General features: G+C 58.5%; 37 protein-coding genes, 7 tRNA genes and 1 rRNA gene (1 of these 45 cut by a window edge). 3 read left to right on the top strand and 42 right to left on the bottom strand.

All coding sequences use genetic code 11. The features are described from left to right. The 9 genes from VE23_RS27450 to VE23_RS18095 all read right to left on the bottom strand — a co-directional run. Nucleotides 1-2,970: VacB/RNase II family 3'-5' exoribonuclease (locus VE23_RS27450; RefSeq protein ID WP_232316989.1), on the bottom strand; the 2,970-nt coding region annotated here is incomplete at its 3' end. Nucleotides 2,971-3,137: 167 nt separating this feature from the next. After that, the gene (gene secG, locus VE23_RS18130) at nt 3,138-3,368 is read right to left on the bottom strand and encodes a preprotein translocase subunit SecG (RefSeq protein ID WP_048744964.1); all 231 of its coding nucleotides are present in this window, start codon (nt 3,366-3,368) and stop codon (nt 3,138-3,140) included. A gap of 226 nt (nt 3,369-3,594) precedes the next feature. Continuing rightward, nucleotides 3,595-4,359, bottom strand: a complete 765-nt coding sequence (locus VE23_RS18125) for a sugar phosphate isomerase/epimerase family protein (protein ID WP_049868721.1) — start codon at nt 4,357-4,359, stop codon at nt 3,595-3,597. An 899-nt stretch (nt 4,360-5,258) separates the two neighbouring features. Beyond that, entirely contained in the window at nt 5,259-6,554 is a 1,296-nt protein-coding gene (eno, locus tag VE23_RS18120; protein WP_049868720.1) for a phosphopyruvate hydratase, read from the bottom strand. A gap of 334 nt (nt 6,555-6,888) precedes the next feature. Continuing rightward, the gene (gene gpmI, locus VE23_RS18115) at nt 6,889-8,427 is read right to left on the bottom strand and encodes a 2,3-bisphosphoglycerate-independent phosphoglycerate mutase (protein ID WP_049868719.1); all 1,539 of its coding nucleotides are present in this window, start codon (nt 8,425-8,427) and stop codon (nt 6,889-6,891) included. Nucleotide 8,428: 1 nt separating this feature from the next. Next, the gene (tpiA, locus tag VE23_RS18110) at nt 8,429-9,184 is read right to left on the bottom strand and encodes a triose-phosphate isomerase (protein ID WP_049868718.1); all 756 of its coding nucleotides are present in this window, start codon (nt 9,182-9,184) and stop codon (nt 8,429-8,431) included. 280 nt (nt 9,185-9,464) lie between these two features. Further along, a complete protein-coding gene (locus VE23_RS18105; RefSeq protein WP_021880449.1) occupies nt 9,465-10,646 on the bottom strand; it encodes a phosphoglycerate kinase in 1,182 nt (393 codons plus the stop codon). 112 nt (nt 10,647-10,758) lie between these two features. Beyond that, entirely contained in the window at nt 10,759-11,763 is a 1,005-nt protein-coding gene (gap, locus tag VE23_RS18100) for a type I glyceraldehyde-3-phosphate dehydrogenase (RefSeq protein WP_048745358.1), read from the bottom strand. A gap of 165 nt (nt 11,764-11,928) precedes the next feature. Then, nucleotides 11,929-12,954 carry a sugar-binding transcriptional regulator gene (locus VE23_RS18095; protein ID WP_048745356.1) on the bottom strand — a complete coding sequence of 342 codons (1,026 nt, stop codon included), beginning with the start codon at nt 12,952-12,954 and terminating at the stop codon, nt 11,929-11,931. A 230-nt stretch (nt 12,955-13,184) separates the two neighbouring features. On the opposite strand from VE23_RS18095, the gene VE23_RS18090 reads away from it, so the two are divergent. Further along, nucleotides 13,185-13,259, top strand: a tRNA-Arg gene (locus VE23_RS18090). A gap of 289 nt (nt 13,260-13,548) precedes the next feature. Continuing rightward, nucleotides 13,549-14,130, top strand: coding sequence for an ATP-dependent Clp endopeptidase proteolytic subunit ClpP (gene clpP / locus VE23_RS18085; RefSeq protein WP_174806401.1), 582 nt, complete (start codon nt 13,549-13,551; stop codon nt 14,128-14,130). Between the two features lie 62 nt (nt 14,131-14,192). Here the strand turns inward: clpP and VE23_RS18080 are convergent, their stop codons facing one another. The 24 genes from VE23_RS18080 to hprK all read right to left on the bottom strand — a co-directional run bounded on the left by VE23_RS18080 (nt 14,193) and on the right by hprK (nt 39,045). Beyond that, nucleotides 14,193-14,984, bottom strand: a complete 792-nt coding sequence (locus VE23_RS18080; protein WP_049868717.1) for an SIMPL domain-containing protein — start codon at nt 14,982-14,984, stop codon at nt 14,193-14,195. Between the two features lie 1,067 nt (nt 14,985-16,051). Next, entirely contained in the window at nt 16,052-16,321 is a 270-nt protein-coding gene (locus VE23_RS18075; RefSeq protein WP_048745351.1) for an HPr family phosphocarrier protein, read from the bottom strand. A gap of 135 nt (nt 16,322-16,456) precedes the next feature. Continuing rightward, nucleotides 16,457-17,389, bottom strand: coding sequence for a DNA-binding protein WhiA (gene whiA / locus VE23_RS18070; protein ID WP_021880500.1), 933 nt, complete (start codon nt 17,387-17,389; stop codon nt 16,457-16,459). 4 nt (nt 17,390-17,393) lie between these two features. Further along, nucleotides 17,394-18,380 (bottom strand): gluconeogenesis factor YvcK family protein, encoded by a 987-nt coding sequence (locus VE23_RS18065; RefSeq protein WP_021880501.1) that lies wholly within the window; start codon nt 18,378-18,380, stop codon nt 17,394-17,396. A 12-nt stretch (nt 18,381-18,392) separates the two neighbouring features. After that, entirely contained in the window at nt 18,393-19,274 is an 882-nt protein-coding gene (gene rapZ, locus VE23_RS18060; RefSeq protein ID WP_048745350.1) for an RNase adapter RapZ, read from the bottom strand. Between the two features lie 73 nt (nt 19,275-19,347). After that, nucleotides 19,348-20,298, bottom strand: a complete 951-nt coding sequence (locus VE23_RS18055; RefSeq protein ID WP_048745349.1) for an ROK family glucokinase — start codon at nt 20,296-20,298, stop codon at nt 19,348-19,350. A 263-nt stretch (nt 20,299-20,561) separates the two neighbouring features. Beyond that, on the bottom strand, nt 20,562-21,509 hold the full coding sequence (gene trxB, locus VE23_RS18050; protein WP_021880503.1) for a thioredoxin-disulfide reductase: 948 nt from the start codon (nt 21,507-21,509) through the stop codon (nt 20,562-20,564). Between the two features lie 124 nt (nt 21,510-21,633). Further along, on the bottom strand, nt 21,634-23,367 hold the full coding sequence (locus tag VE23_RS18045; protein WP_049868716.1) for a tetratricopeptide repeat protein: 1,734 nt from the start codon (nt 23,365-23,367) through the stop codon (nt 21,634-21,636). A 209-nt stretch (nt 23,368-23,576) separates the two neighbouring features. Continuing rightward, complete coding sequence (locus tag VE23_RS18040) at nt 23,577-24,527, bottom strand: ribose-phosphate diphosphokinase (RefSeq protein ID WP_048745346.1); 951 nt, start codon at nt 24,525-24,527, stop codon at nt 23,577-23,579. Between the two features lie 95 nt (nt 24,528-24,622). Further along, complete coding sequence (hisJ, locus tag VE23_RS18035; RefSeq protein WP_049869790.1) at nt 24,623-25,429, bottom strand: histidinol-phosphatase HisJ; 807 nt, start codon at nt 25,427-25,429, stop codon at nt 24,623-24,625. 1,059 nt (nt 25,430-26,488) lie between these two features. Next, nucleotides 26,489-27,193, bottom strand: coding sequence for a bifunctional phosphoribosyl-AMP cyclohydrolase/phosphoribosyl-ATP diphosphatase HisIE (gene hisIE / locus VE23_RS18030; protein WP_048748373.1), 705 nt, complete (start codon nt 27,191-27,193; stop codon nt 26,489-26,491). Next, on the bottom strand, nt 27,190-27,948 hold the full coding sequence (hisF, locus tag VE23_RS18025; protein ID WP_048748374.1) for an imidazole glycerol phosphate synthase subunit HisF: 759 nt from the start codon (nt 27,946-27,948) through the stop codon (nt 27,190-27,192). The genes hisIE and hisF overlap by 4 nt, the downstream gene beginning before the upstream one ends. Nucleotides 27,949-27,984: 36 nt before the next feature. Beyond that, nucleotides 27,985-28,716 carry a 1-(5-phosphoribosyl)-5-[(5-phosphoribosylamino)methylideneamino]imidazole-4-carboxamide isomerase gene (gene hisA / locus VE23_RS18020; RefSeq protein WP_049868715.1) on the bottom strand — a complete coding sequence of 244 codons (732 nt, stop codon included), beginning with the start codon at nt 28,714-28,716 and terminating at the stop codon, nt 27,985-27,987. A 237-nt stretch (nt 28,717-28,953) separates the two neighbouring features. Beyond that, nucleotides 28,954-29,559, bottom strand: coding sequence for an imidazole glycerol phosphate synthase subunit HisH (gene hisH / locus VE23_RS18015; RefSeq protein ID WP_021879919.1), 606 nt, complete (start codon nt 29,557-29,559; stop codon nt 28,954-28,956). Further along, on the bottom strand, nt 29,560-30,174 hold the full coding sequence (gene hisB, locus VE23_RS18010; RefSeq protein WP_048748376.1) for an imidazoleglycerol-phosphate dehydratase HisB: 615 nt from the start codon (nt 30,172-30,174) through the stop codon (nt 29,560-29,562). It lies immediately after the preceding gene. Nucleotides 30,175-30,177: 3 nt separating this feature from the next. Next, a complete protein-coding gene (hisD, locus tag VE23_RS18005) occupies nt 30,178-31,509 on the bottom strand; it encodes a histidinol dehydrogenase (protein ID WP_021879917.1) in 1,332 nt (443 codons plus the stop codon). Between the two features lie 73 nt (nt 31,510-31,582). Continuing rightward, complete coding sequence (locus VE23_RS18000; RefSeq protein WP_048748377.1) at nt 31,583-32,257, bottom strand: HAD family hydrolase; 675 nt, start codon at nt 32,255-32,257, stop codon at nt 31,583-31,585. A gap of 66 nt (nt 32,258-32,323) precedes the next feature. Further along, the gene (gene hisG, locus VE23_RS17995) at nt 32,324-32,977 is read right to left on the bottom strand and encodes an ATP phosphoribosyltransferase (protein WP_021879915.1); all 654 of its coding nucleotides are present in this window, start codon (nt 32,975-32,977) and stop codon (nt 32,324-32,326) included. Continuing rightward, nucleotides 32,974-34,233 carry an ATP phosphoribosyltransferase regulatory subunit gene (locus VE23_RS17990; protein WP_021879914.1) on the bottom strand — a complete coding sequence of 420 codons (1,260 nt, stop codon included), beginning with the start codon at nt 34,231-34,233 and terminating at the stop codon, nt 32,974-32,976. Before VE23_RS17990 ends, hisG begins: the two co-directional genes overlap by 4 nt. A 320-nt stretch (nt 34,234-34,553) precedes the next feature. Then, entirely contained in the window at nt 34,554-35,687 is a 1,134-nt protein-coding gene (locus VE23_RS17985; protein ID WP_049868714.1) for a polysaccharide deacetylase family protein, read from the bottom strand. Nucleotides 35,688-35,934: 247 nt separating this feature from the next. Further along, nucleotides 35,935-36,420 carry an acyltransferase gene (locus VE23_RS17980; protein ID WP_049868713.1) on the bottom strand — a complete coding sequence of 162 codons (486 nt, stop codon included), beginning with the start codon at nt 36,418-36,420 and terminating at the stop codon, nt 35,935-35,937. Continuing rightward, the gene (ppaX, locus tag VE23_RS17975) at nt 36,417-37,076 is read right to left on the bottom strand and encodes a pyrophosphatase PpaX (protein ID WP_048748379.1); all 660 of its coding nucleotides are present in this window, start codon (nt 37,074-37,076) and stop codon (nt 36,417-36,419) included. Before ppaX ends, VE23_RS17980 begins: the two co-directional genes overlap by 4 nt. Continuing rightward, on the bottom strand, nt 37,048-38,073 hold the full coding sequence (gene lgt, locus VE23_RS17970) for a prolipoprotein diacylglyceryl transferase (RefSeq protein ID WP_021879911.1): 1,026 nt from the start codon (nt 38,071-38,073) through the stop codon (nt 37,048-37,050). Before lgt ends, ppaX begins: the two co-directional genes overlap by 29 nt. 33 nt (nt 38,074-38,106) lie before the next feature. Further along, nucleotides 38,107-39,045, bottom strand: coding sequence for an HPr(Ser) kinase/phosphatase (gene hprK, locus VE23_RS17965; protein WP_048748380.1), 939 nt, complete (start codon nt 39,043-39,045; stop codon nt 38,107-38,109). A gap of 198 nt (nt 39,046-39,243) precedes the next feature. Here hprK and nagZ point away from each other — a divergent pair, with 198 nt between their 5' ends. Next, the gene (nagZ, locus tag VE23_RS17960; protein WP_048748381.1) at nt 39,244-40,584 is read left to right on the top strand and encodes a beta-N-acetylhexosaminidase; all 1,341 of its coding nucleotides are present in this window, start codon (nt 39,244-39,246) and stop codon (nt 40,582-40,584) included. A gap of 141 nt (nt 40,585-40,725) precedes the next feature. On the opposite strand, the gene VE23_RS17955 is transcribed toward nagZ, so the two are convergent. The 9 genes from VE23_RS17955 to VE23_RS17915 form a co-directional block, all read right to left on the bottom strand. Then, the gene (locus VE23_RS17955) at nt 40,726-41,847 is read right to left on the bottom strand and encodes an ABC transporter ATP-binding protein (protein WP_048748382.1); all 1,122 of its coding nucleotides are present in this window, start codon (nt 41,845-41,847) and stop codon (nt 40,726-40,728) included. A gap of 114 nt (nt 41,848-41,961) precedes the next feature. Then, entirely contained in the window at nt 41,962-43,068 is a 1,107-nt protein-coding gene (locus VE23_RS17950) for a PucR family transcriptional regulator (RefSeq protein ID WP_048748383.1), read from the bottom strand. 356 nt (nt 43,069-43,424) lie between these two features. Beyond that, a tRNA-Lys gene (locus VE23_RS17945) sits at nt 43,425-43,497 on the bottom strand. 12 nt (nt 43,498-43,509) lie between these two features. Next, nucleotides 43,510-43,595 (bottom strand) — tRNA-Tyr (locus VE23_RS17940). A gap of 44 nt (nt 43,596-43,639) precedes the next feature. Further along, nucleotides 43,640-43,715: transfer RNA gene (locus VE23_RS17935), tRNA-Phe, on the bottom strand. Between the two features lie 17 nt (nt 43,716-43,732). Next, nucleotides 43,733-43,809 (bottom strand) — tRNA-Asp (locus tag VE23_RS17930). Between the two features lie 10 nt (nt 43,810-43,819). Then, a tRNA-Val gene (locus VE23_RS17925) sits at nt 43,820-43,895 on the bottom strand. A gap of 6 nt (nt 43,896-43,901) precedes the next feature. Next, nucleotides 43,902-43,978, bottom strand: a tRNA-Met gene (locus VE23_RS17920). A 146-nt stretch (nt 43,979-44,124) separates the two neighbouring features. Next, nucleotides 44,125-45,642 (bottom strand): 23S ribosomal RNA (locus tag VE23_RS17915); it runs 1,411 nt beyond the window's last position.

Raw genomic sequence — 45,642 nt, 5'->3', positions numbered from 1 at the left:
TGCGCCGCCGGCCGGTGCCGGCGCCGCCGCGCTGCGCTCGGCGGTCTTGCCGCCGGCTCCAGCGCGTGCGGCTGCGCCGTTGTCGCTGCCGCCTCTTGGCGCAGCGCCTTCCTTGCCGCGGCGGCCTCTACCGCCGCGGTTGCGGTTGCCCCGCGCTCCACCCTGCTGGGCTCCTGCGCGATTGCCGCTCTCGACCATGGCGAAATCAATCGTATGGTCATCCATATTTACACGCTCCACGCGCACTTTCACCTCGTCCCCGATGCGATACATGTTGGAGGTGCGCTCACCGATGAGGACCATTCTCTGATCGTCAAAGTGGTAATAGTCGTCGCTCAGATCGCTGAGTCGAATCAGACCTTCTACCGTGTTCGGCAGCTCCACGAAAATTCCGAAGCCGGTCACGCTGCTGATGATGCCCGTGAACTCTTCTCCTACTTTATCAAGCATAAATTCACATTTCTTGAGCTGGTCGGTATCCCGCTCCGCGTCTACGGCTGCCCGCTCGCGCTCGGACGATTGCTGGGCAATCTCCGGCATCCGGGCCGTCAGCGTCTCCAGACGCGACTCGGACAGCGTTCCGCCGCTCTCCAGCACCTCTCGGATCACCCGGTGGATGACCAGATCGGGATAACGCCGGATCGGCGACGTGAAGTGGCTGTAGAACTCCGCGGCCAGGCCGTAATGGCCAAGGCTCTGGGCGTCGTAGCGCGCCTGCTTCATGGAACGGAGCATCATCGTCGAGAGGATGGTCTGTTCCTTCGTTCCTTTGATCTCTTCCAGCAGCGATTGAAGCGCCTTGGGATGGACCGCGTTGCCTTTGCCCTTGATGGCGTAGCCGAAGTTGGAAGCGATCGTGATGAAGGTCATCAGCTTCTCATTGTCCGGATTCTCATGGACCCGGTACAGGAACGGCACCTTGAGCCAGTAGAAATGCTCTGCTACCGTCTCGTTGGCCGCCAGCATGAATTCCTCGATGATCATCTCGGCAACGGAACGCTCGCGCTTCACGATGTCGATCGGCTTGCCCTCGTCGTCCACGATAATCTTGGACTCCTGGAAGTCGAAGTCGACCGCGCCGCGCTTCATGCGCTGGCGGCGAAGCTTCATCGCCAGCTCCTCCATGAGGTGGAACATCGGCACGAGATCCGCGTAACGCTCCATCAGGCGGGCCTTTTCCTCGCGGCGTTCGGCGCGTTCCTGGCGTTCGGCAGCTTCCCGAGCGGACCGTTCCTCCTCGCTCTCTTGCGGAGCGGCGGCTTCTCCCGCTGCAAAAGCATCCAGCTGGTCGAAGTCCTCCGGACTGCTCCGGACAACCTCTCCCTTGCGGTTGCGATTGCGGTTCCGGGTAGGCTCCGGCGCTTGCGACAACCAAGGATTTTGCGGGCCGGGACCGGACTTGTCCAGCGCGGCGGAATCGCCTGCAGCAGCCTGGCCTCCGTCCGGCACATGGCCGTCCTCGTCGGAGGCGAACTCCGAATCCTCCGGCAGAGGACCGGCATCGCTGGTCTCGATGATGAGGCCCATGCCGCCCGGAGGCAGCTTCTCGGCCTGCAGCAGCTCGGCCGCATCCTCTTCGTCCTCCAGGTAATCGGCCGAATGCTCGTCCGTTTCCTCTTCCTCCGGAATGCCGGCGTCCCCGCCTTCGACGATGAGGCCCATTCCGCCCTCAGGCAGCCGCTCGGCATGGCCGCGCAGGCTCTCGTCCACTTCCGCTTCCTCATCGAAACCGGCATGGCGGATGTCCTCGCCTGCATCTGCCTGGGCGCGGCGACGTGATTCCTCCATCAGCGCATTCGTGCTGACGACATCCTCCTCCGCCTCGTCCGGCGCAAGAATCTTGCGCACGTTCGTGTAGGACATGCGCTCCTTGGTCCGGATGACGCTCGTGAAGATGTCATGGCGGACCCGCTTCAGCGTGCTGGCGTCGAACTCCATCTCGCAGGACATCGTCAGACGGTCCACCTGCGGATGCAGGGAACAGATGCCGTTGGACAGGCGGTGCGGCAGCATCGGAATGACCCTGTCGGTCAGGTAGACGCTTGTCCCGCGGCGGTAAGCTTCCTGATCCAGGGCAGACTTGTCCCGGACATAGTAGCTGACATCGGCAATATGAACGCCGAGCAAATAATTGCCGTTGGGCAGCCGCTCGACTTGAACGGCATCGTCGAGATCCTTGGCATCCTCGCCGTCGATCGTGACGATCGTCTTGCCGCGCAAATCGCGACGGCCCTGGCTGACGATCTCTTCCTCGGTAATCGCATCCGGAGCCGCCTCGGCTTCCTCCATGACGTCATCGGGGAAGCTCTCCGGCAGCTGGTGCTTGCGGATGATGGAGAGGATGTCGACGCCGGGATCGTTTTTGTGCCCGAGCACCTCGATGATCTCGCCTTGAGCCGCGGCGCGGCCTTCCGGATAGTTCGTGATGCGGGCGACAACCTTCATCCCGGTCACAGCCCCGCCGAAAGATCCCTGAGGCACGAAAATGTCGCGGTTAATGCGCTTGTCGTCCGGCGTGACGAAACCGAACGTCTCATGGCTCTCGAACGTTCCGACGAGCTGGGACACGGCGCGTTCCACGATCTGGACGACTTCGCCTTCCATGCGGCCTCCGCCAGGAGTGCGCTCCGTCACTTTGACGAGCAGAATATCGCCATTCATGGCGGTGCCGAGATCATTCGCGCCGATATACACGTCCGCATGGGTCTTGTCCTCCGGAATGAGGAAGCCAAAGCCCTTGGCATGCGCCTGCAGACGTCCTTTCAACAAATTCAGATGCTGAGGCAATCCATAAGCCCCGCTGTCGGTGCGAAGCAAGGCGCCTTCTTCTTCCAGCTCATTTAGAAGCTTGAGAAACGCTTTGAAATCGGAGGCATTGTCTATGCCCAGCTGCCTTTCGAGCTCTTGATACGTCATCGGCTTGTACGCCGGCTGGTTCATCAAGTCCAGCAAGTCTTGTTTCGTTGTCATCGTTCTCCTTCTCACCTCATGCCGTCGGGCGCCCGTAGGTGCTGGCAGATCCAACCACTTTCTCTATACCATGTAGTATACACGAAATACGGCTTCATCAACCCACCTGCGCGACAATAAAAAGAAAAAGCGGGGATCTCCCCCGCTTTATCGATGCATTCGGCTTGCTATTTCAGGTAAGCGACCAGAAGCGCCAGGATGAAAAATCCGGCTGCCAGTCCAATCGTCAGGCGCTGCAGGAACAGATCCAGTCCGCGAGCTTTCTGCTTGCCGAACAGGTGCTCCGCTCCGCCGGAGATGGCTCCGGAGAGGCCTGCGCTCTTGCCCTTTTGCAGCAATACGACCGCAATCAAACCAAGGGAAAAAATCACGAGCAGAATTTTCAGAAATGTATCCATGCGTTTGTTACCTCCCAGCTTTCGTACAGCCTCCCGGCTGCCTGCCGCTAATGAATAGCTGAAGTTTTGCACATGCAGATCGCCTTCCACGCCGCGGAAAACGGTTTGCATGGGCAAAACCGTTCATGAACAGCACTCTGATTGTACCATAGGCATCGGCCCGAGAACAAGAGAAAGCCGCGCGACGCCTCCTGTCGGAAGGTCGGGCGGCTCATCGGCGCTTCTCTTAGTAGCCTTTGCTGCGCAGATAGTCGAGGCTGAGCTTCGCACTCTCGAGCGAGGAGCCGGCGAACTCCTCCTGCTCCACGATGAAATACTCGATGCCTGCCTGCTCGGCAATGGCGAAGACGCTTTCGAAATCAACGACACCGCTGCCCACTTCCGTATCGCGGCGGCCGTCCCCGAAGTCCTTCAGATGGACGACCGGAGTGCGTCCGGCATATCTCTTCACGTATTCCGCAGGCGATTGGCCGCCCATATGCACCCAGCCGAGGTCGAATTCCATGATCATCAGATCGGCAGGAATCTTCTCCAGCAGAATGTCGATGAGCGGCTTGCCGTCCACCAGCTTGAATTCGAAATCATGGTTGTGGTAGCCGTACATCAGGCCTGCTTCCTTGACCTGGCGAGCCGCGCGCTCGAGAGTCGCCGCGAGGCTGTCTACATCGGCCCTTGTAGGGCTTTCAGGCAGCGGAGCCCACGGAGTAATAATATACTTCAGTCCGATTTCCTTGGCGAATTCAATCTGCTTGGCCAGATCGGATTCGATCTTGTCCGGTTCGTTGAAGCTCAGGCCGACGTGTGCGGATACCGCCTTGATGCCGGCTTCCTCCATCGCCTTTTTCAAGTCTGCCGCGCTCGTGTTGAAATATCCGGCGAATTCCACGTACTCATAGCCCATTTCAGCTACCTTGCTGATCGTTCCAAGGAAGTCCTTTTCCGTCTGGTCGCGGAGCGTGTACAGCTGCAATCCGACTTGAGGTTTTGCCATCGTTCCAAACACCGCCTGTTCAATTGGGATAGCCCCAGTATAGCGCTTTCAATCGTACATAAGCTATGCCCGTTTTTGTGCCGTTTGTTTGTGATTTTGGCACAGGCCCTTTGGTTGCGTATCAATGCCAAGCCCTTATCCTCCCCAGTCGCCCGAATCCACCATTCAGCCAATCCGGGAAAGAACATTTTCGTATCGGACATACGATCCGCTATTTGTCCGAAGAGATATCCAAAAAGGATCCATTTATGCAGGGGTCGGTCCCCCCCTGTCTATCGGACATAGGATCCGCTATTTGTCCTTTATTAGCTGTTTTCATTCTCGTATCGGACATACGATCCGCTAATTGTGAACATTTATCCGTTTCCCGATTGAAACCAACTAAATAACGGATCCTATGTCCGATAACTATTCAAATTTGGAATTTCATCGAAAATAACGGATCCTATGTCCGATAGCCATCGCCCCTTTTATACCCGCATTCCTTCATCCTGTACTCGACTGGTCCACTTGCGATTCGCCTTCAGCTCGGCCGCTCGATCGATTCATCTAGATCTTCGCCCGAGATCTTCCCCTCTCCAGCTCCCCTCGGCCGATCCAGCTTGCTCCAATGGCTCAAACAACAGGGCTAAAAGAGGGTATTAACGGAACCCCTGCATCCATAACATCCATCAGTATTCAGTAGATCAACCGGCTACCAATCCGCTACTTTGGCTTTTTACGCTACCTGGACCCATCCTCAGCACCCACAGTATTTACTAGCGCCCACCAGTATCCCATTATCCACCGGCAAAGAATCCACAACACGCCAGGCCCGATAAAAACAAAAAATCCCCCGCGCTTACACGCAGGGGATTCCGATGAACCTGCCGGCCGGCATCAATCCAGCCCGGAAGTTCTTATTTTTTGAGGTTTTTGAGGTTGTAGAATGCGCTGCGGCCGGCGTATTGAGCCGTGGAGCCGAGCTGGTCCTCGATGCGAAGAAGCTGGTTGTACTTCGCTACGCGGTCCGTACGGGAAGGAGCGCCCGTCTTGATCTGGCCCGCGTTTGTAGCAACCGCGATGTCGGCGATCGTGCTGTCTTCGCTCTCGCCGGAACGGTGGGAGATGACAGCCGTGTAGCCGGCGCGTTTGGCCATTTCGATCGCGTCGAAAGTCTCGGTCAGGGAACCGATTTGGTTGACTTTAACGAGGATCGAGTTGCCCACGCCTTTGTCGATGCCGTCGGAGAGGCGCTCGGTGTTGGTGACGAACAGGTCGTCGCCTACGAGCTGGACTTTGCCGCCGAGCTTGTCGGTCAGCAGCTTCCAGCCTTCCCAGTCGTCTTCGGAGCAGCCGTCTTCGATCGTGAGGATCGGGTACTTGTCCGCCCAGCTTGCGAGCAGGTCCACGAACTCAGCCGAAGTGTAGGATTTGCCTTCGCCTTCGAGGTGGTACTTGCCGTCTTTGTAGAACTCGGTGGAAGCAACGTCCATGCCGAGGAAAACGTCGACGCCCGGCTTGTAGCCCGCACGCTCGATAGCGGAGATGATCGTCGTGATCGCCTCTTCGTTGGAGCCGAGGTTAGGGGCGAAGCCGCCTTCGTCGCCTACAGCCGTGTTCAGGCCTTTGTCCTTGAGGACGGACTTCAGGTTGTGGAAGATTTCAGCGCCGATGCGCAGAGCTTCCTTGAAGCTCTCGGCGCCGACAGGCAGAACCATGAACTCCTGCACGTCGACGTTGTTGTCGGCATGCTCGCCGCCGTTGATGATGTTCATCATCGGAACCGGCAGCACTTTGGCGTTGAATCCGCCCAGGTACGTGTAGAGCGGAACGTCCAGAGCGTCGGCGGCAGCGCGTGCTACAGCCATGGACACGGCCAGGATCGCGTTCGCGCCCAGCTTGCCTTTGTTGTGGGTGCCGTCGAGCTCGATCATCTTGCGGTCGATCAGCACTTGATCGAGAGCGTCGAGACCGATGATTTCCGGAGCGATCAGCGTGTTTACATTTTCAACGGCTTTCAGAACGCCTTTGCCGAGGTAGCGGCCTTTGTCGCCGTCGCGAAGCTCTACAGCCTCGTAAGCGCCGGTGGATGCGCCGGATGGTACGATGGCGCGGCCCTTGCCGCCGGATTCCAGGGATACTTCCACTTCAACCGTAGGGTTGCCGCGGGAGTCGAGCACTTCGCGTGCGTATACGTCAACGATGATAGACATAATGTTTGAACACTCCTTATCGTATGTGGGGTTGCAGACAGATCCGCCTGCTTGGCTGGCACTGAGAACAGTATACCAGCCACAGCGCTTCGGGACGAGTTTCCGCCTTTGATTTTTGGCAAAAGGAGGCCGGAGAGGCCCCGCTCCTGAGCTCCATTCGGCAACAGACATCTTGGCGGCTTGGCGCATGGGAAGTCTCTATGCCCAGTTGATCAGGCTGTCGCCGATTTTTTCCTTTTGGCCGCCCGGAGGCTTGCCGCAGCCGACGGCGGCCTACGCCTTGTTGATCAGGCTTTGGCCGGTCATCGCCCTGAGGCTTGCCGCAGTTGACGGCCTACGCCTTGTTGATCAGGCTTTGGCCGGTCATTTCAACCGGCTGCGGCAGCTCGAGCAGGTCGAGCAGCGTCGGCGCGATATCGGCCAGAATGCCGTTCTCGCGAAGCGTGACGCCCTGCTTGGTGACGATCAGCGGCACCGGGTTGGTCGTATGCGCCGTGAACGGGCGTCCGTCCGGTCCGATGACCATGTCCGCGTTGCCGTGGTCGGCGGTGATGAGCACGACGCCGCCTTTGGCGAGCACGGCGTCGACGACGCGGCCCATGCATTCATCCGTCGCTTCGACCGCCTTGATCGTCGGCTCCAGCATGCCGGAGTGGCCGACCATGTCAGGGTTCGCGAAGTTCAGGATGATCGCGTCATGCTTGTCGGAGTTGATCTCGCGCACGGCGGCGTCCGCCACCTCGTAAGCGCTCATCTCCGGCTGCAGATCGTAGGTCGCGACCTTAGGGGAGTTGATCAGGACGCGGGTTTCGCCCGGCAGCTCCTGGTCGCGTCCGCCGCTGAAGAAGAACGTCACATGCGGATATTTCTCCGTCTCGGCGATCCGCAGCTGTGTTTTGCCCTGCTGCACGAGCACCTCGCCGAACGTGTTGTCGAGGTTTTTCGGCTTGTAGGCGACGAAGCCGCCGACCGACTCGCTGAACAGCGTCAGGCAGACGAAATACAGATCCTTCGGAGCCTTGTCGCCGCGGTCGAAGCCGCGGAAGTCCTCGTTCGTGAACACCTGGGACAGCTGAATGGCCCGGTCCGGGCGGAAGTTGAAGAACACGACCGCGTCCTCGGATTCCACCAGCGAGACCGGCGAGCCGTCACCTTCCGTGATGACCGTCGGCATGACGAATTCGTCCATGACCGATTTCTCGTACGATTCCCGCACGGCGCGGATCGGATCGGTGTATTTCGGACCGTCTCCGTACACCATGGCGCGGTAGGACTTCTCCACGCGCTCCCAGCGCTTGTCGCGGTCCATCGCATAGTAGCGGCCTTGCACAGTCGCGATGCGGCCGATGCCAAGCTCCTCGATCTTTGCCTGCAGCTCGGTCAGATAGCCGACTGCGCTGTCCGGAGCGACGTCGCGTCCGTCGAGGAAGGCATGGATGTAGACCTGATCCAGCCCTTCCTTCTTGGCCAGCTCGAGCAGCGCGAACAGATGCTGGATATGGCTGTGCACGCCGCCGTCGCTTAGCAGGCCGTACAGATGCAGCTTCTTGCCGTTCAGCTTGGCATGGCGCACGGCGCCGAGCAGCGTATCGTTGTCGAAGAACTCGCCGTCGCGGATCGACTTCGTGATCCGGGTGAGGTCCTGATAGACGATGCGTCCCGCGCCGATGTTCAGATGGCCGACCTCGGAGTTGCCCATCTGGCCTTCGGGAAGGCCGACGGCTTCGCCGCAGGCGGTTAGCGTCGTATGGGGGAACTGGGCCATGAAGCGGTCGTAGTTCGGCTTATTGGCCTGAGCGACCGCGTTGCCCACGACATCATTGCGGAGGCCGAAGCCGTCCATGATGATCAGTGCGACCGGTTTGGGAGCCATGTTACTTCGCCCCCTCGACCAGAGCGATGTAGGAAGTCGGTTCCAGACTTGCGCCGCCCACGAGGGCGCCGTCGATGTTCGCCTGGCCCATGTATTCCTTCACGTTGGCCGGCTTCACGCTGCCGCCGTACTGGATGCGTACCGCGTCCGCCGTCGCTTGGTCGTACAGTCCGGCAACGACTTCACGGATGTAGGCGATGACATCCTCGGCGTCTTCAGCCGTGGAGGATTTGCCGGTGCCGATCGCCCAGATCGGCTCGTAGGCGATGACGACTTCGGCAGCCTGCTCGGCGGACAGGCCTTGGAACGCGCCTTGCGTCTGCACTTTGCAGACGTTTTTCGTGTCGCCGGCTTCGCGCTCTTCGAGCTTTTCGCCGACGCAGACGATCGGGGTCAGGCCGTGCTTGAACGCGGCCGCGACTTTCTTGTTCACGATCTCGTCCGTCTCGCCGAAGTACGCGCGGCGCTCGGAGTGGCCGACAATGACGTATTTCACGCCGAGATCGGCCAGCATGAGACCGGAGATTTCGCCGGTGAACGCGCCGTTGTCTTCAAAATGAAGGTTTTGCGCGCCGATGGCGATTTTCGTTCCTTTGGCCGCCTCGACGAGGGCCGGCAGCGTCGTGTACGGAGCGCAGATGACGCTCTCGACGCCGTCAACCTCGGCTCCGCCCTTCACTTCGCTGAAGAAGGATACGGCCTCGGATACCGTTTTGAACATTTTCCAGTTGCCTGCGATGATTGGAGTTCTTGCCATGGATATCATTCCTCTCCTGAAAACTGGGCTGCGCATCCGGAAACGAGGCTGCACATGCAGAAGACCGTTCCGATCGCTGCTCAAGCCGGAATTCTTTTTCATCCACCCGTCTAAAGGGGAGAATTCCGTCTTCAAATGCGACCGCTTATCCCGCTTCCATAATCGTCGAATGACGTCGACGTGAAGTTGCGGGACAAGCTTCTCCATGGCCATTCTGCCTGCTTCGCCTGCCGGATTTCGCCAGCCTTTTTCCCCTCGCTCCGCTCGGGAGAAAGAGATGTTACTTATCGTTAAGGGCGACTACGCCCGGAAGAACCTTGCCTTCCATGAACTCCAGGGAAGCGCCGCCGCCCGTGGAGATATGGTCCATCTTGTCGGCCAGATGGAATTTCTCGGCTGCCGCAGCGGAATCGCCGCCGCCGATGACCGTGTAGCCTTCCGTCTCGGCGCAAGCTTGCGCAACGGCGCGGGTGCCGTGCGAGAACGGCTCGATCTCGAATACGCCCATCGGGCCGTTCCAGACGACCAGCTTGGATTCCTTGATGACTTTGGCATACAGCTCGCGGGTTTTCGGCCCGATGTCGATGCCTTCCCAGTCGGCAGGAATGCCGTCCACGTCGACGATCTTCGTGTTGGCGTCCTTGCTGAAGTCGTCGGATACGACGATATCGACCGGAATCAGGAAGTTTTTGCCGAGCTTCTTGGCTTTCTCGATGAATTCGAGAGCAAGGTCAAGCTTGGAGTTGTCCACGAGGGATTGTCCGATTTCATGGCCTTGAGCCTTGAAGAACGTGTAGGACAGGCCGCCGCCGATGAGGATGTTGTCGGCGATCTCGATCATCTTGTTGATGACGTCGATTTTGTCCTTGACCTTGGAACCGCCGACGATAGCCGTGAACGGACGCTCCGGATTGTTCAGCGCCTTGCCCAGCACGTCCAGCTCCTTCTCCATCAGAAGGCCGGATACGGCCGGAAGCAGGTGGGCGATGCCTTCCGTGGAAGCATGGGCGCGGTGAGCGGCGCCGAAGGCGTCATTCACGAACAGGTCGGCCAGCGAAGCAAGCTGCTTCGCGAATTCCGGATCGTTCTTCTCCTCGCCGGGGTTGAAGCGGGTGTTTTCGAGCAGCAGCACGTCGCCGTCCTGCAGCGCGGCGGCTTTGGCCTGCGCATCGGGACCGGCGGTATCGTCGGCTTTGGCGACCGGCTTGCCGATCAGCTCGGCCAGGCGCGCAGCGACCGGAGTCAGGCGCAGCTCTTCCTTCACTTCGCCGCCAGGACGGCCGAAGTGCGCGGCCAGAATGACGCGCGCGCCCTTCTCGATCAGGTACTGGATCGTAGGCAGCGTTTCCCGGATCCGGGTGTCATCGGTAATCGATCCATTTTCCATCGGCACGTTGAAATCGACGCGTACGAATACGCGCTTGCCCGCTACTTCCACATCACGAACGCTCTTCTTGTTCACAGCTGCTCGCCCTCCCGGTAGTGATTTCTATGGATAAAACATTGCTAAAGAGGAGAACGATCAATCGTCTCTCCTCTTTAGCTGTGGAATCGTCTATGCGATTAGAAGCTTCTTACAGGCCTTTGGAAGCGATGTAAGCAGCCAGGTCGACGACACGGTTGGAGTAGCCCCACTCGTTGTCGTACCAGGAGATGACTTTGACCATGTTGCCTTCGACAACCATCGTCGACAGGGCGTCGATCGTGGAGGAAGCGGCATTGCCGTTATAGTCGCTCGATACGAGCGGCTCTTCGGAGTAGAACAGGATGCCTTTCATGGAGCCTTCGGAAGCTTCCTTAAGGGCAGCGTTCACTTCTTCAACCGTTACATTCGATTTCACTTCGGCTACGAGATCCGTTACGGAAACGTTTTTCGTAGGAACGCGCATAGCCATGCCGTTCAGCTTGCCTTTGAGCTCAGGCAGAACGAGGGAGACGGCTTTGGCAGCGCCCGTGGAGGAAGGAATGATGTTTTCTGCGGCAGCGCGCGCGCGGCGCAGGTCCTTGTGAGGAACGTCCAGTACGGATTGGTCGTTCGTGTAGGAGTGGATCGTCGTCATCATGCCTTTTACGATGCCGAACTTGTCGTTCAGAACTTTGGCGAAAGGAGCCAGGCAGTTCGTCGTACAAGAAGCGTTGGAGATGACCGTGTGAGCCGAAGCGTCGTATTGATCTTCGTTTACGCCCATGACGATCGTGATGTCTTCGTTCGTAGCCGGAGCGGAGATGATGACTTTTTTCGCTCCGCCTTTCAGGTGAAGCTCGGCTTTTTCTTTAGCCGTGAAGATGCCCGTCGATTCAACGACGATTTCTGCGCCTACGGAGCCCCAAGGCAGGTTTTCCGGGTTGCGCTCGGCAAAGACTTTGATCTCGCGGCCGTTGACGACAAGCGCGCCTTCTTTAGCTTCTACCGTAGCGTCCAGGACGCCGTGGGTGGTGTCATATTTCAGCAGGTGGGCCAGCGTTTTCGTGTCCGTCAGGTCGTTCACAGCGACGATTTGAACCTCGCTGTTGTTCAGTGCTGCGCGGAAGACGTTGCGTCCGATACGGCCAAATCCGTTAATACCAACTTTAACCATGGTTGATATTCCTCCTGTTAAATGAAGTTTGATGATGCATCTATCTCAAAGCAATTCGCATGCCCTGCCCCTGGCAGGCGCAGAGCCCGCGGATTGCCATGAAAACAAGTCTGTTCCCGCGGCGCCTGGAAGGACAAGAACCATTATCGCCTTGCGGCATGGCTCTTATTCCGTCAGCGCCGCGATTTCGAGGGCGGCGGCCTCGTCGGTGACGAGGATGTCCTCGTGGCCGAATCTCAGCACCGCGGAGATGGCCTCCGCCTTGGAGCGGCCGCCGGCCACCCCGATGACGACCTCGGTCGTCATGATGTCCTCCAGGCGGATGCCGGCGGTCTGCATCTTGTGCACGACGTTGCCGCTGCGGTCGAAGTAGTAGCCCCAGGCTTCGGCAAGCGCGCCGTCCGCCTTGAGGGAGTCGACCAGTCCGCTGTCGATCCGTCTGCGCCGGGCCATCACCATGGCGTCTCCGATGCCGTGGATGACGATGCGTGCGCTGCGGATGACCTCGACGATCTCCTTCACTCCGGGCTCCTGCATGAGGCTCGTGTAGGCCTCTTCGCTGAGATGGTCCGGGACGTGAAGCATCCGGTACTGCGCTCCCGTCCGCTTGGCCATCGTCGAGACGATTGTGCTCGCCTGGTATTCCAGGCTCTCTCCGAGCCCGCCTCGCGCCGGCACGAACAGGTTGCTCCGGCGCGGCGAGCTCGAGGCGAGCTGCGAGGCGACGCCCGCAAGCGTCGTTCCTCCGGTAACCGCCACGACATCCCGCTCGCCCAGCACCTGCAGGAGCGCCGCGGCTCCGGCGCGGCCAAGCTCCCGCTTGGCGCTGTCCGACTTCTCGGAATCGCCGGGCACGATGATGACCTTCTGCAAGCCGAACCGCTGCTTGAGCTTCTCCTCCAGGTCGCTGAGCCCGAGCAGCCCTCCGAGCTCGGGCTCCATCTCCTCCAGCAGCCGGCGGCCGGCCGGGCTGATGGACATGCCGGAGGATTTGATCTCCAGCAAGCCCTGCTCCTTGAGGAAGTCGGTCTCGGCTCTCAGAACTCTCTCCGTCATCGACAGGGAGGCGGCGAGCGTCCGGCGGCCGATCATGTCCGAGAGCATGACCTGATGCAGAATCGCATAACGGCGGCGGAGCGTATCGACGAGATCCGGAACGAGCTGACGCTGCAAATCAATAATGCTGCGCATGAGCGCCCCCACTCCACTCGTGCATGGCTGTCATGGGACATTTTTCGTCCCGGCCATTCATTTTACGTCCCACACCATTATTTTACCTCTTTTAGATAACCCCCGCAAGTGAGGAATACCCGATGAAAACGGTTGCCGACACCCAATTTTCGGATTTCTTTTTACGGAAACCTTTAGTGTTGCTTTTTCCTGCCAGCTGTTATACAATCTTAGACGTTACGTTTTTACAAGCGCCCGTGGTCCAATGGATATGACGTAGGCCTCCGGAGCCTGAGATCTAGGTTCGATTCCTAGCGGGCGCGCCAATTTACACCAATGGCTTCATTACATAGAAGGACCGGCATTCGTGCCGGTCCTTTTTTTGCATCCGGAGGAGATCGGACTTAGGATCGGGAAGCCGCCTCGCCGCTCCGGCTGCCGGAAGCGGAAGCTCAGGTTTAGAGAATAAGGAAGCCGGTTAAAATGGGCTATTGAAGGCTGTCCCGACCTCTTTGACCAAATTTGACTTTAAAATCGCAATCCATTAAAATGAGAAAGCAGCACCCCGCATATCCACTATTTATGAAGGTTATAAGGAGGGACTCGCACTTGGACATGAATTTTGTGCCTATGGTCATCGAGCAAAGCAACCGCGGTGAGCGCGCCTATGATATTTATTCCCGGCTGCTCAAGGACCGCATCATCTTCCTCGGCACCGGCGTCAACGATGTGGTGGCCAACTCCATCATCGCCCAAATGCTGTTCCTTGCAGCGGACGATCCGGAGAAGGACATCTCGCTTTATATCAACAGCCCCGGCGGCTCCATTACGGCCGGCATGGCGATCTACGACACGATGCAGTTCATCAAGCCGGATGTCTCCACGATCTGCGTCGGCATGGCGGCTTCCATGGGAGCGTTCCTGCTGACAGCAGGCGCCAAGGGCAAGCGTTACGCGCTGCCGAACAGCGAGGTCATGATTCATCAGCCGCTCGGCGGAGCCGAAGGCCAGGCGAGCGACATCGAGATCCGTGCCCGCCGCATCCTCAAGATGCGCGACAAGCTGAACGCCATCCTGTCCGAGCGTACCGGCCAGCCGCTGGAGCGCATCGAGAAGGATACCGACCGCGACAACTTCATGAGCGCGGAAGAAGCGACGGCTTACGGCCTCGTCGACAAAGTCATCGAGAAGCTGTAAGGTCGGCTGAATGGACGAAAAGAAAAGCAGCCCCCGGATTTGCCGGGGGCTGCTTTCTTTTTCTATTTGAGGGAGAACAATACGGTGATGTCGGAGGTGACGTCGACCTCGCCTGCATCCACGACCGTATTGGCCGAGGAGTCCGACGCTGCCGCCATCTTCATCTGCGCTCTCTCGATGACCGGCTGCACGACCTGGGCGCCGTTCTCCGAGATCGAGACGACCTCGCCGAGCGTGCGGCCCGAAGCCTGGGCCAGCGTCATCGCTTTGACCTTGGCGGCCTCGACCGCCTTCTGCAGCGCCTGCTGCGTGTAGGCGTCTCCTTTTTCCGTGCCGAAGGAAATGTTGTTGATCCGATTGGCGCCGGCTGCTGCCAGACCGTCGACGAGATCGCCGGTCTTATCTATGTTGCGGTAGGAAATCTGGATGTCCTGCACCGCTGTGTATCCGGTCAGCACTTGGCCTTCTTTATCCGTATAGCGGTATTGCGGCTGCACGGAGTAGTTCGTCGTCTTCAAATCCTTTTCCGCGACTCCGAAGGTTCCTGTCAGCGCCTTGCGCACGGCATCGTACTTCTTGGCCGCTCCGGCCTGCGCTTCCTTGGCCGTCTTGGCCGTTACCGATACGCCAGCCGATACATAGGCGATATCCGGCGCGACCGAAACCTTGCCAGTACCCGTTACGGCGACTGTATTCATCACGGCATTCTCCGTTCCCGCGGCAAAAGCCGGCTTGTTGAGCGGCTGACCGCCAAAAGCATTCCACGCCATCAACGATCCTGCTGTGATTCCCGCCGCTAGAAGCAGCACCTTGCTCTTATGCATCAGCCCGCCAGCCGCATTTCGTTTGTCCATTCCCAGCGCCTCCTTAGGTGTTGTCCTCTTGAAACGGCATGCACATGCAAAAGGTTGCATTTACCATCAAGGATTGACGATATTGTTGACTTTGAGACCTGGATAGGGGATTGGAGGACATGCGGGCAAATCTAATGGCCCCTGTCAGTCTTCGATGCTTGGTCGGAAATACGATTCCAAACCAATGACTTCCAGCATGCTTCAATTTATAGCAGCGGTCATACCTATGGCTCCAACTGTTTCGATCCATATCGGACATATGATACCAACCTAATGACTTTCCAGCTTGTTTCAATCCTTATCGAACATACGTTACCAACCCAATGGCTTTCCAGCATGCTTCAATTTATAGCGGACATACGATCCCAACCCTATGGCGCCAACATGTTTCGATCCTTATCGGACATAAGATCCGTTATTTAGATGATTTAAGCCCATTTCGATGATTATCGGACATACGATCCGTTATTCGGGCTCAACCGCGATCATTTTACTCTTTTTCAGGCAAATAACGGATCCTATGTCCTTTAAATTTATTTTAATGACAAAATCGAGTCCAATAGCGGATCCTATGTCCGATAATCCGTGCAATTGTCTCTAAAGCCATTACCACCGGGTCAAATCGAAGCATCAGGAGCATGAAGGGCCTGTTATCCCACTTCACCATGCCATAGGAGATAAAAGCTCAATTTGTGCCGGGAGATGCATTTGCTGGAGGCATTTGCAGTCGCCAATTGCAGTCGGCATTTGCAGTCGGCACTTGTAGTCGGCATTTTGCACTCGCCACTTGCACTCGCCACTTGCAGTCGCCACTTGCAGTCGGCATTTGCAGTCGGCACTTGCTGGAGGCATTTGCAGGAGACACTTGCTGGGGCATTTGCTCGAGGCACTTGCTGGGGGCACTTGCTCGAGGCAATTTCTTGGCTGGAGGCCTTGGCAGTCGACCTTTGCAGGCCTTTGCGCCATAGGCATCCGCGCCGCTGGTTTCAAGCAAATCAAAAAAAGCCCCCTGCGGGAGCTTTCGTGAAGCGCGTCCGAGGCTGCGCATGCAGCGCCCGGAGGCTGATTTATTGGTTCTCGAGCTCTTCCTTGCTCACCAGGGAGACTAAAGCGTTTACAGCCTGCTCTGCATCCGAACCCTCGGCACTGACGTAAACTTCCGTGCCGGAGCTGATCGCAAGGCTCATGATGCCCATGATGGACTTGGCGTTTACTTTCTTCTCGTCCTTTTCCACGAAAATCTCGGAAGAGAACTTGTTCGCTTCCTGCACGAAGAGTGCAGCCGGTCTTGCGTGAAGACCCGTCTTGAGTCTAACGACAACGGGTTGTCTGGTCATGAAATCTATACCCCCTAGTTCATTTTCACTGCTGCAACGGCGCTTCACGCGCTCGGTAACATCATCCGTTTCAGGTATGAGGAAATCTGGCCACGATTGCTACCATTATACCATCGGCCCGTGTAAGTTAAAAGTTCAGCTTCCACGCAATTTTTCGGCCAGCTCGTCGATTTTGCGAAGCCTGTGGTTCACGCCGGACTTGCTGACCGAGCCCTTCAGCATCTCGCCGACTTCCTTGAGGTTCATGTCGGGATGCAGAAGACGGATTTCCGCCACCTCTCGAAGCTTCTCGGGCAGGTTCTCCAGTCCCATCTCCTTCTGCAGCAGACGGATATTGTCGATCTGGCGCACGGCAGCTCCGATCGTCTTGTTGAGGTTGGCCGTCTCGCAGTTGACGATGCGGTTGACGGAGTTCCTCATGTCGCGCATGATGCGGACATCCTCGAATTTGAACAAAGCCTGATGAGCGCCGATGATGTTCAGCAGCTCGATGATCTTCTCGCCTTCCTTGATGTAGAAGATGAATCCTTTCTTGCGCTCGATGCACCGGGCGTTCAGCCCGAATTTGTTGGCCAGCGCCACCAGTGCCCCGCAATGCTCCTCGTACATGCAGGAAATCTCCAAATGATAGGAGGAGCCTTCGGGGTTGTTGACGGAGCCGCCGGCCAGGAAAGCGCCGCGCAGGTAAGCGCGCTTGCAGCAAGGACGTTTGATCATATCCTTATCTATGCCCTGATTGAACATGAATCCTTCGGAAACGATGTTCAGATCCTTGAGAATTTCCTGGACCTTGGCCGGAATCCGGACAATGTAGACATTGTTCTTCTTCAGCCTCATCTTCTTTCGGACAAGCAGCTCGGTATGGACGTCGAATATCTTCTTGATCAGGCTGTAGATCCGGCGCGCGATGGCCGCATTCTCCGTCGAGATGTCGAGGATGACCTTGCGGCTGGCCAAGTGCACCGATCCGTTCATCCGGATCAGAGCGGACAGCTCCGCCCGTTCGCAGCAGGCGTCCTGGTTGTCTACGAGCGTCAGTTCTTTTTTGGTCTGGGCCGCAAAGCTCATCTCTTCACCCCTTTCTTTGCATCCAGCTCTCTACAAGCTGATAGATATGATGGCTCAACCGCACGGCATCATGCCGCAAATAAGTGCGGAACAGCACCAGGCGGTCCGCGATGACCTTGTATCCCCGGCGCGTGACTTCGTCCAGATCGAGCTGGACAGCCTTCGCTCCCATTTCCGCATAGCGGTCCTGGATCTGAGGAGGAATCTCGCCGTCGTTGACGATGACGTAATCGAACAGCTGGTGGCCGATATGGCGGTGCACCGCTTCCAGATGATCGCTCACCGCATAATCGTCCGTCTCGCCCGGCTGGGTCATGACATTGCAGATGAAAATCTTGATCGCATTCGACTGAACGATGCATTCCGCCAGCTTCGGCACGAGCAGATTGGGAATAATGCTCGTGTACAAGCTGCCGGGTCCGATCAGAATCGCATCCGCCTCCTGGATCGCCTGGCACGCTTCCTCGAGCGGCTCCACGTCGGGAGGCTCGATGAACACCCGCTTGATCGGCTGCCCGGCCAGCGGGATATTGGACTCGCCCTCGACGATCGTTCCGTCCTCCAGCTCGGCCTTGAGCACGATCGCCTGATCCGACGCCGGCAGCACCGTGCCGCGAACGGCGAGCACCCGGCTCAGCTCCCTGACCCCGGTCACGAAGTCGCCGGATATATCCGTCATCGCCGCCAGCATGAGATTGCCCAGGCTGTGGCCGGCAAGTCCGGTGCCGCTCGGGAACCGGTATTGAAGCATCTCCGATAAAAGCGGCTCGACATCCGCCAACGCCATGAGCACGTTGCGGATGTCGCCCGGTGGAGGAATTTGAAGCTCGCTGCGAAGGACGCCGGAGCTGCCGCCGTCATCGGCTACGGTAACGATCGCCGTGATGTCGAGCGGCTTCTCCTTGAGGCCGCGGAGCATGACGGACAAGCCGGTGCCGCCGCCGATGACGACGATTTTCGGTAGTGGAGCCTTGGATTTGCTGCTTGCCATATAAGTCCCGCCTTAAGGACGGTCACGTCCGGCATCGCGATGGCTCACCCGGACCGATTCCGTCTCGCTGCTGCCGAGCATGCGCCCGAGATATTCCGAAATGGCGACGGAACGGTGCTTGCCGCCCGTACAGCCGATTCCGATGACAACCTGACTCTTGCCCTCCTTGCGGTACAGGGGGATGAGAAATTGCAGCATGTCGAGAAGCTTGGTAAGAAACATCTGGGTATCCGGCCACTTCATAACATAATCATATACATCCTGCTCCTGTCCGGTGCGCGGACGCAGATGCTCGACGTAATGCGGATTCGGCAGGAAGCGGACGTCATAGATCAGATCGGCGTCGATCGGAATGCCGTACTTGAAGCCGAATGAGGTGACATTCACCGAAAACGGCGCCTGCTTGGCATTCGTGAAGCGCGAAATGATGGACTCCTTGAGCTCGGCCGGCTTCAGCTTGCTCGTGTCGATCGTCTGCGTCGCCGAATTCTTGAGCTCCTCCAGCAGCTGCCTCTCCAGATGGATGCCTTCGAGCGGCAAGCCGTTGGGAGCGAGCGGATGCCGGCGCCGGCTCTCCTTGTAACGGCGTACGAGAACGTCGTCGGTCGCGTCCAGGAACAGAATCTCGTGCTGGAAGGTAAAGTGGTTCTTGATATAATCGAGCGACTCCGACAAAGCCGTGAAAAATTCGCGGCCGCGCAAATCGATGACGAGCGCCACTTTGGCGATTTTGCCGTTGGAGCCGTCGATCAGCTCGGCAAACTTCGGAATGAGCACCGGAGGCAGATTGTCGACGCAAAAGAACCCGAGATCCTCGAGGCTCTGGACTGCAATCGTCTTGCCTGCGCCGGACATGCCCGTAATGATGACCAGCTTGGGCGTATTCGTTTCCATATGCTGTTCCTCCCTAGGGGGGTGCCGGAATAAATCCGCCGATCCAAATCCGGCCCCCGGTTGGCTTCGCCTGCTAGGAGCGGAGAATGAGTCCGGCCGCGCCGACGACGCCTGCATCGTTGCCCAGTGTAGCGGCGACGATCTCCACGCCTTCCTTGGCTTGGTCCTGCGTATATTTGGCGAACACTTCGCGGATCTGATCGAACAGGAAATCGCCGGCCTTGGCGACGCCTCCGCCGATGATGAAGCGCTGCGGATTCAGGGTGACAGCGGTGGCCGCCATCGACCGGCCCAGGTAATAGGCGGCGCGGTTCACGATGCGGGCCGCCACCTCGTCGCCCGCTTTGGCGGCGTCGATGACTTCCTTGGCCATGATGTTGGGCTCGAGAGACAGCGACGTGCGGTCGCCGCGCTCCACGGCATCCTTGGCCATGCGGATGATGCCGGTGGCGGAGGATACCGTCTCCAGGCAGCCGGTTTTGCCGCAAGTGCACTGGATCGCTTCCAGATCGGGCACGATCGACATGTGGCCGAGCTCTCCGGCCATGCCGCCGAAGCCTTCATAGATGCGGCCGTTGATGATGACTCCGCCCCCTACGCCGGTGCCGAGCGTGTAGCAGACGCAGTTCGGAATACCGCGGCCCGCTCCGGCCCAAGCTTCGCCGAGAGCGGCGACATTGGCGTCGTTGTTGACCTTGACGGTCTTGTTCAGCTTCTCTTCAAGCAGCTGCTTGAGAGGCACGTTGCGTATATTCAAATTGTTGGAGAACTTCACGATGCCATTCGGGATGTCCAGGAAACCTGCGATCCCGACGCCGACTCCGCCTACTTGTTCCCAGGCAAAGCCCGCCTCGCCGACGACATGGCGCACGTACGCCACAATGTTGTCCACGATGCGCTCTGCGCCCTGGGAAGCTTCCGTCGGGCCCTCATACGTCCGGAGCAAATCGCCCACCGCGCTGCAAACTCCAACTTTGATGGCGGTGCCGCCGATATCCGCTCCAACGTAGATTGTTTCTGACATGTGTTAGCCACCTCAATTATAAGTTAACTTCTTTAAGTTACTATAAGGCAAGCCATAGTCCAGGTCAAGGTAACAACGCGGCCCGGCGAATCGCGCCGCCATGGCGTCTTCCGGTTCCAAGCTCGGCGGCGAAAATCCCGGAAAACGGCGAAATCGAGCCTGCAACTCTCCCTATCGGAACCGAATCTCCCCGGAAAGGGTAAAAAAGCCGCCACCCGGTCAACTGGCATTGATCCGGATAGCAGCCTATGGGATAAGCTCGATTACAGCGTCTGGCTCCAGTCATGCACCATGGAGCCTTCCAGGTACTTCTCGCAGTCCAGCGCTGCCATGCAGCCGCTGCCGGCGGCCGTAATGGCCTGGCGGTACTTCAAGTCCTGCACGTCGCCGCAAGCGAATACGCCCGGGACGTTCGTTTCCGTCGTTCCCGGCTTCACCATGATGTAGCCATGATCGTCGGTGTCGATCTGGCCGCCCAGGAACTTCGTGTTCGGCGTGTGGCCGATGGCGACGAAGATGCCGTTGGTCTCGAGGATCTCCTCTTGGCCGCTCTCGTTGTTGCGGACCTTCAGGCCGGTCACGCCGAGCGGGCCTGCAACGACTTCAACCGGCGTGCGGTTGAGGGCGAAGCTGATCTTCTCGTTGTCGCGGGCGCGGTCCTGCATGATTTTGGATGCGCGCATCTCGTCGCGGCGGTGGACCAGGTCGACGTTGGTCGCAAAGCGGGTGAGGAAGTTGGCCTCCTCCATGGCGGAATCTCCGCCTCCGACCACGATGATCTTTTTGCCGCGGAAGAAGAAGCCGTCGCAAGTGGCGCAAGTGCTGACTCCGCGTCCGACGTTCTCCTTCTCTCCGGGAATGCCGAGGTAACGCGCGGATGCGCCGGTCGAGATGATCAGGGATTCGGCGACAAGCTCGCCTTGGCCTTCCACCTGGATCTTGAACGGACGCTCCGACAGGTCGACGCTGTTGACCCAGCCCGTACGGAATTCAGCGCCGAAACGCTCGGCCTGCTTGCGCATGTTGGCCATGAGCTCAGGACCCATGATGCCATCCGGGAATCCGGGGAAGTTCTCGACTTCCGTCGTCGTCGTCAGCTGGCCGCCCGGCTCCGGTCCTTCGATGACGAGAGGGCTGAGGTTGGCGCGGGCCAGATAGATCGCAGCGGTCAAACCGGACGGGCCGGTACCGATGATAATGGACTTGTACATGGATGTTACCTCCTAAATTGCCTGCTTGATTATAATTATTCTTATTCTAATCCATGGCAGGGCAATCCGTCAAAGACGCCGCCGCTTCTTCATGAAACGTTCATGGTGCTGGATGAAGCTTCCATCAAGGAAGGAAGACCGCCCGGATGCTCTTGGCCTTTTCCTTGATGCCGCATACTTCATCGATGCGCTTCGCGTTCTTGCTGACGGTGGCGACCGATGTTCCGTAGCGCTGGGCCACTTCTTGGTAGGAGATGGCGCGGCGGTGCATCTTGGCCGTCAAGTATTCCAGCGCGGCAGACCATCCTTCCGCCTTGCCCAGCTTCGGCACATCGGGATAGACGCGAGTCAGGAAGTCGACCCAGAGCGTCATCAGCTCATATTGCTGGATCAAGCCGTACTGTTTGCCCATTTTCTCATAGGCCGCATCCAGCACCAGCTGCCATTTCTCTTCCCATACCGGCAGCCTGGACGGCCCGGAGCCCGGGGCAAGCTGCCTGGCTTCTCCCCCCATCACCGCGGGAAGGGTATCCTCCACGCCGATGGAACGAAGAGCGAACAGCGCCATCCGCTTGAGATCGTCATCCTCCTCCGGTTCGAGCAGGAGCGCCTGAAGGGCTTCCTTCACCTCATGATCCGCGATCAAGGCGAGCGCCTGAATCACCTGAAGCTTCGTCTTGCGGTCTCCGTTGCGCAGCGCCCAGAAGAAGGAGGACCGCACGAGAGGATTCGTCTTCATGCCGTCCGGCATGCCGCCCGGCAGCTTCTCCCACATCCGGAACTGCTCCTCGAACGGAAGGTGGTAGTGGTAGCTGGCCGCGATCGGCTCCCCGGCAAGCTCCCCCCGCTGAAGCTGCTCCAGATAGTAAGGGGCGACATCGGACTGCGGGTCCCGCTTCAGCGCCTGGCGCCACAGCTGGCGGGCTTCCTCCGGGCGGCCGACATGGACCGCGGCGACGGCGGCATAGTGGTACAAGGACCCGTCGCTCTCCGCCGAACCGTCCTTGATCAGGCGCTTGAAGTGGCGCAGCGCACACTCGTGCTCCCCTAGAATACCCATCGTAGTGGCCAATTTAAACACATGCTCCTGATGAAAAGGAAGCGTACGGCTCAGCAAGCCGGCCAAAGGCGCGAGCTTTTCCGCATCCCCGGCATGCTGATAGAAAATAGCCAGATTGCAGAGAGCGTGGAGATTCCCTTCCTCCAGCTCGAGCACTTCGAGAATCGTTTCCATTGCCCTCTCGAATTGCCCCATATAATAGTAAGCCAGCGCCAGATTGTTGCGCGCGGCCAGAAAGTCGGCATTGCCGGCAACGATCGATTCCAGCAGCTTGGCGGCCTGGGCGAACTTGCCTTCCTCCAGAAGAGCGCGGGCCTGGTCATGCTCGGCGGCTCCGCCGCGGGCTTTGATCGTGACGACCGGGGTCGGACGCTTCAGCTCGTACTGCAGCAGCTCCATCATTTCCTCGGCGTCCTCCAGGTAATGCCCTTCCGCGTCTTCTTCCAGGTAGCGGACAAGCGCATGCTCCGCCTTGTCGTACTGCTCCATATTGGCGTAGTTGTTGGCCAGATAGAAGTAACATTCCGTCATGCCCGAATCGACGGACTCCAGAATCTCGATCAGAATCCGGTTCGATTCCTCGTAGCTGCCCATCTCCGACAGGATGCCGGCCAGATTGCAGTGATTGACGGGATTCTCCGGCTCGTACTCGACGGCCCGGCGGAAATACTTCAGCGCCTTGTCGTAGTGATAGCGGTCCATCGAGCGCACGGCGCGCTCGAAGAAGAACGTTGCGTCCCACTGGATCGGTATAATCTTTGCTGCCTGGTCCGCAGCCGTTCTTTTCTCCTCTTCCACCCGGTCAAGGCACCTCCTTCTTCTATCTCCCAAAACTCGAATGCATCCGATTATACCATAACCATTCCTTCCTTACACGGTAGAAAATGTGGAATGAACCGCTCGTTCCCCATGAGAAAAAAAGCGGAAGGCCGGGATCGGCCTTCCGCGTTGATGATGCCGGCTCTCCCTCGCCGATTGGGAAGGGAGCCCGTCCGCCTCCGAGGCGGCTAGATGCCGGCGTTCTTGAACAGGGTGCTGATGGAGCCGCCCTGCATGATGATCTTGGTCGCATCCGCGAGCATAGGCGCGACGGAGAGAACCTTGAAGCGGTCGGAGCGGATCTCGGGAAGCGTAATCGAATCCGTCACGACGACCTCCTTGATCAGAGGATGGTCCAGCTTCTGGATGGCGTTGCCGGAGAAGAGCGGGTGCGTCGCGCAGACGTACACGTCCTCGGCCCCGCGCTCCTTGAGCCCCTCGACGACGTTGACGATCGTCGTGCCGGTATCGATCAGATCCTCGATGATGATCGGCGTCTGCCCTTCCACGTCCCCGATGACGTGGGTGATGACCGACTCGTTGTGGGCCGGGCGTTTTTTGATCATGATTGCGAATGGCGAGTCCAGGTAGTTGGCCAGCTTCTCGGCGGTAGACGCCCGGCCTGCATCCGGAGATACGACGACGGGATTCTTGATGTTCTTGCTCTTGAGATAATCGCTGATAAGGTCAAGAGCCGTGAGATGGTCTACCGGAATATTGAAGAAGCCTTGGATAGCCGGAGCATGAAGATCGATGGTGATGATGCGCGTCGCTCCGACGGTAGTCAGGATGTCCGCCAGCATCTTGGCCGAAATCGGCTCGCGCGGCGCGGACTTGCGCTCCTGGCGCGCATAGCCGTAGTACGGCATGATGATGTTGACGGTCTTGGCCGATGCGCGCTTGGCGGCATCGATCATGACGAGAAGCTCCACCAGATGCTCGTTGATGGGATACGAGAACGACTGCACCAGGAACACGTGGCAGTTCCGGATCGTCTCCTCGTAGTGGCAGTAAATCTCTCCGCTCTTGAACTTGGACAGCTTGATCGCCCCGAGCGGCAGTCCCAGTTCCCCGCTGATCTTCTTCGCCAGTTCCGGATTCGACGAACCCGAGAAAATTCGCAACTTGTCGCTAAACATGATACCCTCCTGAGCGTTCCAACCAAAAATTTGACATCATCCTGCTAAACCCCTGCATGTTCGACACGTCTATTATACATGGTATGCCGCAGAATTCAAAAATCGATAAGTAACCGTTTTCGGCTCTGGAACGTGGCAAGCTGCCCGTAACCGGCTTCTTTCAGCCTCATGCGCGCTTCCGGCAAGTATTGCTCCAGCCGCTCCGGCTGATGGCAGTCGGAGCCGAGAGTGACCGGAATGCCGAGCTCGCACGCTTTTTTCAGCATCCGGGGTCCAGGGAACATCTCCGCGCAAGGCATCCGCAGTCCCGATGCGTTCAGCTCGATCGCCAGATCGGCCTCCCGGACCGCTTCCAGCGCCGCATCCTCCAGACGGGTCACATCGTCCTGCGGACGGAAGCCGAACCGCTTGATGACGTCGATATGCCCGATATAATCGTACAGGCCGCTTCGCGCGGCTTTGCCTACCGCATCGTAGTAGCGCTCGTAGACGGCCATAGGGTCGCGCATCTCCCAGCCGCCCGTCTGCCGATAGTCGGTAATGTCCCATGTGCCGAGAAAATGGACCGAGCCGATGACGTAATCCCACGGATAGGCATCGATCAGCTCCGCTATTTTTTCCTCGCAGCCTTCGATATAATCGCCTTCCATTCCGACCCGGATATCGATGTCGCCTTTGTATTTCTCCTTGAGCGCGAGCGCTTCTTCGACGTAGCGGGGAAGCTCGTTCATCGCCATCGCCATTCCGGGATAATACTCATGCGGCTTGACGTGCAGCAGCGGCATATGGTCGGACAGGCCGATCTGGTGCAGTCCGGTCGCGATCGCCTGGCGGACGTAGTCCTCCAGGCCGCCGACGGCATGGCCGCAGCGCTCGTGGTGGGTGTGGTAGTCGATGCGGATGCTCATTGGGTTTTCTCCTTCGCTTGGATGGAATTCGCTTGCGCGTGTGGGCCGCTTCGCGGGTGGTACGCTTCGCGGACGGGTATGACAATCGGTACGCTTCGCGGACGGGTATGACAATCGGTACGCTTCGCGGCTGAAATTTCTATGCACGTAAGAACCGCTGCGCGGCTGACCATTCTTCCGATCGCTGTTGAAGCCATATTCTATTCATTAAAAGGTATTTATAGGTAAGAATATGTCTTCAAAGGCGACCACTTCCGTTTCTTCAGAACGGTCAGTCCGCTTCCGCGGCAAGGTGCATGAAAATAAAGCGCAACGATAAGCGCACGCGGGAGCGGCTGCACGGCGCGATGAGCGCACGCGGGCTCGGCTTCGCGGCGCGTTGAGCGCACGCGGGAGCGGCTTCGCGGCGCGATGAGCGCACGCGGGAGCGGCTTCGCGGCGCGGCGAGCGCATGCGGGAGCGGCTTCGCGGCGTGGCGAGCGCACGCCGGAGCGGCTTCGCGGCGCGTTGAGCGCACGCGGGAGCGGCTTCGCGGCGCGTTGAGCGCACGGGGGAGCGGCTTCGCGGCGCGTTGAGCGCACGGGGGAGCGGCTTCGCGGCGCGTTGAGCGCACGCGGACCCTGCGGGTTTCCGCAGTTTAGCGTCAGCGGATTGACCGTTCTGTAGAAGCGTCAGCGTTCGCCTTTGAAGGAGTATTCCAGCCAATTTTAAACCCATTAAAAGGAATACGACTTCAACAGCGATCGGAAGAATGGTCAGCCGCGAAGCGATCTTCTACGGTATGCCGGCGGAGCGACGCTCTCCCAGCATTGGTCAGCCGCGAAGCGATCTTCTACGGTATGCCGGCGGAGCGACGCTCTACCAGCATTGGTCAGCCGCGAAGCGATCTTCTACGGCATGGCCGCGGAGCGACGCTCTACCAGCATTGGTCAGCCGCGGAGCGATCTTCTACGGCATGCCCGCGGAGCGACGCTCTCCCAGCATTAGTCAGCCGCGAAGCCGCCCTTCAGCTACAACAGCAGCCCGCATCGCAAAAAGCGAGCGGGCCGAATGTCAACGGTTCATCTTGTTCGTCGTCGGCTTGCCATGCCGCTCGCGAAGGACTTCCATGACAGAGTCCAGCGGAAGCCCGCGTTCGCGAAGCAGAACCATCAAATGGAAGAGCAGGTCGCCCGCCTCGGAGCCAAGCTCGGCATTGTCGCCGTTTTTGGCCGCGATGACCACCTCGATGCTCTCCTCGCCGAACTTCTTGAGGATCTTGTCCAGCCCCTTCTCGAACAGGTAGGACGTGTAGGCTCCTTCGGGCCGCTCCGCATACCGCTCCGAGATCGTCCGCTCCAGTTCGCCGAGCATGTCGAAGCGGCTCCCCTCAGCAGGCACGGAATCTCCTCCAGCGCCCGCTACCGGAAGCGGATTGTGGAAGCAGCTGTATTTGCCCGTATGGCAGGCCGGCCCCTTCTGATCCACGAGAACCAACAGAGTGTCTCCGTCGCAGTCGTAGCTAAGCGAGCGGATCCGCTGCGTATGGCCGCTCGTCGCGCCCTTATGCCACAGCTCGCTGCGGGAGCGGCTCCAGAACCAGGTTTCGCCGCTTTCCAGCGAAAGGCGCAATGACTCTTCGTTCATGTAGGCGAGCATCAGCACTTCCTTGGATACCGCGTCCTGCACGATAGCCGGAACAAGCCCCGCCGCATCATAGTTGATGGCGCTGAGATCGGCGGCATCCGCCGTCCCGCGCGGAATTTCCTTGCCGCTCATCGGACCTCGACTCCTTCCCTGCGCAGCTCATCCTTGACCGCCGCGACCGTCAGCTCCTTATAATGGAAGATCGTCGCCGCAAGCCCCGCATCGGCGCGTCCTTCGCGGAACACTTCGCCGAAATGCTCCGTCCGCCCGGCGCCGCCGGAGGCGATGACCGGAATGCCTGCCGCATCCGAGACGGCACGGGTCAGCGCGATGTCGAATCCGTCCTTCGTGCCGTCGGCATCCATGCTGGTCAAAAGAAGCTCCCCCGCACCGAGGGACTCGGCCTGCCTGACCCATTCCAGCGCACGAATGCCGGAAGCCTTGCGGCCGCCGTGAGTGTAGACTTCCCATTCTCCCCACTCCGAATTGAACTTGGCGTCGACCGCAACGACGATGCACTGGGAGCCGAAGCGCCGCGCTCCGTCGGAAATCAGCCGCGGATTGAGCACCGCCGCCGTGTTGATGCCGATCTTGTCCGCTCCCGCGCGGAGAATCCGCTTCATGTCGTCGACCTGGGAAATCCCCCCGCCCACTGTGAACGGAATTGTAATTTCCCCAGCCGTACGCCGGACGACCTCGATCATCGTCGCTCTGCCTTCGACGGAGGCGGATATGTCGAGAAAGACGAGCTCGTCGGCGCCTTCGCGGTCATAAAGCGCCGCCAGCTCGACCGGATCGCCCGCGTCGCGGAGATTGACGAAGTTGACGCCCTTGACGACGCGTCCGTCCTTCACGTCCAGGCATGGGATGATGCGTTTGGCTAACATAGGCGCTACCTCTTTTCTGAAAATCGATCTCTGCGGCTAGTTCAGCTCGCGGACGGCATCGGATAGCGCTATCGCCCCGGTATACAGGGCTTTTCCAACGATGGCTCCGCTGATGCCCTCCTCCTTGTAGGCCGCCAGCGCGCGCAGATCCTCGATCCGGCTGACTCCGCCCGAAGCAATGACATCGGCTCCGGAATACGCCGCCAGCGAACTCATCGCCTCGACGTTCGGCCCTTCCATCATTCCATCGCGGGAAATATCCGTGAAGATGAATGCCGCCGCGCCTTTCGCCGCCAGCTCCCGCGCCAGCTCCTCCGCCCGGACCTCGGACGTCTCCAGCCATCCGCGCGTCGCGACCCGTCCGTCGCGGGCATCGATGCCGATCGCTACCCGGTCTCCGTGCCGGGCAAGCACTCTCTCCACAAAAGCGCGGTCTTCAATCGCCGCCGTGCCGAGAATGATCCGCTCGACTCCAAGCCCGAGCAGCCGCTCCACATCGGCTTCCGTGCGAAGGCCTCCGCCGAGCTGCACCGGAACGTCGACCGCGGCCGCGATCTGCCCGATCAGCTCCGCATTCACGGGATGTCCCGCCTTGGCTCCGTCCAGATCGACGAGATGGATCCAGGACGCTCCTTGCGCCTGCCATTCCAGCGCAGCGTTCACGGGACTGTCGTTGTAGACCGTCTCCTGACTGTAGTCGCCTTGGACGAGACGGACGGCACGGCCGCCGCGAATATCGATGGCCGGGTAGATGGTGAACTTGGACATAAAGGTTGATTCCTCCACAAATGAGATGGGCAAGCCGCAGGCTTGCCGAAACGGATGATGACTCCGGCCAGACGGCTTGTTCAAGAGTCAGGCTGACGAAGTTCGAAAATGCTTCTCTATCAAGCGCTGCCCGGTTGCCTCATTTCCGAATTGCGGCTTATCCGCGAGCCAAGCCCAGGAAACTCGAACAGCGGCTCTGTTCAAGGCTGCCCGGTTGCCTCATTTTCGGCTTGCGGCTTATCCGCGAGCCAGGCCGAGGAAATTGCGCAGCAGGCTCATGCCGAGCTCGCCGCTTTTTTCCGGGTGAAACTGCATGCCGTATACATTGCCGCGCTCTACGATGGCCGTAACCGGCTGATAGTAGTCGGCCGTCGCGACCAGGTGGCTTTCTTCTCCGACATGGACATGATAGGAATGGACGAAATAGACATGCCCCTCCTCCAGACCTGCCGTCAGCGGGCTTGGCCGCAGGAAATCCAAGCGGTTCCAGCCCATATGAGGAATCTTGTAGTCTCCCTCGAAACGTACGACCCGGCCCGGCAGCAAGCCAAGCCCTTCATGGCTGCCATGCTCCTCGCCCTCGGCGAACAGCAGCTGCATGCCGAGGCAGATGCCGAGCAGCGGCTTGCCCGAAGCCGCGTAAGCCCGCGTTGCATCGTCCATGCCGGTCTCCCGCAGATAGGCCATCGCATCCCCAAAAGCGCCGACGCCGGGAAGGATGGCGGCATCCGCTTCAAGAATCTCGTTCCTGTCCGCGGTCACGACGGCTTTGAATCCGAGCCGCTCCACCGCTTTGCTGACGCTGTGCAGATTGCCGAGGCCGTAATCGATGATCGCGATCATCTACAGCACGCCCTTCGTCGAAGGCACTCCCTGCACGCGCGGGTCGATGGAGGTCGCCTCGTCCAAGGCGCGTCCAAGCGCTTTGAACACCGCTTCGATCATATGATGCGTGTTTTTGCCGTAATGAACGATGACGTGGAGAGTGAAGCGGCCCTCAAGCGCCAGCTTCCACAGGAATTCATGCACGAGCTCCGTAGAGAAGCTGCCCACCTGCTGGGAAGGATACTCCGCCCGATACTCGAAATGCGGCCTGTTGCTGAGATCGATGACGACCTGGGCAAGAGCTTCGTCCATCGGGACGAACACGCTTGCGTAACGCTTGATTCCCCGCTTGTCGCCAAGCGCCTCCCGCAGCGTCTGTCCGAGGCAGATGCCGATATCCTCCACCGTGTGATGGTCGTCGATATCGACGTCGCCGCGCGCTTCGACCTTCAGATCGAACTGCCCGTGCTTCGTGAACAGATCCAGCATATGGTTCAGGAAAGGAACATCCGTCTCGATCTCCGAACGGCCGCTTCCATCCACGCTGAACGCGAGCTTGATGTCGGTTTCGTTCGTCTTGCGCGCCACCTCGGCTCGGCGTTCTTCTTGCTGCCTGTTGTCTTCTTGTGCCATGATCTAATCCCTCTTTCCGTCCGTAGCTTGGTTCGCCGCTTCTGCGGCAGATGCAGCCTCCCGCTCCAAACGCACTTCGATCGCGCGGGCGTGGCCTTCCAGTCCTTCGTGCCGGGCCAGCGTCATGATGGCTTGGCCGTCCCGCAGCAGCGCTTCGCGGCTGTAGGAGATCAGGCTCGATTTTTTGATGAAGTCGTCCACATTGACCGGAGAGCTGAACCTCGCCGTTCCGTTGGTCGGGATGATATGGTTCGGCCCCGCGTAGTAATCGCCTACGGGCTCCGAGCTGTACGGCCCGAGGAAGATCGCTCCGGCGTTCTCGATCGAGCCGAGCAGCGCCATCGGATCGGCGGTCAGCACCTCCAGATGCTCCGGCGCGAGCCGGTTGACGATGTCCACGCCGGCTGCGATGGAGTCGACCAGCAGAATCGCTCCATGGCGGTCGATGGATTCCCTTGCGATCGCGGCGCGCGGAAGCAGCGCCAGCTGGCGCTCCACTTCAGCAGCAACGGCCTCGGCAAGCCCTCTCGACGGCGTAATGAGAATGCTCGACGCCATCTCGTCATGCTCCGCCTGCGACAGCAGGTCGGCTGCGACATAGGCCGGCTCGGCCGTATCGTCGGCCAGCACGGCGATCTCGCTCGGCCCGGCGATGCTGTCGATATCGACAGCGCCGTACACGGCGCGCTTGGCGAGAGCCACATAGATGTTGCCCGGGCCGCAGATTTTGTCCACCGGCGGGATGCTCTCCGTGCCGTAGGCAAGCGCGGCGATCGCCTGCGCTCCGCCGACGCGGTACATCTCCTTGACGCCGGCTTCCGCTGCCGCAACGAGGATATACGGGTCGACGCCCGCTTTGCCTCCCGTCGCCGGCGGCGTGACCATGACGATCTCAGGCACGCCGGCGACCTGCGCCGGAATGACGTTCATCAGCACGGAGGACGGATAGGCGGCTTTGCCTCCCGGCACATAGACGCCTACCCGCTTCAAGGGGCGCAGCACTTGGCCCAGCACGGTGCCGTCCGGCTGCACGTCCATCCAGGACTGGCGCCGCTGGCGTTCATGGTAGCGGCGGATATTCGCAGCCGCGCCGCGAATGGCGTCCAGGAAATCCGGCTCCACCCGGCTGTAGGCGGCTTGGATCTCCTCTTCCGTCACCCGCAGGTCCGACGCCGAGAGAGACACGCCGTCGTATTTTTCCGTCAGCTCCAGCAGCGCTTCATCGCCGCGCGTCCGGAGAGCTTCCACCGTGCTCCGCACCGACTCATTCTGTTCCGGGGTTCCATATTCCACTTCCCGGGTCAATTTGAACTGCTCCGCCCGCATTATGCGCATACAGCGTTCTCCTCTCTATCCTTGTCGCTGCCCGTCCGAGTCTGGCATCCAGCCTGTTCCCAGGCGCCTCTCCTCAAGGCTGCGGCGAATCCAGACGCTCCAAAAGCGAGTCCAGCGTCAGATCCGCCATGGACTCCAGCTGCAAGTCGGCTCCGCTGAACGTCAAATGACGCGTGACGGAGTTCGGGATCACTACCGTCCGCATGCCGGCAGCGCGGGCAGCCGTGAAGCCGTTGAGCGAGTCTTCGAACGACACGGCCTCATGTCCGTGGACGCCAAGCTCCGACAGCGAGGCGAGGTACAGCTCCGGATCCGGCTTGATCCGCTTCACTTTATCCTTCGTCTGGAAGGAATCGAAGCGGTCCAACAGTCCATGCCTCGTAAGCAAAGGCTCGATCCAGCCCCAGGAAGAGCTGGACGCCAGGCCGACGGCGAGCCCAAGCTCGCGGGCGCGCGCCAGATTCTCCCGGACTCCCGGCAGAATCGAAGACTCCTGGACGATGGCCGAATAGATCTCCTTGTACCGGGTTTCAATGAGTTCTCTCTCCAGCGGCTTGCCCAGGATTTCTTCCAGATAAGCATAGGGGTCGAATGCCGCAAAGGAGGTGCCCACGCAGCGGGCGAACATTTCCAGCGGAAGCTCTGCCCCATGCTCGCGGTATACCCGATCAAACGCCTCGTAAGAGGGCGTCTCCGTATCCAGAATCAGTCCGTCAAAATCGAAGACCACTGCCTTGATTGCCGTCATCGCCATTCCTCCGTCTGAATCGGTTTGGTGAATAGCTGCTTGGACCGATGATTCTCAACCGGCCCTCTAAGCCTTCGCGCCCAATGCCGCCTGAAGGCGGTCGCAAAGGCTCTGGATTGCATCGTTCTTCATGCGGTAGCTGACGCGGTTGGCGATCAGCCTGCTCGTGATGCTGAAAATTTCTTCCATTTCCACAAGCCCGTTGTCGCGCAGCGTCTGTCCGGTTTCCACCATGTCGACGATCCGGTCGGCCAGGCCGATCAGAGGAGCCAGCTCGATGGATCCGTTCAGCTTGATCACCTCGACCTGCTGGCCGCGCTCCCGGAAATACTGGGAGGCTACCGCAGGATATTTCGTCGCGACGCGCGGATTGATGACCGGCTTCCAGTCCGGCAGCCCGATGACCGACATGCGGCAGCGGGCGATGCCCAGATCAAGCAGCTCGTAGACGTCCTTGTTTTCCTCCATCAGCACGTCCTTGCCGACGACACCGATATCAGCGACGCCATATTCCACATACGTCGGCACGTCGACCGGCTTGGCCATGATGAATTCCATGCGCGCTTCCGGCACTTCGACGATCAGCTTCCTCGATTCGTCGACCTCTTCGTTGATAAGGAGGCCCGCTTCCCGGAACAGCCGGGAGGCTTGCTTGTAGATGCGTCCTTTCGGCATCGCGACTTTGAGAATATCGCCTTCTGTCCTGCCGTCCGTCCTCATCGCTCGTCCCCCTCCTCTTGGTTCCCGTCAAAGAAGGGCAGGAACGTCCCATACACCAAGCCGCCGAATTTCACGGACTCGCCGTCGGCAAGCCTCCGTGCGGTGCGCTCCGGCTCTTCGCTGCCCCGGGCTTCGCCATGGCGGATTCCCGGAGCCTCCATGCGGGCCGTCACGACTGCCGCTCCTTGCCCTCTTAGCCGGATCGCTTCGGCAAGAGCGCGTTCGCGCCCCGTGCCGTCGTAGCCGATCAGAATCCGGCGCGGAGCTTCCTGCTCCTCGCCGACCAGCTCCAGCACCCGCGTCGTCTTGACCGCGAAGCCGGTAGCCGGCGCCGGGCGCCCGAACTGCTGGAGAAGGTTGTCGTACCGCCCGCCTCCGACGACGGGAAATCCGAGATCCGCCGCATAACCCTCGAAGGTCATGCCCGTATAATACGAAAAATCTCCGATCATCGTCAGGTCGATCAGCACATGCTCGCTCACGCCGTACGCCTCGAGCACATCCCATATCTCGCAAAGATGGCGAATCGACTCTTGGGCTGTGGCATTCGGCGTCAGGCTCATCGCCTGCGTGCAGATTTCCTGGCCGCCGCGAAGGCGGAGCAGCCCCTTCAGCTCCTGCTGGACCTGCTCGGTCAGCCCCAGTCTTCCAAGCTGGTCCCGGTACCCGACATGGTCCCGGTTGAGCAGATAATCCTTGAGCTTGCCCTGGCATTCCGCCCGTCCGGGCAGCAGCTCTTCCAGCAATCCGTTCAGAAAGCCCACATGGCCGACCGCGATGCGGAACTTCTCGACGCCAGCGGCCTGCAGGGAGGCGATCGCAAGGGCGATGACCTCGGCATCCGCTTCGGCCGAAGCGTCTCCGACCAGCTCGACGCCGGTCTGGAAAAACTCCGCATCCCGTCCCGCTTCGTTCTCGAACGCTCGGAATATGCTGGAATGATAGGAAAGGCGCAGCGGAAACGGCTGTTCCCGCAGCAGAGAGGATACGACACGCGCGATCGGCGCGGTCATATCGGAACGAAGCACGAGCGTCGTGCCGCGGTTGTTCAGCAGCTTGAACAGCCGCTGATCGGATGTCGAGCTGGCGACGCCGACAGTGTCGTAATATTCCAGCGTAGGAGTCATGATCTGATCGTAGCCCCAGCGTTCCATGCAGCTCAGCACGCTGCTTTCGATCTGTCTGAGCTTGGATACGGCATGGGGGAGATAGTCCTTGACGCCTACCGGTTTTTCAAATACTTTTGGTTTGGACATCGGTTTGGTCTCCTAATATAAACAGACGCTCGAAGCAATCGGCTCCAAGCATTCGCTTTTTGTAAGTTGGCTTCATACTTTAGTGAGTTAATGTGCTACCAAGTTACCATACTGCCAAAGTAAAGGTATTTGTAATCCTATCATGATTCGGTCTCTCCCGTCAACCGGCACGAGCCGCCTGAACCGCCATGCTTGCGGGTTCGGGCGGCTCGTGCCATACCGTATGAGCGTGCAAGAGCACGGTGCTTAGGAGGACCGCAGAGATCGCCATGGGCGGACCGCAAGGTTCGCCGGGCATAACACCCGCTCGGCGATTGTTCCTAAGATGGTTTCCCCGGAAGCAGAGACAGCTTCTTGCGGCGCAGAATGATGACCTCCCAGGCCGACCGCAGCCATAGGGCGCCGACAAACATGACGAGCAGAGGAAGCGTCAGCAGCAGGTAGGCCCGATCCGGAGGCTGATAGCGGTTGTGGCCGATTAGACGGGGAGCCTGCTTCATAAGCTCGATCTGCAGCTCGGGATCGTTCTCCGCTCCGCCGGCATTCAGCCGGAATCCGTTCCCTCTTCCTGGACCGTTCATGCCCGGCTTCACCGTCAGCGTCACGTTGATGCCGAGCTCCTTGCATGTGCGGAGCAGCGGCCGAGAGAAGGCTCCGTATGGAAAGGCGAGCACATCGTTGCGCACGCCGAGTTCCTTCTGCAGCGTCCGATTGGCATGGTCCAGATCCTCGCGAATGCGGCTTTCGTATTCTTTCTCCGTCTCCCGTCTGCCAAGATCGCTCCGGTATACCCTTCCGGCCAGAAGAGGCACCAGCCTGTTTCCCTTCGCATTCTCCGGCGCATAAGCATGGGAATCGTATGTATGGCTGTAAAAATCCATGCCATGCTTGCGCATGGCTTTCATCTGTTCCCAGGTCAGCTTCGGCACGCCGGCATGCTTGGGGTTTCCGATTGTGCCGGCGATGACGAAGTTGGTCGCAGTCAGCCCGTTTTTGAGCAAGACGGGATACGCATACCGGTAAAAGGATTCGTAGCCGTCATCGAATGTAAGCAGTACCGCGTTATCGGGCACCGGCTTGCGCTTCAGGATAAAAGCCTTGTATTCATCCATGCTGATGACATGGAAGTTGTTGTCGCGCATCAGCTCGAGCTGCCGCTCCAGCTTGTCCAAGGCCAGCGCCTTCGTGTCCGAAGGGGTCGGCTGGACATCATGGTACATCAGGACAATGACTTTGTTGCGGTAATAAATGCCCTTGGGCGTCCGTTCTCCGGGCTTCAAATCCTTATATTCCCCTCCGGCTGCCTCCTCGCTCATCGCAGGGGCTTCCGACAGCAGGCGCTTGACGGCCGGAAAGTGCTCCCGGTAGCGAACGGCAGCCGCGCCGGCAGCCGTCAGGCACAGAACGAAGGCCAGGACAGCAGACAGCAGCCAAAACCGCTTGACGGTACTCAATTGCGTTCTCTCCTTGCAGGTTGGACTGGCATCCTCAGGCAGAGGCCAATCCTGTAAACGAGTCCTGTCCGCAAAAAGTTGCCTTGGCTTCCTGTCCTCAATCCTGAATATGTCCTGCCTATGCCTGATCTATTCCTGTCCTTGCCTGGTCTATGCCTGGCTATGTCCTGCCGAACCCCAGTCTATGCCTGGTTTTTGTCCTGCCTATGCCTGACTAGTCCCATCTAAGCCCTGTCTATATCCGGATTCAATCCTGTTGCCGAATGATCCGGAACGGATTCCCCCCTACGAATGCGCCGGCAGGCACGTCCCGGTGGACCAGGGAACCGGCGGCCACGACGGCGCCGTCGCCGATCGTCACACCCGGGAGGATCGTCGTATTCGCTCCGATCATGACGTTGGAGCCGATCACGACATCCCCCAGCCGATATTCATGGATCAAATATTCATGGGTGAGGATGGTCGTATTGTAGCCGATGATGCAGTTGTCCCCGACTGTGATCCGCTCAGGGAAGAAGACGTCCACCATGACCATGAGCGCGAACGACGTCGTCTTGCCGACCCGCATGCCGAGAATCCGGCGGTAGATCCAGTTTTTGACCGGCAGGGAGGGGCAATAGCGGGAGATCTGGATAGCGGCGAAGTTGCGCACCGCCTTGAACCGGCTTACGGTTCGGTATACCTGCCACAGCGCATTCGGCCCATCGGTCGGATAACGCTCGACGTTCCTCACCGGGCCTCCTGCTCCAATCCGAGCAGAGCATACAGATCCCTCATGTCCTGCAGGACATGGGCAGCTCCGTATTCGCGCAGCAGCGCCTCTCCCTTCAGAGACCAGGCGACGCCGACCGGCACAGCCCCTGCCTCGAGAGCGGACTGGATGTCTACGGCGCTGTCGCCGACCATCATCGTCTCCTCCGGCTTCGCTCCCAGCATCTCCATGGCGCGCAGAACCGGCTCCGGATGCGGCTTCGGGTTGTCCACGTCATCCAGCGTTACGATGGCATCCATATAATCCAGCAGTCCCGTCAGGCGAAGTCCTTTTTCCGTGGACATGCGGATCTTCGTCGTGACGACGCCAAGCTTGAAGCCTGCGGCCTTGAGCCGCTCCAGCACCTCGGCCGTATGGGGAAACGGCACGACGAGATCGTCATGCAGCTTCATATTCATTTCCCGGTACAAGGAAATCAGATGCGAGGTTTCTTCCTGGCCGGAGAAATGCTTCATCTGGTCGACCAGAGTAAGGCCCATATAAGGAATCATCTGCTCCCGCCCGAAGTCTGCGGGGACAACTCCCTGCAGCGCGTGGAGGAAGGAGCGCATGATCAATTCATTCGTGTCCAGAATGGTGCCGTCCAAGTCAAACAGTAGGTTTCGTATGGGTTTCATCGTGATGATTCTCCTTTACTGCTTCGGAAACGGGCTGTGCCTCCTGCGGCTCTACGCCGGCGGGTAGTCCGGTCTTGCGGTTGATGACCGGGTCGGAATACCGCTCCGCGGCAAGTCCTGTCGACCGGCGGACGATAATCATGACGATGCAGAACAGGATGGCGAGGACGGCGATCAGCTGAGAACTGCGGACGTTGCCATAGGCCGGATCCAGATAGCCCGGTTCGAACAGGATTTTCATCGGGGACCACAGGCCGTTCATCAGCGATTCGAGCCAGGCGGGACCTGCAAAGGCAAGGCTGTCCGTACGCAGCCCCTCAATGAAGAACCGGCCGATCGAATACCAGATCAGGTAGGTGAAGAACATTTCTCCGGCGCGCACCCAAGGACGTCGGCGAAGGACAAAGATAAGCAGGATGCCGATGATGTTCCACACCGATTCGTACAAGAAAGTCGGATGATGGAACTGGCCGGTGCTTTCTACATACATCTGGTCCACGATCCAGTCCGGCAGATGCAGCTCGCCGCTCAGGAACCGGCGCGTGACGGGACCGCCGTAGGCTTCCTGGTTGACGAAGTTGCCCCAACGGCCGATGATCTGGCCGATCAGCAGAGACGGGGCGCATATATCGACGATGCGCCAGAAATTGAGGCCTTTACGGCGCACATAGAAGATCGCGCAAATAATGGCGCCGATCAAGGCGCCGTAGATCGCGATGCCGCCGTTCCAGATCGCCAGGATCTCACCCGGATGCTGCCGGTAATAATCCCATTTGAACAGGACGAAATAAGCTCGTGCCGCTATAATCGCGGAAGGAACCCCGAGCAGCAGCAGGTCCATGAAGAAATCGGACGAGATGCCGAAGCGCCTGCCCTCCCGGATCGCCAGCACCAGTCCCATCAGAGCTCCCAGTCCGAGAATGATTCCATACCAATGGACCGTTATCGGTCCAAGCTCGAAGGCTATGGGATTGATACGAAGAGAATATTCCGTCATCGTTGCCGACCTCTTTCCATAGGAAGATTGCCTTTATTCATAGTCGTCCATGTCATCTGCGATCGTTTCCGTAAGCTTGTTCGTGAACTGCAGCGCGGCGTTGTATCCCATCCGCTTCAAGCGGTAGTTCATCGCGGCGACCTCGATGATGACGGCAAGGTTGCGTCCAGGGCGGACGGGAACCGTCACCAGCGGAACATCCGTCTCGATGATGCGGGTCGTCTCCTCGTCCAGGCCGAGACGGTCGTACTGCTTCTCCGGCTGCCAGTTCTCGAGCTTGATGACCACGCTGATGCGCTTGTTGTTGCGGATGGCGCCCGCGCCGAACAGCGTCATCACATTGATGATGCCGAGACCCCGAATCTCCAACAGATGCCGGATCAGCTCCGGAGCCGTTCCGTGCAGCTGTCCGTCCGACGTTTGCCTGATCTCGACGGCATCGTCCGCGACAAGCCGGTGGCCGCGCTTCACGAGCTCGAGCGCCGTCTCGCTTTTGCCGATGCCGCTGCCGCCTGTAATGAGGATGCCCATGCCGTACACATCCACGAGGACGCCATGGATCGTCGTTGTCGGCGCAAGCCGGCGCTCCAGGAAGTTGGTCAGGCGGCTGGAGAAGATCGTCGTTGAAATCTGGCTTCGCAGCACCGGAATATGCTTCTCCGCCGCTTGCTCGATCAGCTCGAGCGGCGGCTCCAATCCGCGGGTGAGCATGATGCATGGCGTCTCATCGTTGCACAGCTTCTCCAATCTTTCCTTGCGCTCACGGCTGTCCAGCGTCTGGATGAACGCAAGTTCCGTCTTGCCGAGCAATTGAACCCGCTCTTTGGGGTAATAATGGAAATAGCCGGCCATCTCCAGCGCGGGCCGGTACAGATCGTCGGTCGTTATAATACGCTGCATGCCGTCTTCTCCTGCCAGAATCTCCAGTTGAAACGGCTGCACCAATTCGGATACCTTGACTTTTTTAGCCATGAGGGCCCTCCTGTATGTTTCCCTGTTCCAGGGCATATGTACGTTGCTTGCGGGCAATTCGTAGAGCCTTCTGCCTATTAGTTCCATCCTAAAGGAAAACGGGCATCAGCGCAACGTAGCGAGCATCCACAACATTTACGCGATCCATTGCGTCCATTACAATGGATTTAGCAGACTACCATCAAGCGAGGTGGAAAAATGCGCTCCAAACGAATTCGCCGCGGCAGCCGGAGCCGTTTCGCCCGGCCCGCTCTTATTGCCGTTGCCCTTGCGGCTGCAGCTGTCGGATCGGCATGGTCCGAGTACGGACCCTCCCATCCAGGCTTCGCATCAACGGCCGGAATGCAGCCTGCCGCGGCTGCGCCGGCCCAGATTCGGGCTGTGGACGAGTCCACCGTTTCCTGGCCGCCCGTAGCAGGCCTAAGTAATGCCCAAAGCCAGGAAATCGCCAGACGAATCGGATCCATGAGTACGGAAGAGAAGGTGGGACAACTGGTCATCGCAGGCGTGGAGGGCATCAAGCCGGACAAAGAAGCCGAAACTTTGGTCCGGGACTACCGCGTCGGGGGCTTCATCCTTTTCCGAGACAATATGAAGACTTTGCAAGGAACCGTCGATTTTCTCAATGGACTCAAGGCTCTGAACAAGGCGGAAGGAAATCTTCCGCTTATGCTCGGGGTCGATGAAGAGGGCGGCAAAGTGACCCGGATGCCCGCATCGGTCGAGAAAATACCGAGCAACGGCATCATCGGCAAGTCAGCCAATGCCGAATACGCACGCGATGTCAGTCAGTTGCTGGCGAGGAGGGTCAAAGCATTCGGCTTTTCCGTGGACTTTGCTCCCGTGCTCGACGTCAACAGCAATCCCGACAATCCGGTCATCGGCGACCGCTCTTACGGCAGCAGCGCTCAGCTTGTAACCAAGCTGGGAACTGCCGCCATGCTGGGATTCAAGAAGGAGGGCATCCTCGGCGTCCTCAAGCATTTTCCGGGGCATGGAGATACTTCGGTCGACTCCCACAAGCAGCTTCCCGTCACCGGCAACGGTCTAAGCAGGCTGCAGGAGGTGGAGCTTCCGCCGTTCCAGGCGGCCATCGACCAGGGAGCGGACGCCGTGATGGTCGCTCATATTCTGCTGCCCAAGCTGGACGCCGAGTACCCGGCTTCGATGTCCAGGCCTGTCATTACCGGGCTGCTGCGGGACAAGATGAAATTCAACGGGCTTGTGTTCAGCGACGATCTGACCATGGGGGCCATCCTGGAAAACTATGATGTCGGAGATGCGGCTGTCCGAACCATATCGGCCGGCGGAGATATCGTCATTGTCTCGCATGGCAATGACAACATCATCCATGTGCTGCAGAAGCTTCGGCAGGCTGCCGCCGACGGATCGATACCCGCCACACGGCTCAACGAAAGCGTCTACCGCATTATGGCCCGCAAGCTCCAATACCAGATGACAGACGGCAAGGTAAGCTCTATTTCGGTCGATCAGCTCAATAAGGATGCCCTCAAGGTTCTTGATGCCTATCGGAAGTAAGCCTGTTTCTTTCTAATAGTGAAATTAGTTCTGCGACAACGGGATAAAGGTCACTCGTCAAGAGTATGCTGGCCTGGCCCTATATGCAAAAAGGCTGCCGATCATGTTCCCATGATCGGCAGCCTTTTTTTATCTTTAGGATTAGTTCTCGAACAGGTTCAGCTCCGTCGCTTTGTCGAAGACATGAACTTTGTTCATATCCAGAGCGAGCTTGACGCTTATGCCGTCACGCATGCCGGAACGTCCGTCAACGCGGGCGATAACCGTATCGTTGCCGATTCCGTTCAGGTACAGGTACATTTCGTGGCCAAGGTTCTCCGCCACTTCGATGTTGGCATTGACGATGCTGTTAGGCGATGCTTCCAGGAAGACCGGCTCTTCGTGCAGGTCCTCAGGACGAACACCCAGAACGACTTCTTTGCCTACGAAGCCTTTGTCGCGCAGGACGTTGGCTTTGCCTTCAGGAAGAACAACATCCACACCCGAAGCCTTGAAGCGCAGCGCGCCGCCTGCTTCGCTCAGCGTACCGGTGATGAAGTTCATCGCTGGCGCGCCGATAAATCCGGCTACGAAGATGTTCACCGGGTGGTTGTAAAGCTCATCCGGGGTTGCGTTTTGCTGAATAATGCCGTCTTTCATGACTACGATGCGATCGCCCATCGTCATGGCTTCGATCTGGTCATGCGTTACGTAGATCGTCGTCGTTTCCAGACGTTTCGTCAGCTTGCTGATCTCGGCGCGCATTTGGCCGCGGAGCTTGGCGTCAAGGTTGGAAAGCGGTTCATCCATCAGGAACACTTGCGGTTCGCGGACGATAGCGCGGCCCAGGGCGACACGCTGGCGTTGGCCGCCGGAGAGAGCTTTCGGCTTGCGCTCCAGAAGATGTTCGATATCAAGAATTTTTGCCGCTTCGCGAACGCGCTTATCGATGTCCGCTTTTTTGAACTTGCGCAGCTTCAGGCCGAAAGCCATGTTCTGGTACACGTTCATGTGCGGGTACAGGGCGTAGGATTGGAATACCATCGCGATGTCGCGGTCTTTAGGGGCGACATCGTTCACAAGGCGATCGCCGATGAACAGCTTGCCTTCGGAGATTTCCTCCAGACCAGCGATCATGCGGAGCGTCGTGGATTTGCCGCAGCCGGAAGGACCGACCAGAACGAGGAATTCCTTATCCTTGATGTCCAGGTTGATGTCTTTTACCGATGCGTTGTCGGATCCAGGGTATTTCTTGTAAACATGTTCTAAACGTACGCCTGCCATGTTTGTTTCCCCCTATGTGAGTGAGTAGGTGATACCTCTACGGTTGAATGATCTTATGAATCTATATTAACCGAAAATGTAAGCGTATGACTATGCACAAACCCTACAAAAAAACTAAGGTCTTTTCGTGACTTTATCCAATAGCAGAATAATCTTCACCATGACGGCGTCCCGGAAGAGCCTGACGTCTAGTCCCGTTTCCTGCTTCAGCTTGTCCAAACGGTAAAGAAGGGTATTCCGGTGGATATACAGCTTCTTCGCCGTCTCGCTTACATTGCAGTCCAAGGCGAAAAATGTCTCCAGCGTCGTGAGGATCTCCGGCTCCATGTAATAATCCGACCGGCTGAGCGTCTGCTCGATGAACTTGCTGCGCTCCCGTTCCGGAATGGCGCTGAGCAGCCTCTCGAGATTCAGCTGCCAAGGCAAATGAAGGTTGGAACCGACATGGAACCGCCGGCCAAGCTCGATCGTTTCCTTCAGCAGCGCCGCGCTATCGACAAGCGACTTCAGAGGCTGCATCGGCAGCGACAGCGCAAGATGGCATTCGCCCAGCCATTCGCTCGCCAGCATCTCATGAAGCCCGAGACCGATGGATTTCAAGCTTTCCTCCTCCGATTCGTCCTCTTCGGTTCCTTCCAGCTGGGAATCCCTGAGCAGGGATACCGGACTCAGAATTAGCCATTCGTTGCGCTGAAGCGGAATCAAGAGTACTTCCTCCGGAAAGAAGGACAGGAGCAGCTTCTCGAGCTCGCTGTAGGAATCGTCTGCCGCTCCGGGATATTCCCGCACGAGCAGAATCGGTATCATTTCGGCGTACAGCCGCCCTCCCTCGGCAAGCGAAGCCGGCAGCGGATCATGTCTTGAGCTGTCCAGCTGGCCATTGATCCATCGACCCAATTCGGCTGCCGTCTTCTCCATGCCCGTAGCCGGCTTGACGTTCCAGGCACGTTCCGGCCTGGCGTATTTCAACGTCAAGCGAAGAAGCCGAATCTCGGTTTCCGATAGAGGCTCCGTACGGTGGATTTCCAGGCACTCGACCTTGATTCCATCTCCGGCCAGCCTTACCACTAATCGATCCTTGTCTACAATCCAATTGCCATTCTGCTCCGCCTTGATGCCTCCGCCTGCCATGTCCCGCCACTGCGCCGCGGAGAACTGGCGAATATCGAGATCTGTTCCTAGAATGCCGCGCAGCTCTTCCAGCCACTCTCCTGATGCCATCGTATGTCCCGCCTCCTGCGCACCAGCCCTTGCAAGCCGTATGCAGCCATATAAGCAAGTTTACCATGAAGGCATTCCTGCCCGCCAACCTCTGCGACGGTCAGAGCCTGTTTGCGATGGGAATAACCTGATTCTCAATGAATTAACCTGTATTTTCAATGAACGTCAATCAGCTTTGTGAATATCATCAAGCGAGCTTGCGAATATCATTATGCCAGCTTTGCCAAGACCATCAAGCGAGCTTTGCAAAAAACCATCAGCCAGTCAGAAATGCGATTTAAATGTTTTCTTCCGTTGAAAAACAAAAAAGCACAGACAGAGTCTGTGCTTGGAAGGTTCAGTTATTGGGGAAGAAGTGAGCCATGAAGGACTCGAACCTTCGACACCCTGATTAAAAGTCAGGTGCTCTACCAACTGAGCTAATGGCTCTTAAAAATGAAGTGGTGGAGGGCGATGGATTCGAACCACCGAACTCGTCAGAGAACAGATTTACAGTCTGCTGCGTTTGGCCACTTCGCTAGCCCTCCACAAATGCTCTAAGATGCGCCTTATAGCTCACTTAGAAAACCAATGGTGGCTTGGGACGGAATCGAACCGCCGACACAAGGATTTTCAGTCCTTTGCTCTACCAACTGAGCTACCAAGCCTTACTTGCATGAAAAAATGGCGGAGCTGACGGGATTCGAACCCGCGGTCTCCTGCGTGACAGGCAGGCATGTTAGGCCTCTACACCACAGCTCCAGGATAAATATGGTGGAAGCTGAGGGGATCGAACCCCCGACCCTCTGCTTGTAAGGCAGATGCTCTCCCAGCTGAGCTAAGCTTCCATATAGTGGTAGCGGCGAAGGGAATCGAACCCCCGACCTCACGGGTATGAACCGTACGCTCTAGCCAGCTGAGCTACACCGCCACATTTTTCAGGTAAGGCATCGCCAAATGCCCAAACAATTTGTCTCGCTCCATTGTACTTGACACTGGAAACGTGAGGCAATTGTGCCCTGAAAACTGGATCGAACCAATAGGATGGATGCTGAGTCCATTTGCTTTTCTTACCCATAGGATAAGCCCTCGACCGATTAGTATTCGTCAGCTGCACGCATTGCTGCGCTTCCACCCCGAACCTATCAACCTGGTCGTCTACCAGGGGTCTTACATACTGGGAAATCTCATCTTGAGGGGGGCTTCGCGCTTAGATGCTTTCAGCGCTTATCCCGTCCGTACGTAGCTACCCAGCGGTGCTCCTGGCGGAACAACTGGTACACCAGCGGTACGTCCATCCCGGTCCTCTCGTACTAAGGACAGCTCCTCTCAAATTTCCTGCGCCCACGACAGATAGGGACCGAACTGTCTCACGACGTTCTGAACCCAGCTCGCGTACCGCTTTAATGGGCGAACAGCCCAACCCTTGGGACCTACTTCAGCCCCAGGATGCGATGAGCCGACATCGAGGTGCCAAACCTCCCCGTCGATGTGGACTCTTGGGGGAGATAAGCCTGTTATCCCCAGGGTAGCTTTTATCCGTTGAGCGATGGCCCTTCCATTCGGTACCACCGGATCACTAAGCCCGACTTTCGTCCCTGCTCGACTTGTAGGTCTCGCAGTCAAGCTCCCTTATGCCTTTGCACGCTGCGAATGATTTCCAACCATTCTGAGGGAACCTTTGGGCGCCTCCGTTACATTTTAGGAGGCGACCGCCCCAGTCAAACTGCCCGCCTGACACGGTCCCTGTACCGGATCACGGTACCAGGTTAGAACTCCGATACGATCAGGGTGGTATCCCAACGGTGCCTCCACCGAAGCTGGCGCTCCGGCTTCCCAGGCTCCCACCTATCCTGTACAGATCGTACCAAAGTCCAATATCAAGCTGCAGTAAAGCTCCATGGGGTCTTTCCGTCTTGTCGCGGGTAACCTGCATCTTCACAGGTATTAAAATTTCACCGGATCTCTCGTTGAGACAGCGCCCAAGTCGTTACGCCATTCGTGCGGGTCAGAATTTACCTGACAAGGAATTTCGCTACCTTAGGACCGTTATAGTTACGGCCGCCGTTTACTGGGGCTTCGGTTCACAGCTTCGGGTTGCCCCTAACCGCTCCCCTTAACCTTCCAGCACCGGGCAGGCGTCAGCCCGTATACTTCGCCTTACGGCTTCGCACAGACCTGTGTTTTTGCTAAACAGTCGCTTGGGCCTTTTCACTGCGGCCCCCTCGGGCTATTCACCCTACCGAGGCACCCCTTCTCCCGAAGTTACGGGGTCATGTTGCCGAGTTCCTTAACGAGAGTTACTCCGCGCGCCTTAGCATGCTCTGCTCGCCTACCTGTGTCGGTTTGCGGTACGGGCACCTTCGCCTGGCTAGAAGCTTTTCTTGGCAGCTGGAGATCATGACCTTCGGTACTATAAGTTTCCCTCCCCATCACAGCCCAGCCTTACGGTTTGCGGATTTGCCAACAAACCAGCCTCACTGCTTGGACGGACACATCCATCGGTCCGCGTCACTACCCTTCTGCGTCACTCCATTGCTCATAACGGCTTACGGTGGTACAGGAATATCAACCTGTTGTCCTTCGACTACGCCT

This window comes from Paenibacillus sp. D9 (assembly GCF_001188365.1).
In the GTDB taxonomy this organism is placed as follows: domain Bacteria; phylum Bacillota; class Bacilli; order Paenibacillales; family Paenibacillaceae; genus Paenibacillus_O; species Paenibacillus_O humicus.
The sequence above is the reverse complement of the archived record's forward strand: the minus strand, read 5'-3'. Positions and strand labels throughout refer to the sequence as shown.

Excerpts from the sequence above, each read along its gene's own strand:
- eno (WP_049868720.1), bottom strand. The coding sequence starts at position 6,554 with ATGTCTATCATCGTTGACGTATACGCACGCGAAGTGCTCGACTCCCGC.
- hisF (WP_048748374.1), bottom strand. The coding sequence starts at position 27,948 with ATGTTAGCCAAACGCATCATCCCATGCCTGGACGTGAAGGACGGACGC.
- rapZ (WP_048745350.1), bottom strand. The coding sequence starts at position 19,274 with ATGGAAACGAATACGCCCAAGCTGGTCATCATTACGGGCATGTCCGGC.
- hisD (WP_021879917.1), bottom strand. The coding sequence starts at position 31,509 with ATGCGCATAATGCGGGCGGAGCAGTTCAAATTGACCCGGGAAGTGGAA.
- VE23_RS17950 (WP_048748383.1), bottom strand. The coding sequence starts at position 43,068 with ATGGCATCAGGAGAGTGGCTGGAAGAGCTGCGCGGCATTCTAGGAACA.
- hisH (WP_021879919.1), bottom strand. The coding sequence starts at position 29,559 with ATGATCGCGATCATCGATTACGGCCTCGGCAATCTGCACAGCGTCAGC.
- VE23_RS18080 (WP_049868717.1), bottom strand. The coding sequence starts at position 14,984 with ATGGACAAACGAAATGCGGCTGGCGGGCTGATGCATAAGAGCAAGGTG.
- VE23_RS18040 (WP_048745346.1), bottom strand. The coding sequence starts at position 24,527 with ATGTTTAGCGACAAGTTGCGAATTTTCTCGGGTTCGTCGAATCCGGAA.
- VE23_RS18075 (WP_048745351.1), bottom strand. The coding sequence starts at position 16,321 with ATGACCAGACAACCCGTTGTCGTTAGACTCAAGACGGGTCTTCACGCA.
- VE23_RS18055 (WP_048745349.1), bottom strand. The coding sequence starts at position 20,298 with ATGTCAGAAACAATCTACGTTGGAGCGGATATCGGCGGCACCGCCATC.
- lgt (WP_021879911.1), bottom strand. The coding sequence starts at position 38,073 with ATGACGGAATATTCTCTTCGTATCAATCCCATAGCCTTCGAGCTTGGA.
- VE23_RS18065 (WP_021880501.1), bottom strand. The coding sequence starts at position 18,380 with ATGGCAAGCAGCAAATCCAAGGCTCCACTACCGAAAATCGTCGTCATC.
- hprK (WP_048748380.1), bottom strand. The coding sequence starts at position 39,045 with ATGGCTAAAAAAGTCAAGGTATCCGAATTGGTGCAGCCGTTTCAACTG.
- gap (WP_048745358.1), bottom strand. The coding sequence starts at position 11,763 with ATGGTTAAAGTTGGTATTAACGGATTTGGCCGTATCGGACGCAACGTC.
- VE23_RS17990 (WP_021879914.1), bottom strand. The coding sequence starts at position 34,233 with ATGTCCAAACCAAAAGTATTTGAAAAACCGGTAGGCGTCAAGGACTAT.
- hisG (WP_021879915.1), bottom strand. The coding sequence starts at position 32,977 with ATGAGGACGGACGGCAGGACAGAAGGCGATATTCTCAAAGTCGCGATG.
- ppaX (WP_048748379.1), bottom strand. The coding sequence starts at position 37,076 with ATGAAACCCATACGAAACCTACTGTTTGACTTGGACGGCACCATTCTG.
- clpP (WP_174806401.1), top strand. The coding sequence starts at position 13,549 with ATGAATTTTGTGCCTATGGTCATCGAGCAAAGCAACCGCGGTGAGCGC.
- hisB (WP_048748376.1), bottom strand. The coding sequence starts at position 30,174 with ATGGCACAAGAAGACAACAGGCAGCAAGAAGAACGCCGAGCCGAGGTG.
- hisIE (WP_048748373.1), bottom strand. The coding sequence starts at position 27,193 with ATGAGCGGCAAGGAAATTCCGCGCGGGACGGCGGATGCCGCCGATCTC.
- trxB (WP_021880503.1), bottom strand. The coding sequence starts at position 21,509 with ATGTACAAGTCCATTATCATCGGTACCGGCCCGTCCGGTTTGACCGCT.
- secG (WP_048744964.1), bottom strand. The coding sequence starts at position 3,368 with ATGGATACATTTCTGAAAATTCTGCTCGTGATTTTTTCCCTTGGTTTG.
- VE23_RS18125 (WP_049868721.1), bottom strand. The coding sequence starts at position 4,359 with ATGGCAAAACCTCAAGTCGGATTGCAGCTGTACACGCTCCGCGACCAG.
- hisA (WP_049868715.1), bottom strand. The coding sequence starts at position 28,716 with ATGTCCAAGTTCACCATCTACCCGGCCATCGATATTCGCGGCGGCCGT.
- gpmI (WP_049868719.1), bottom strand. The coding sequence starts at position 8,427 with ATGGCTCCCAAACCGGTCGCACTGATCATCATGGACGGCTTCGGCCTC.
- nagZ (WP_048748381.1), top strand. The coding sequence starts at position 39,244 with ATGCGCTCCAAACGAATTCGCCGCGGCAGCCGGAGCCGTTTCGCCCGG.
- VE23_RS18095 (WP_048745356.1), bottom strand. The coding sequence starts at position 12,954 with ATGCGCAGCATTATTGATTTGCAGCGTCAGCTCGTTCCGGATCTCGTC.
- whiA (WP_021880500.1), bottom strand. The coding sequence starts at position 17,389 with ATGAGCTTTGCGGCCCAGACCAAAAAAGAACTGACGCTCGTAGACAAC.
- tpiA (WP_049868718.1), bottom strand. The coding sequence starts at position 9,184 with ATGGCAAGAACTCCAATCATCGCAGGCAACTGGAAAATGTTCAAAACG.
- VE23_RS17955 (WP_048748382.1), bottom strand. The coding sequence starts at position 41,847 with ATGGCAGGCGTACGTTTAGAACATGTTTACAAGAAATACCCTGGATCC.
- VE23_RS18000 (WP_048748377.1), bottom strand. The coding sequence starts at position 32,257 with ATGACGGCAATCAAGGCAGTGGTCTTCGATTTTGACGGACTGATTCTG.